The sequence below is a fragment of the Hathewaya proteolytica DSM 3090 genome (genome assembly GCF_900142225.1).
GTDB classification, from domain to species: domain Bacteria; phylum Bacillota; class Clostridia; order Clostridiales; family Clostridiaceae; genus Hathewaya; species Hathewaya proteolytica.
In genome coordinates, this window is record NZ_FRAD01000024.1 from 1 (window position 1) to 41,940 (window position 41,940).

Annotated in this window: 38 protein-coding genes, 1 rRNA gene, 1 pseudogene and 2 riboswitches; of the genes and pseudogenes, 7 read left to right on the forward strand and 33 right to left on the reverse strand. The window is 33.9% G+C overall.

Features of this window, described 5'->3' with window-relative positions; genetic code table 11:
• Positions 1-309: IS3 family transposase (locus tag BUA73_RS11505; RefSeq protein ID WP_143147011.1), on the forward strand; the 309-nt coding region annotated here is incomplete at its 5' end.
• Positions 310-375: 66 nt separating this feature from the next.
• Here the strand turns inward: BUA73_RS11505 and BUA73_RS11510 are convergent.
• The 7 genes and pseudogenes from BUA73_RS11510 to BUA73_RS11535 form a co-directional block, all read right to left on the reverse strand.
• Entirely contained in the window at positions 376-936 is a 561-nt protein-coding gene (locus BUA73_RS11510) for a zf-HC2 domain-containing protein (protein ID WP_072904271.1), read from the reverse strand.
• Between the two features lie 165 nt (positions 937-1,101).
• Complete coding sequence (locus BUA73_RS11515) at positions 1,102-2,223, reverse strand: RNA-guided endonuclease InsQ/TnpB family protein (RefSeq protein ID WP_072904272.1); 1,122 nt, start codon at positions 2,221-2,223, stop codon at positions 1,102-1,104.
• Positions 2,201-2,443 (reverse strand): annotated as a pseudogene (locus tag BUA73_RS13750) (hypothetical protein); the annotation flags it as partial. The pseudogene BUA73_RS13750 and the gene BUA73_RS11515, both read right to left, overlap by 23 nt.
• Positions 2,444-2,559: 116 nt before the next feature.
• The gene (locus BUA73_RS11520) at positions 2,560-3,045 is read right to left on the reverse strand and encodes a Gx transporter family protein (RefSeq protein WP_072904273.1); all 486 of its coding nucleotides are present in this window, start codon (positions 3,043-3,045) and stop codon (positions 2,560-2,562) included.
• A 36-nt stretch (positions 3,046-3,081) separates the two neighbouring features.
• On the reverse strand, positions 3,082-3,474 hold the full coding sequence (locus BUA73_RS11525) for a NusG domain II-containing protein (protein WP_178139263.1): 393 nt from the start codon (positions 3,472-3,474) through the stop codon (positions 3,082-3,084).
• A complete protein-coding gene (locus tag BUA73_RS11530; protein WP_072904304.1) occupies positions 3,452-4,501 on the reverse strand; it encodes an FAD:protein FMN transferase in 1,050 nt (349 codons plus the stop codon). The genes BUA73_RS11525 and BUA73_RS11530 overlap by 23 nt, the downstream gene beginning before the upstream one ends.
• A complete protein-coding gene (locus BUA73_RS11535; RefSeq protein ID WP_072904274.1) occupies positions 4,491-5,075 on the reverse strand; it encodes a ribonuclease FAU-1 family protein in 585 nt (194 codons plus the stop codon). Before BUA73_RS11535 ends, BUA73_RS11530 begins: the two co-directional genes overlap by 11 nt.
• A 172-nt stretch (positions 5,076-5,247) precedes the next feature.
• Here BUA73_RS11535 and BUA73_RS11540 point away from each other — a divergent pair, with 172 nt between their 5' ends.
• Complete coding sequence (locus BUA73_RS11540) at positions 5,248-5,436, forward strand: ferredoxin (protein WP_072904275.1); 189 nt, start codon at positions 5,248-5,250, stop codon at positions 5,434-5,436.
• Between the two features lie 18 nt (positions 5,437-5,454).
• The gene (locus BUA73_RS11545; RefSeq protein ID WP_072904276.1) at positions 5,455-5,652 is read left to right on the forward strand and encodes a hypothetical protein; all 198 of its coding nucleotides are present in this window, start codon (positions 5,455-5,457) and stop codon (positions 5,650-5,652) included.
• Positions 5,653-5,699: 47 nt separating this feature from the next.
• Here the strand turns inward: BUA73_RS11545 and BUA73_RS11550 are convergent, their stop codons facing one another.
• Positions 5,700-6,998 (reverse strand): M18 family aminopeptidase, encoded by a 1,299-nt coding sequence (locus BUA73_RS11550; protein ID WP_207649875.1) that lies wholly within the window; start codon positions 6,996-6,998, stop codon positions 5,700-5,702.
• Positions 6,999-7,200: 202 nt separating this feature from the next.
• Between BUA73_RS11550 and BUA73_RS11555 the strand changes: the two genes are divergently transcribed.
• Positions 7,201-8,283, forward strand: coding sequence for a P-loop domain-containing protein (locus BUA73_RS11555; protein ID WP_084672255.1), 1,083 nt, complete (start codon positions 7,201-7,203; stop codon positions 8,281-8,283).
• Positions 8,284-8,341: 58 nt separating this feature from the next.
• Here BUA73_RS11555 and BUA73_RS11560 read toward each other — a convergent pair whose 3' ends face one another.
• The 5 genes from BUA73_RS11560 to BUA73_RS11580 all read right to left on the reverse strand — a co-directional run bounded on the left by BUA73_RS11560 (position 8,342) and on the right by BUA73_RS11580 (position 15,450).
• A complete protein-coding gene (locus BUA73_RS11560; RefSeq protein ID WP_072904279.1) occupies positions 8,342-10,465 on the reverse strand; it encodes a HelD family protein in 2,124 nt (707 codons plus the stop codon).
• Between the two features lie 16 nt (positions 10,466-10,481).
• The gene (locus BUA73_RS11565) at positions 10,482-11,576 is read right to left on the reverse strand and encodes a mandelate racemase/muconate lactonizing enzyme family protein (protein WP_072904280.1); all 1,095 of its coding nucleotides are present in this window, start codon (positions 11,574-11,576) and stop codon (positions 10,482-10,484) included.
• 98 nt (positions 11,577-11,674) lie between these two features.
• Positions 11,675-13,060 carry a dipeptidase PepV gene (gene pepV, locus BUA73_RS11570; protein ID WP_072904281.1) on the reverse strand — a complete coding sequence of 462 codons (1,386 nt, stop codon included), beginning with the start codon at positions 13,058-13,060 and terminating at the stop codon, positions 11,675-11,677.
• A 90-nt stretch (positions 13,061-13,150) separates the two neighbouring features.
• Positions 13,151-13,486, reverse strand: a complete 336-nt coding sequence (locus BUA73_RS11575) for a PqqD family protein (RefSeq protein ID WP_072904282.1) — start codon at positions 13,484-13,486, stop codon at positions 13,151-13,153.
• A 35-nt stretch (positions 13,487-13,521) separates the two neighbouring features.
• A complete protein-coding gene (locus BUA73_RS11580; protein ID WP_072904283.1) occupies positions 13,522-15,450 on the reverse strand; it encodes an OPT family oligopeptide transporter in 1,929 nt (642 codons plus the stop codon).
• A 201-nt stretch (positions 15,451-15,651) separates the two neighbouring features.
• Between BUA73_RS11580 and BUA73_RS11585 the strand changes: the two genes are divergently transcribed.
• Entirely contained in the window at positions 15,652-16,740 is a 1,089-nt protein-coding gene (locus BUA73_RS11585; protein ID WP_072904284.1) for an HD-GYP domain-containing protein, read from the forward strand.
• A gap of 73 nt (positions 16,741-16,813) precedes the next feature.
• Here the strand turns inward: BUA73_RS11585 and BUA73_RS11590 are convergent, their stop codons facing one another.
• The 19 genes from BUA73_RS11590 to BUA73_RS11680 form a co-directional block, all read right to left on the reverse strand.
• Positions 16,814-18,676: a type IA DNA topoisomerase gene (locus tag BUA73_RS11590; protein ID WP_072904285.1), complete on the reverse strand. Its 1,863-nt coding sequence runs from the start codon at positions 18,674-18,676 to the stop codon at positions 16,814-16,816.
• Between the two features lie 15 nt (positions 18,677-18,691).
• Positions 18,692-19,303: a 3'-5' exonuclease gene (locus BUA73_RS11595; RefSeq protein WP_072904286.1), complete on the reverse strand. Its 612-nt coding sequence runs from the start codon at positions 19,301-19,303 to the stop codon at positions 18,692-18,694.
• Between the two features lie 62 nt (positions 19,304-19,365).
• Entirely contained in the window at positions 19,366-20,538 is a 1,173-nt protein-coding gene (locus BUA73_RS11600; RefSeq protein WP_072904287.1) for a polysaccharide deacetylase family protein, read from the reverse strand.
• A gap of 65 nt (positions 20,539-20,603) precedes the next feature.
• Positions 20,604-21,635: a hypothetical protein gene (locus BUA73_RS11605; protein WP_072904288.1), complete on the reverse strand. Its 1,032-nt coding sequence runs from the start codon at positions 21,633-21,635 to the stop codon at positions 20,604-20,606.
• A 68-nt stretch (positions 21,636-21,703) separates the two neighbouring features.
• The gene (locus BUA73_RS11610) at positions 21,704-22,183 is read right to left on the reverse strand and encodes a hypothetical protein (protein WP_143147012.1); all 480 of its coding nucleotides are present in this window, start codon (positions 22,181-22,183) and stop codon (positions 21,704-21,706) included.
• Between the two features lie 224 nt (positions 22,184-22,407).
• Positions 22,408-23,064: a Bax inhibitor-1/YccA family protein gene (locus BUA73_RS11615; protein ID WP_084672257.1), complete on the reverse strand. Its 657-nt coding sequence runs from the start codon at positions 23,062-23,064 to the stop codon at positions 22,408-22,410.
• 53 nt (positions 23,065-23,117) lie between these two features.
• Positions 23,118-24,434: a glutamate-1-semialdehyde 2,1-aminomutase gene (gene hemL, locus BUA73_RS11620; protein WP_072904290.1), complete on the reverse strand. Its 1,317-nt coding sequence runs from the start codon at positions 24,432-24,434 to the stop codon at positions 23,118-23,120.
• 24 nt (positions 24,435-24,458) lie between these two features.
• On the reverse strand, positions 24,459-25,430 hold the full coding sequence (gene hemB, locus BUA73_RS11625; protein ID WP_178139264.1) for a porphobilinogen synthase: 972 nt from the start codon (positions 25,428-25,430) through the stop codon (positions 24,459-24,461).
• Positions 25,431-25,469: 39 nt separating this feature from the next.
• A complete protein-coding gene (gene cobA, locus BUA73_RS11630) occupies positions 25,470-26,972 on the reverse strand; it encodes a uroporphyrinogen-III C-methyltransferase (RefSeq protein WP_072904291.1) in 1,503 nt (500 codons plus the stop codon).
• The gene (hemC, locus tag BUA73_RS11635; protein WP_072904292.1) at positions 26,962-27,873 is read right to left on the reverse strand and encodes a hydroxymethylbilane synthase; all 912 of its coding nucleotides are present in this window, start codon (positions 27,871-27,873) and stop codon (positions 26,962-26,964) included. Before hemC ends, cobA begins: the two co-directional genes overlap by 11 nt.
• A 7-nt stretch (positions 27,874-27,880) precedes the next feature.
• Positions 27,881-28,483 carry a precorrin-2 dehydrogenase/sirohydrochlorin ferrochelatase family protein gene (locus BUA73_RS11640; RefSeq protein ID WP_072904293.1) on the reverse strand — a complete coding sequence of 201 codons (603 nt, stop codon included), beginning with the start codon at positions 28,481-28,483 and terminating at the stop codon, positions 27,881-27,883.
• Between the two features lie 26 nt (positions 28,484-28,509).
• Positions 28,510-29,751, reverse strand: coding sequence for a glutamyl-tRNA reductase (gene hemA, locus BUA73_RS11645; RefSeq protein WP_072904294.1), 1,242 nt, complete (start codon positions 29,749-29,751; stop codon positions 28,510-28,512).
• A gap of 193 nt (positions 29,752-29,944) precedes the next feature.
• A riboswitch (cobalamin riboswitch) is annotated at positions 29,945-30,119 on the reverse strand.
• 175 nt (positions 30,120-30,294) lie between these two features.
• On the reverse strand, positions 30,295-30,777 hold the full coding sequence (locus BUA73_RS11650) for a hypothetical protein (RefSeq protein ID WP_072904295.1): 483 nt from the start codon (positions 30,775-30,777) through the stop codon (positions 30,295-30,297).
• Entirely contained in the window at positions 30,774-30,908 is a 135-nt protein-coding gene (locus BUA73_RS14530; RefSeq protein WP_278319416.1) for a hypothetical protein, read from the reverse strand. Before BUA73_RS14530 ends, BUA73_RS11650 begins: the two co-directional genes overlap by 4 nt.
• Before the next feature lie 328 nt (positions 30,909-31,236).
• Positions 31,237-31,884 (reverse strand): hypothetical protein, encoded by a 648-nt coding sequence (locus tag BUA73_RS11660; RefSeq protein ID WP_072904297.1) that lies wholly within the window; start codon positions 31,882-31,884, stop codon positions 31,237-31,239.
• Positions 31,885-31,892: 8 nt separating this feature from the next.
• Positions 31,893-32,933 carry a hypothetical protein gene (locus BUA73_RS11665; protein ID WP_072904298.1) on the reverse strand — a complete coding sequence of 347 codons (1,041 nt, stop codon included), beginning with the start codon at positions 32,931-32,933 and terminating at the stop codon, positions 31,893-31,895.
• A 108-nt stretch (positions 32,934-33,041) separates the two neighbouring features.
• Positions 33,042-34,421 carry a vWA domain-containing protein gene (locus tag BUA73_RS11670; protein WP_072904299.1) on the reverse strand — a complete coding sequence of 460 codons (1,380 nt, stop codon included), beginning with the start codon at positions 34,419-34,421 and terminating at the stop codon, positions 33,042-33,044.
• 125 nt (positions 34,422-34,546) lie between these two features.
• Positions 34,547-35,527, reverse strand: a complete 981-nt coding sequence (locus tag BUA73_RS11675) for a cellulose binding domain-containing protein (protein ID WP_072904300.1) — start codon at positions 35,525-35,527, stop codon at positions 34,547-34,549.
• 303 nt (positions 35,528-35,830) lie between these two features.
• Complete coding sequence (locus BUA73_RS11680) at positions 35,831-39,352, reverse strand: cobaltochelatase subunit CobN (protein WP_072904301.1); 3,522 nt, start codon at positions 39,350-39,352, stop codon at positions 35,831-35,833.
• A gap of 147 nt (positions 39,353-39,499) precedes the next feature.
• Positions 39,500-39,682, forward strand: a riboswitch (cobalamin riboswitch).
• A gap of 141 nt (positions 39,683-39,823) precedes the next feature.
• On the opposite strand from BUA73_RS11680, the gene BUA73_RS11685 reads away from it, so the two are divergent.
• Positions 39,824-40,663, forward strand: coding sequence for an ABC transporter ATP-binding protein (locus tag BUA73_RS11685; RefSeq protein WP_072904302.1), 840 nt, complete (start codon positions 39,824-39,826; stop codon positions 40,661-40,663).
• Positions 40,663-41,397: an ABC transporter permease gene (locus BUA73_RS11690; RefSeq protein WP_072904303.1), complete on the forward strand. Its 735-nt coding sequence runs from the start codon at positions 40,663-40,665 to the stop codon at positions 41,395-41,397. The genes BUA73_RS11685 and BUA73_RS11690 overlap by 1 nt, the downstream gene beginning before the upstream one ends.
• 140 nt (positions 41,398-41,537) lie before the next feature.
• Here BUA73_RS11690 and rrf read toward each other — a convergent pair.
• Positions 41,538-41,654 (reverse strand): 5S ribosomal RNA (gene rrf, locus BUA73_RS11695).
• Positions 41,655-41,940: the final 286 nt, after the last annotated feature.

The window sequence follows — 41,940 nt, forward strand, 5'->3', positions numbered from 1 at the left end:
TTACATAAAGGTGCATTTATACATTCAGATCAAGGGGCTCACTATACTAGTCCAAAATTTCAAAAATTACTAAAGAAATATAGTCTTGGTCAATCCATGTCAAGAAGAGGAAATTGTTGGGATAACGCTCCTCAAGAATCATTTTTCGGCCATATGAAAGATGAGATAGATTCTAAAAGTTGTTCTACATTTAAGGAATTACAGTTTATAATAGATGATTATATGGAGTACTATAATAACTTTAGATATCAATGGGGATTAAAAAAGCTGACTCCTATACAATATAGAAATCAGCTTTTAGCTGTCTAGACTTTTTCAAAATGTCCTTGACATAGGATCCATTTTAAACCTCCCCCTAGTGTTTTATTTTCACCATTATTCCCACTGAATTATAGTGGCATATGAATTCATCTTAATTATGACTCTTTCCCTAAGCCCCTGTTTTTCTACGACATACTCTGATCCCATTCTCTCTTCTTCTACCATGTGGTACCCTTGGCTTTCGATATAATTTTTGAACTCGCTGTAAAATTTAGCGAAAATCACTCTAGGATTTTTTTGCACCGTTGCAATACCGTTGCTTCCTAGCTTTATCTTTACAATACCGCCAAGCGTGGCAAAGGGGTTTATAACACCCACCGTCTTCATGGATATAATAGATGACATCATTATAAGCATTATAAATACTACAATGGCAGTTATGATTATGCGCCTTTTTTTTATTTTGCCAGCATACTTCTTTATTTCTTTACTGTGAGCTATTTCTTCTTCTTGAATTTTATTATGCTCATATGCTGTTGAATTCATCTCGTATATTCTTCTGCACTGCTCACATTCTTTTAAATGTTCCTCTATAACTTCCTTGCTTTTTTCGCTTATAGCATCTTCATGATATAACACTTCTAAATCCTTGATTACATCGCAATCATATTTCATATCTATACTCCGTTGCCAAAACTTTATAAAAATCTATAAAGCTTGTTTAATTCCCTGTTCAACGTGTTCGATTTTGCTATAAAGCTACTTTCGTTTGATGTGACACTCCGAGGGCTTAAATTCCCATACAACGCATGGTACACATTAGTAGTATCTTTTGGGTGATTAGACTACTAATTTATATCTCGAAAGATTAATACTTGCATTAAAATCTCTATCTATAACACAACCACATTCTTCACAGATATATGTCCTTTCAGATAATGAAAGCTTTGATTTTACATGACCACACTCACTACAAGTCTTTGATGATGGATACCATTTATCAGCTTCTACAAATTCAATTCCGTTGAACTCACATTTATATTGCATTTGTCTTTTAAACTCATATAAACATTGTTTCGCTATTGCTTTTGATAAATGCTTATTCTTCATCATTCCGGTAATATTAAGTGTTTCCATAACAACTCTTGATGGCTTGGTTTTCACTATCTTATTCGTTGCTTGGTGATTATGATTACTTCTTATATTAGCTAATTTTCTATGAAGTAATTTAATCTGCTTTTCGATTTTTATAATATTACTTGTTTTAACAAACTTACTCCCTTCTTTATTTTTTAGGTATTTGCGAGATACCCTACGTTGTAATCTACGTAGCCTTTTTTCAAGTTGCTTTACAACTCTTGTTTTATTGATATTTTTAAAAGTCATTCCATTGGAGCATATAGCTAAATCTTTTATGCCCACATCAATTCCTATACTTTCAGTAGTTAATTCTACTATTGGGTTTTCTTTTTCAATACCAACTGATATAAACCAATACTTTCCGTCAAAACTTATTCGTGGATTAGTATATTTACAATTCATAGGTATTGAATTTTTCTTTGTATTTACCCAACCAACTTTTTCAATTAATACTGAACTTTCTTTAACTTTAAGCTTTGATGTATCATTATAAAAAGACGGTTTAGACTTTCTTCGACTCTTGAATCGTGGTCTATCAGCTAACCCTTTGAAAAACTTCTTATAAGCTTCACAACCATCTTTAACAGCTTGTTTAGCCACATTGTTAGATACTTCATTAAGCCAATTAAGTTTTGTTTTCTTTAAGATAGTTAATTCTTTTCTTAAATCATTATCAGATATAAATTTATCACCATTCTTATAATTTTCCTCTTGTCTTGCTAAAGTCCAATTATAAATAAATCTTGCAGTTCCAACTGATTGCCATAGTTTTTGTTCTTGCACTTTAGTTGGAAATAATCTAACTTTCTTCCCCAGTATCATTCTCCAACAACTCCTTAATCATTTTTTAGCTTTATTTGCTCTTTTGACTTGAAGTCTACGACTAAAACCGGATAAGATCGCTTACCCCGTAAGCACGCCCTATTTGAATTAAATCTTCAACCAATTCCTGTCCTTCTGTCTTTTCAGTATTATCTATAATTTCAATAGTAGTTCCATACTTATTACATAGGTTTTCTATAATTTCAAAACCAAATCTTAATTTCATTATATTTTCTTTTTCTTAACATCATAAAATACCTATTCTTTGCATTTTGCATCAAAAGGTTACAAAAAAGACTGCCTTTTCACGGACAGTTTTTGATTTTGTTATTTAAATCATTTTATCCTCTTTACCAGTTCATTCACCACTATGCCAACAAAAGCCCCTGTTGCCATACCTGAAGCCATTAGCAGTGGAAAATAAATGAATATTTTAAAATCACTTATGACTGTAGCTGCAGCTAAGAGCTGCCCAACATTATGGAATACGCCACCTGCCACACTAATTGATATAATGCTTATATCCTCTTTATAATGAGTTTTAAGGGCTATCATGGCTAGATTGCTGACAAGCCCTCCCGCTAAACTGAAAACAAATCCAAAAAGATTCCCTGCAAACACTGATCCTAAAAAAGTCCTTAGAATCATTATGATAAGTGCCTCTGTAGGCCCCATAGTGTACATTAAGAACAATGATACTGAATTTGCAAGACCAAGCTTCATTCCTGGAAAAAACACTGGAATCTGTGCTTCTATGGCAAAAATGATCAATGCTATTCCAAGACATAGACCCAAATATGTTATTTTTCTAATACTCTTCATCCTTATTTGTAACCTCTCGTCTATCCTTACTTTTAGCTAAAAAGTAACACCGTCCACACTTTTATCACTTCCAGTAATTTTTATGTATACCTTGTGAGGAAGGCACACTGCCATTTCCCCTTTTTTGTTAAGCCAACCTGTTCTCACGCAAACACCGTCATGGCAATTAGCATCTTCAAATCTTATTCTATTATGCTCTAAGGCTATGACATTGTAATGGTGGTCGTCAACTTTTATGGTTATGGTTTGACGCTTGGATATGTTGGACAAATTATAAGTATACTTCTTTTCATTATTTACATAAATTTCCGCAATCAAATCACCATCATTATTATTTCTGTGAAAATAATAAAATACAGAAATTATACTGCATATAAAAACAACACTACAAAGTACAACTACAAATTTATCGCCCTTTTTCATTTTCATAGCTATACTCCTTATTTTCAACCTTAAAATTACTGCCATCAAGGCCTTTTGTGGTATATATTTTTTTATCCTTTGTTATAAAAATTGCTTCTACACCATCCATGGAATTAATTAATTTCATAGATTTTTCAACGCCCATTACATATGTAGCAGTGGATAACGCATCCCCATCAATGGATTTATCGGATATAATAGTACTACTTATAATCCCATTGTCTGAGGGATATCCTGTATTGGGGTCTATGATATGGTGATATCTTTTACCACCTACTTCAAAGTACCTTTCATAATTTCCCGATGTAACTACAGATTTATCTTTTACCCTTACAATAGCTGCATAAGTACCCTGTTCTTTTAGCGGATCTTGTATTCCAATATTTAATGGTTCACCCTTTTCTTTGCCACCATATACAAAGAGATTTCCACCTAAATTAATCAAAGCATGTTTTATATCATACTTTTTCAGTATTTTTGTAAGTTCATCTGCAGCAAAGCCCTTGGCAATGCCACCAAAATCTAGTTCCATTCCCTTATCCAAGAATCTTACTGTTTTATTTTTTTCATCTAAAACTATATTCTTGTAATTAACGTGAGCAAGACCACTTATAATCTCACTGTCCTTTGGTATTCTCTCTTTATCCGTACCAATGGCCCAAAGTTTACTAACTGGTCTTATACTTATATCAAAAGCCCCTTGGCTAATTTCACCGTAATATATAGCTTTCTTTATTACCTCTTCCTCTTCTTCTGTAAGCTTTACGTCTTCATTATAAGCATGGTTATTTATCTTGTTTATGCTACTGCTATCTATATTTAAAGACATGAGATTTTCCATGGCTTTAAGCCTTTCTATGGACTCATCTATGGCCTTATCCCCATTTTTTCCGTAATACTCTAAATTAATAATGGTACCCATGATGAAATCATCTTTAGAATACTCCTTATTGTTTTCACCACATCCTATAAATAAAACCATAGTAATAGCTAGCAAAATAAAACCTGATAAAAATTTGTTTTTACTTTTCATGTTGATTCCCTTCATCCTCTTGTTCATCCATGGCAAAAAGTTCTTCTTTTAATTGAATTAAATTAGTTTTGCTCATGTTCATTTCTGAAATATTTCCTTTTTTCACGCGGTCCTTAAGCTGCTCTAGTACCTCATAAGCCCTTTTATATTCCCTAGTTGTAATGTGATGATTCTCTAGTGCTTCTTGGAGTTCATCCTCATCGAGAACCTCCATTTGCCCTGAAGGAAGTACTACAAGGTCAAGATACATATCTCTAAAATACGGTATACCCTTTCTATTCACCTTCACCGGCTTGCATATATCAATATACCATTGCTTTAATACATTATTTTTATCGTACATTGCAGTAACAGAGTATTCTCGTCCTAGTTCAAAATACTGAACCCAACAATACCCATTGTCCCATATATTTATTTTATTATCTCTAAAAACTATGAACTTAGGATATTTTATCTCTTCAAAATAGCACAAATTCACATAGCCATAAAACTTATCACAATTAATTTTCTTCAGCATATTTTTCTGTTTTAAAACGCGCAGTGACCTATTATATCCAGCTTGTTTGATTTTCAATATTTATCAACCCTCCCGTATACAAAGTGTTGTCAATTAAACATTTATTTTTATTATAACACATTATTATTATTCTCCCAATAACATGGGCCTTTTTATACTATGTAATCATGTATATTTATAATAATTAATGTAATACTATATATATACTAAATTATGGAGGTAATCGATTATGATAGCCATTGTAGACAAAGATACATGTATTGGCTGCGGTATTTGTGCAAGCATCTGCCCTACTGTTTTTACCATGGATGTAGACGGAAAGGCTGAAGCCATAAAAACAGACATTGACGAATCTCACCAAGAGTTAGCTACAGAAGCTGCCAACAGCTGCCCTGTAGATGCTATATCAATAGATTAAAATTATAGGGAGGAAAAAATGAAGAAAAATAAAAGCTATGGGCCTTCCATTAGAGGTTATCTTGATGAATCACTTAACAGCAAAATGACCTTCTATAAGGATGGCGAAGACTACACTCCATTAGGAGATAATATCGGAGACGAAATAGTAACAAACAATATTTCATATTCTGAATTTGACTATACTTATGATAACTCTGATCATGAGCAATTTTAAAATTAAAAGGTTGTGGTATAAGCACCACAACCTTTTAATTTTAAACATTATATATTATAAAATTCAACAAAGCTCTTGTATACATTTAAATGGTCTTCCACACCAGCCATTTCTCTTATGGAGTGCATAGATAGCGTTGGATTTCCTATATCTACTGAACGAATATTTAAGTGAGCTGCAGAAATAGGTCCAATAGTTGATCCACCTGGTTCATCTGATCTATTTACAAATTTTTGATAAGGTACCTGGGCTTTTTTGCATATCATCTCGTAAACTGCGCTGGAGTCCGCATCTGTAGTGTATTTCTGTTTTGCACTAACTTTAATTACAGGTCCTTTATTTATCATCGGTCTGTTAGTAGGATCATGTTTTGCAACGTTGGCAGGATGTACAGCGTGAGCATTGTCTGCCGAAATCAAATAAGATTTGCCAAGGGCTCTAAAATAATCTTCCCTTTCTTTTCCAAGGCAAATACAAATTCTTTCAAGAATTTGTGGCACAAGTTCTGAATCTGCCCCTTGCTTAGTCATTGAACCGATTTCTTCATTATCATAGCAAATCATCACATTGGTTGTATGGCTGTCATTTGAGTTTATAAGGGCAATTATACCAGCATGAACCATCTGCAAATCGTCAAGTCTACTGCAAGATATAAATTCCTGATTTAGACCCATAATACATCCTTTTTCAGTTTCATACATATATAAATCAAAGTCAATTATATCTTCTTTGTTTACTTTCAGCTCATCTGCAATTAAGTTTAAAAGATATCCTTGTTTCTCCATATTTTCATTTATTAAAGTTAAAACTGGCAGAAGATCATTTTGTGGATTCAATTCTACCCCTTTGTTTATATTTCTATTCATATGAATGGCCATATTGGGAATTATCATAATTGGCCTTGTTATATTTAAGAACTTCTTCTCAGGATTAAATACATCATCACTTTTTAAAACAACTCTTCCAGCTATGGATAAAGGTCTATCCATCCATGTATTATATATCAATCCACCATAAGGCTCCGTATTTAACTTAACATATGAATTCTCCACAACTATTTCGCTAGCTGGTTTAATTCTAAAAGTAGGTGAATCTGTATGTGCTCCTATCAATCTAAAACCATTCTCCTCTATTTCACTTTTCCCAACTCTAAATGCAACTATAGCTGAATCATTTTTCTTAAGATAGTATTTTCCACCTTTTTTCAATTCCCATTTTTCTTCTTCCTTTACCTCTGAAAATCCCGCTGCTGCTAAAAGCTTCTCTGCGCTACTTGTAGCATGAAAAGCTGTAGGACTTTCACTTATAAAATCGATTAAGTTTTGAGCAAACTCACATGATTTCATTTCCATATCCTCCTATTATAAAAACTCATATTTTTTGTCACACTAACCATGGGTATAATTTTGTATATCCATGGACATTTTAATTATATAACATTATTGATTTTTTTTAAATACAGACAAACACTAAATGTAAGCTTAGACTTTCACCTTTGTTTATTAAGTCGAATATAATATAATGAAAAAATTCAGCGAGGTAAAGAAATTGAACGGTAATATTAACAATTATTTTTTAGGCGGCAATACTTCTTGTAAATTTTTCTCTTTATTTCATGAAGCCATTGATTTAAAGCAAGCTAACAGAGTTTTTTATTTAAAAGGAGGTCCTGGAACTGGTAAATCAACTTTGATGAAAAGTGTTGGCTCCCATTTTGAAACCTTGGGATACGATATAGATTATTTTCACTGTTCCTCCGACTGCGACTCCTTAGACTGCATTTTGATAAATAACCTTAAAATCGCTCTTTTTGATGGCACTGCACCTCACACCATGGACCCAAAATATCCTGGTGCTGTGGATGAAATTGTAGATCTTAGTTTGAATTGGGATGAATCAAAGCTAAAATCCTCAAGAGAAAAAATAATAAAATGTCAAGAAAACCTCTCGGTATATTATGATAGATGTTTCTCTTATCTTAAATGCTGCAGAAATCTATTAGAAAACAATAGCTTCACCATGAAAAAAGCAATTAACCACAAAGAATATGTATCATTATTAGGAGAGTTATCTAAGGAAATTTTCTCCAATAGCATTAAATCAATGGATTGTCCTACGAATAGCCGACATCTTTTTATATCAGCCTTTGCACCGCAAGGAGCTGTAAGTTATGTAAATGAGCTCATAAAAAAATCCCACAAAACCTATTTGCTAAAGGGTTCTATAGGAAGAAATCATATGCTTCAAGATCTTGTGAAAACTGCTTTAAACATGGGACTTTCAGTAGATGCATTTCATAACCCACTGGCTCCAGAGAAGCTTGAACACATTTATATAAAAGAACTAAACATTAGCATTGTATCTGATAACCAGTATTGCCCTTTAGATACCCCTTATAAAATCATATATTTAGACAGATTTTTAAAGTCAGAGCTTGTTTGCGACTTCCTTCAGGATATGAAAGAAAACAAAGCCTATTCTGACGAAATGTTAAGCATTGCACTAAATATGCTAAAAATGACGAAAAAGACACACGATGACTTAGAAAATATTTATATTGACGCAGTGGACTTCAACAAAATAAATTCTATTAGAGACAATATCATAGAAAAAATTCACAGTTTCATTTAGAAAGAAGTTCTAGCCTTTAAATGATGATCATCACTTTAAAGCTAGAACTTTTATCATTCTATTTTATATTTATAACGCATAGTTCATGAAGAGCCCTTGTACATGTTATATATCTCATATAGTTATTATCTTCATACTTGTGTTTAAATACCGCTATAACCTTGTCAAATTCCAATCCCTTGGCAAAATAAGTAGGAATTACTACAACGCCACCTTTGTACATAGATTCCTCTTTATTGATTATATTGACCCTGACTTTATCCTTTATAGCCTTATAAACGTATTCTGTTTGCTCCATGTCCTCACATATAACACCCACAGTGTTGTATTCTTCATCCCTAGCTCTCAAAATTTTATCAGTTACCAATTGGCATAGGGAATTTAAATCACAAATATTTTTTTCCTCCACAGGTTTTCCACTGCGAACCAATGGAATTATGTGATTGTTATCCAAGAACTTGTTTGCATACTGCATAATTTCAGTAGTAGACCTGTAACTTTTATCCAGTTTATAAAACTTCATGGACTTAAAATCGTATATATCTTTTATTTGGCTCATATTTACACCACAAGATTCTGGCATTATTTTCTGATTGCTATCCCCTAGTATGGTCATAGCAGAGGCATTTGTCATGGCCTTGATTACCTTAAGCTGCAACATAGAGAAATCCTGAGCCTCATCGATGACCACATGCTTTATTTCCTTTCCTATATCAAAACCATACAATTTGTATTTTAAATACAACATAGGTGCTAAATCATGATTTGTAATCTGCTTAAAATCATTAAATTTATTGTACAAATCTACTATGCCATCCACCTGATATTTTATAAGCTGTTTTTTTACTTCACGGAGTTGTTCAATAACATTTCTTATGCTCAATTTCTTCTTGTACTGAAGATTATTAATTTCTTCCTCCAAGGCGCTTTCACTTAGCTTCTTTTTAATTTCATTGTACTGTTGCTTTATTTTTCTAACTTCCTCATCTCTTCTATAGTGCAACTTTGATATTATAATCCTTCTTACCTTATTTAGACGCTTTGCTAAAGGCATTTTTATATAATAATTATAGAACATATCCTTGAGATCATCTTCACTAACTACTATGTCTCCAAGGTATTCTACATCCCTGCAAACGCAATAGTTTTCCTCTAGTTTTTTTACATAATCCTCTAGTTTTAAAGCGTATTCTTCTGTGGCCTTTAATCTCATGTCTTCTATTATTTCTTTATCTTTTCGAAGAATTGCCTCCATATATTCGTTAAAACTCATTACTTCCTCATCCTTAAGGCCTAAAGAATCTAAAGATAACTCCCTAAAGGTGCACTGCTCCACATTTTTTTCTCCTAAACTAGGAAGTACATCGCTGATATACTCCATAAATATTTCATTGGGACCAATAATGAGCATTTTATTTTCCAACTGTTTTCTATAGTTATACAGTAAATACGCTATCCTGTGAAGAGCAATGGTGGTTTTGCCACTGCCAGCCACGCCATCCACTATAACTGTGTCGTACGGATTTGTTCGTATTATATTATCCTGTTCCTTTTGAATTGTTCTAACAATATCTTTCAGTTTATCTTGGCAATTGCTGCTTAGAACTTGTTGTAGAATTTCATCTTTTACGTCAATATCAGAGTCAAACATGCCAAGGAGCTTTGCTTTTTTAATTATAAACTGAACCCTTTTTAGTATAGTAACATAAAAGCTATTGTTATCAACATTGTAGCATGCTTCACCTAATTTTCCTTGGTAAAACAGTGACGCCACTGGACTTCTCCAATCCACCACTACAGGTTCATTATCGCTTTTTCGAAGCAGTCCAAATCTGCCAATATAGATTTTTTCAATACCAAACTCTTCTTCTCTAAAATCAATTCTTCCAAAATAAGGACATTCCTTTAAATAAGTTAATTCCTTTAGTTTGCCATCCATAAGGTTAAAAGCTTCCTCAGTTATAAACCTCTCGTGGTCAAAATACTCAATAACCTTATCTTCATCATCCCTATATTCCTCTACAAACTGCTTTCTATAAGTAAGCAATTCATCTAGGAATACTTTCCTGCTTTCTATGGTTTTCTCGATTTCCTCATCAATTATGCATAATACCTGATCCAGCTTTTCTTTTTCTAATTGAAGCTCCATTTCCTTGGAAATATCAATGTTTTTTGACTCCATATAATTATCCTTTCCATTAAATTATTTTTTGCCATCCATTTACGCTATCAATACCAAGCCCTGGTTTATCCGTAAGAGTCAGAATATCATCTTCAAATATTACCCCACCTCTTATAGGATCATCTGTGAATCTAAGCATTGTGTCCAAATCAGATTTTATCATTTTAGCCTTGGCTGCTGCAAAGCTAGCCGCCGCTGTTATTCCGATTTTGCTTTCCACCATGCATCCCATCATGCATTTTATTCCCATGGTTTCAGCCATATTGTAAATTTTCATTACATTATTAAAACCGCCGCACTTCATCAGCTTTATACCTATTAAATCCGCACCTCTATTTTTAATAATTTTAAATGCATGCTGAGGTCCCATAACGGCTTCATCTGCCAATATTTCAGTATCTACATTGTCAGTAACGTATTTCAATCCTTCTAGATCCCAAGCCTTTACAGGCTGCTCTACAAAATCTATATCTAATCCCAGATCTTCTAACTTTCTTATTATCTTTACGGCCTGTTTTGGACCCCAACCCTGATTGCCGTCTATTCTCACTTTAGTATCTTTTTTAATGGCTTTTTTTATAGCCATTACCCTTTCCAAATCGCCCTCTTGATCATCATTGTAGCCCACTTTAATTTTAAGGCATTTGTATCCTTTAAGACTGGCATTTAATGCAGCACTGACCATTTGTTCCACACAAGCATATGGTATTGTTATATCAGTGCCTATGGACGTGCTATACCCACCCAACAATTTAAATAAAGGTATATTATACTTTTTGCCGAATAAATCGTAAATAGCCATATCAATGGCAGCCTTTGCAGAGTTGTTGTTTTCTATATTATTGTTTACCACTTCCATAATCTCATCCCTGCAGTCAATATTCATACCTATTATATGTGGTTTCACAAAATTTATAGCACCTATTATGGATGCTTCTATGTCACCGGTTATGTCAGGTGTAACAGCAGCACTGCCTATGCCAATATCACCAGTATTAGTTATTATCTTTATGACAATCTCCTTTGGATTTTTTGAGTACTTACCACAATAGTTGTAATCACTATTCAACGGTAAATTGATTCTCCCTATTTCTATATCTTTAATATTCATGATTAACCCCCATATATTGTTTGTCCAAAACCTTATTATTTAACTAAACAAAAGCATGCCACAGCATGCTCTTGTAAACACTACAATTTTATTAAATATTATTTTGCCATCTCAAACAAAGCTTCTGCATATATTTTTGCATTTATAACTAAGTTGTCTATAGAAATAAATTCATTTACTTGGTGCACAGTGTCAGGATCTCCTGGGAATACTGGTCCAAAAGCAAGTATGTTTGGCATAGCTTTTGCATATGTTCCTCCTCCGATACATATTGGAGTGGAATCCTTTCCTGTTTGCTCTGAATATACTTTTCTAAGCTTTTGTACCAATGGATGTGATTCTTCAAAATACAATGGTTTTGCTGTGCTAAGATTTTCTATTTCTATGCCAGTGCCAGCTAATTTATTTTTGAAAGGAATTTCTACATCCTCTGCATTAAACGTAACCGGGAATCTTATGTCTACAGAAACATCTATCACATTTTCTTTCATGCTTATTACACCTATATTAAATGATAGTTTTCCTGATGCTTTATCCTCTAGTCCAACGTCAAACTTTTCTCCCACGCAATTCATACCTATGGAGCTATTCATAAACTCAACATACTGATTTAAATCGCTGCTTCCAAATTTAACTGCACCTAAAACTTCAAACAGCTGCATTATGGCATTTTTACCGCCCCATGGTGTACTTGCGTGAACACTTACACCTGTTGATTCAACTATAACTTCATCATTTTCTACTTTAACACTTACAGTAAGTTGCTTTTCGGCAATGTATTTGTTTATTGCTTCTACAACTCCTTCAGTATTGCCTGTTAGCACTGCCACTGATTTATTTGGAACAATATTGTGTGCCTGACCTCCTTCTATACTCTTTAGAATGAGACCTTGGTCATTTCCATTTATCTTTTTTACAAGATTGCATCCGAACATTCCTTTTTCACCATTTATAAGAGGATATTCAGCATCTGGGGTAAATCCCATAGCAGGTGCCTTCTCTCTCTCTAAATAGTACTCTATGTCTGAATCTCCAGTTTCTTCGTTTGAACCAAAGACAATTCTTATTCTCTTAGATATAGGAGCCTTAGAGTCCATCACTGCTTTTGCACCGTATAGGGCTGCCATTATTGGGCCCTTATCATCAAGAGTACCTCTTCCATACATGTTGTCATTGTGGATTTCAGCCCCATATGGAGGATAAGTCCAGTTATCTCCTTCTGGCACTACGTCTACGTGTCCAAGAGCCATGACATACTCTTCACCCTCACCAAATTCAGCATATCCAACATAGTTATCTAAATTTACAGTTTTAAATCCTAACCTTATAGCGATATTTAAAGCGCACTGTAAGGATTTTGCTGGTCCTTCGCCAAAAGGCATACCAGGCAATGGAGCTTCCTCCACACTCTTAATTTTCACCAATTCTGCAGTGTCATTAATAAGATCATTTTTTAGTTCATCTATTCTCTTGTTAAAATCCATAATACCCTCCCAATACACATTAAAATTTTTATAAAAGATACATAGCTTAAGTATAATATCTTATGTTATAAAAATCAAATATTTATTAAATTAAAAACATATCCATCCTCTTCTCGTGAGATACCTTAAAAATAGTATTACTCTTTTATAGGATGTTTCTATGGAATCACCGGTATCTTCACAAAGCTTTTCACTTATGGACCAAACATCGTCCTTACCATTTATCATCAGCCACACCTTAGAAGACAATTTATCTAATTTAATATCTGTAATTTTAGGTTTTTTAAATAAAAAACAAACTATTTTTTCCACCATGCTATCTCTAAAAAAATATAAGGTCACTATGCCATTGTGATTTTCCCAATTTTTATATTTAATTTTAGGTACATACTTCAAAAAATTATCTTCTATTTTTTTATTTTTCATTTCAAATCTTCCTTATCCTTATTCATTTTAGAGTTCTAAGCATCTTTTCCACCTATGGAGAACATGTATACCCATGCACCTAAGATGAGAAATAAGATGGTTGCAAAAAGTGGACTTCCTGTAAGGGCAGTTAAGAATTTTTCACCAAAGGCTATGTTTATACCGCTTATAGTGAATATAGCTATTATAATTCCTGTCAGTGCATCCCCAGATACAATACCGGAACACAATAAAATACCTCTCTCCACTTTTTCTTTTTGCTTTTCCTCCTCATTTTTAAATCTCTTCTCCACAAGAACTCTGATAATGCCTCCAATAAGTATTCCGGTGTTCAAATGTATTGGAAGATAAATTCCCAGTGCAACAGGGAGAATTGGAAGACCAACAATTTCGCAAAATACTGCTATGACAGCCCCAACTATAACTAACGTCCATGGCAGCTGTCCAGTCATAACTCCCTTTACTACTAGAGCCATCAGTGTTGCCTGTGGTGCTGCTACTTCTTTTGAACCGATACCAAAGGCCGAATTGAGCATTAGAACTATAGCACCTGCTGCAACGGCTGCAAATAAAAGGCCTAAATACATACCCATCTGAACTTTTCTTGGAGAGCCTCCAATGACAAAAGTAGTCTTTAAACTTTGAGCTGTTCCGCCTGCCACGGCAATGGCAACACAAACTATACCACCAATTAAAAGAGCAGCCATCATGCCACTTTCTCCTGTTTTTCCTGTTATTTTCAAAAGGGATGTGACAATCAAAAGTGTTGCTATGGTCATACCTGATACTGGATTATTGGAAGCTCCTATTATTCCTACCATTCTAGCTGATACAACTGAAAAGAAAAATGAAAATACAACAATTAGTGAAGCTCCAAGTAATCCTACTTTAATATTGGGTAAAAGCCAAGACAATAAAAATACAAGTATGGCAGAGGCTATAACCCATACTATAGGTGGTTCTTCATCTATTCTCTTGTGAACTGATCCAGTTTTTTCATCCTTTCCAATACCGCCAATGGCAGCTTTAAAGGATTTAATTATTGTAGGCATAGATTTTCCAAGGCTGATAAATCCACCTGTAGCTACGGCACCAGCTCCGATATATTTTATGTAGTTGCTCCATATATTCCAAGCATTCATATCCCTTATTAGTTTTACAGAAGGATATATAGCAGTGTCTAGCCCTGCTCCAATATACTTTATAAGTGGAATAAAACCTATCCATGCTACTAAGGACCCTGCAAACATATACAATGATGCCTTTAATCCAACAATAAATCCAACACCAAGCAGTGATGCTATGGTATTCACTCCGAATATGGTATTCTCAACGGGTTTAATCGTCCACTCAGGTTCCTCTAGCCATAGTTTAAATCCACCTGATAGAAGTTTGTATATTCCCCCTCCTGCAAGCCCTAATAGTACATTTTTAAAGGCTTCTCCACCTTGCATTCCGGTAACAAGAACCTCTGCTGCTGCCATACTCTCCGGAAACACAAGGTTGCCGTGCTCCTCCACAATAAGGAATCTTCTAAGGGGCGTTACGAAGTATATCCCCACAAGACCACCAATAGCTGTCACAACAAAAATGGTCATTACACTGAGATTCATACCCCACAAAATAACAGCTGGGAGTACAAAGATTATTCCACCCGCTATGGATTCTCCCACAGCGGCTATAGAAGCTATCATATTAGCCTCCAAAATGTTATTGCGCTTGAATAGTATTTTTAAAAGACCTGTAGCCAAAATAGCGCCCGGTATACCAGCAGCTATAGTAAGCCCAACTTTCAAGCCTAAATATGTGTTTGCTGCAGCGAACACCACCGCAAATATTACACCAATAGTTAAAGATATCACACTGCTCTCAGGCACTGCTTCTTTATAGGATATAAAAGGCTCGTAATCATCCCCTTTTATACCACCGTAAGCATCATGTGATAATTTCTTTTTGTTTTCCATATGTTTATCTCCTCCATATCAAAGTTTTTTCCTTGGTATAGAGATATTATTTCCCTAATATGACATTCTATTCTCTATATTATTTTTAAAATAATATATAATATATATTTGAAATAAATATTTTAAATATAATGACAAATCCCATTATATATTTTATAATAAACTTATAGATGTTATGTTATAGAACGGAGGAATAATTTTATGGACAGCGAAAAAACATATACTTCTGTTTCTACTGCAAGTCTGAAACCCGGCATGGTAGTAGCAAAGGATGTATACAATGGAGATACAAAACTACTAAATATCAATAGCCCATTGACTATACCCGTTATAAAAAAAATACAATACTATTTTCCCCAAGGATTTATAGATGTATTAACCTATTCTTTAAATCCGGATCAACAAAATGTGGAACCCTCTACAGGGGCTAGAACCTTGCAAGCTACTGAGGAGACCTTTAGCAAAATTTCTTCTGATGTAGAGCTTATGATGAATTCAATCACAAATAATTCAAAGCCCTCTATTAAAATAGTAAGAGAGATATCGAATTCTATATTAGATAATATTGTAGAATACTCCCTTGCCTTAAAGTCCATCACACTTCAAAGAGATATGGACGAGTACCTTGTGCGCCATTGCACCAATGTGGCCATCCTATCTACCATGTTAGGTAAATGGTTAAATCTAAGCCATAAAGAAATAACCATGCTGAATTATGCTGGGCTTTTGCACGATATAGGCAAAACCAAATTGGATAGCCAGATTTTAGACAAGCCTGGTGAACTTACAAGAAAAGAATTTGCAGAGGTAAAAAAGCATCCAATATATTCCTACAACATTGTCAGCGAATTTCCTTTTTTAGACGATTCCATAGCTCAATCAGTACTAATGCATCACGAGAGAATTGATGGTTCAGGGTATCCATTAGGTCTAACAGGTGACAAAATACATAAATTTGCAAAGATCATTGCCATTGCAGACGTTTTTGATGCAATGACCTCTAACAAATCCTACAAATCCAGAAAAAATCCCTTTGAGGCACTTAAAATAATGGAAAGTGATTTTATATCAAAACTAGATGTAATATATTTAAAAACCTTTATAGAGAAGATGACCACATACTATACTGGTGAAATGGTGATTTTAAACAACAATGATGTAGCCAAAATTATAAAAATGGATCCAAACAATATAGATAGGCCTTTGGTTATGGTAAATGATACGTTTATAGATTTAAAAGTAAATCGTGAATACTCTATTTCCGATCTGTCCCACGGTTACGTTTTATAGATTTAAAAGACAACTTTGAACAGGATGATGTTTTTTTACTCAGTATAAGGTAAAAAAATCATCATCCTTTCCTTTATTTTTTATTTTCCCTAGTATCACATATGATAGCTGCTTTGCTAAATTTAATTTTTTTTACCCCATTAATTGTGAAATTAAATATATATTGAAGAAACTTATTTTTGTCCATTGTTCCTTTTTCCATATCCGCCAACGCTTTTTCCATGCGTCCAGTGTAGTCTGTGTCCAAGAGTTCTTTAACAGGGAAAATATCTATAAAATTGATACCTCTTTCAGTTATTAGTAAAGATTTCCCCTTGGGTTCAATGTACCCAGCTGTCTTTAATTTATTTATTATTTCAGCTCTTGTAGCAGCCGTTCCAATGGAATAACCACTTAAAACTAGTTTTTCTTGCTCCTCTTCTTCGTTTTCGCCATTGCCACTATTTTTTCCACAGGTTTCCATGGCCTTTAAAAGAGTTTTTTCTGTATGGTGAGCTGGGGGCTTAGTCTTCTTATTTTGTATGTCTATTGCCAAAATATCTACTTCATCATTGTTTTTCACCATGGGAAGCAATTCATCTTTTTTTGAAGTGCCCTCCAGTTTAAGCCAAGATTTTTTTTTCAATATTTTGCCCTTGGTGATAAAGTGCCTAGGATATTTTTCACCCATCACCGTGGTTATGATCTCTGTATTTTCAAATTCAGCTGCTTCCATAAACTGCGCAATGAATCTATTTCTAACAGCCTCATACACAGCTTTTTCATCATTGCTTATACTCCCCGGTAAAATATACGTTGGTATTATGGCGCTGTGACTCTCCACCTTTTCGTTGTTGAATACTTTCTTAGTAACTGAAAATTTGATCTCATCTGCAAAGGGAAGAGATTTTTTTACTGCATTCAAAACTTGTTCTGCCTTGTCAGTAAGACTTTCCTCTAAAGCAGTACTAGAAGTTCTAGGATAGGTTATAAACTTTTTCTCGTACAATAGTTGTGCAGTTTTAAGAACTTTTTCTGAGGTCCATCCATTGTACTTGCTAGTAATATAACCCTGGAGGTTACTCAAATTAAAAAGTGCTGGGGGGTATTCTTTCTTTAATTCCACCTTTTTTTCCGTAACTACGCCACTTTTGCCAGTAAGTTCATCTTTTAATCGTTCCACACTTTCCTTTTTTGGAAACTTATCTAGCTTATCATAAAAGAATTTGCCCTTATAATCACCGGCTTCATTTTGAAAGGTGGCATAAAGTTCAAAATAGTTTTCACTTTTAAATTCTCTTATTTGCTTTTCCCTATCGTATATCATCTTCAAAGTAGGCATTAGGACTCTTCCCACATTTAGAAGGTTTCCTCTTCCTCTACAGTATTTTAATGTAGCCATAGATGTAAAATTTATGCCTATGACCCAGTCTGTAATCTGTCGGCTTATGCCAGCAAACTGAAGATTTTTCATATCTTCGTTTTTTCGCAGTTCTTTTAGGCCTCTTTCGATTTCCACTGGAGTCCATTCATTTAAAAGTATTCTGAATATGGGTTTTTCTACATTTAAATAATTAAAAATAAGAAGAGAGATGGTCTCTCCCTCCCTATCATAGTCTGTGGCAGAAATAATTCTATCCACATCGTCTCTTTTTATTAAATTGCTTATTATCTCAAGTTGCCTCTTGGCTCCCTGATCCGTTTTACCTCTAACCTTAGAGTCCTCTTTGATTTTGTATTTAAACTCCTTTGGTATATATGGAAAGTTTTCATAATTCCATAAAGCCAGTTTTTCATCATAATCTCGAGTATCATATAGATTTAGTAAATGTCCAAAAGCCCATGTAACTATATATTGACTTCCTTCTAGATAACCATTTTCTTTTTTCGTACACTTCAATGCATCAGCTATATTCCTTCCTACAGAAGGTTTTTCAGCTAAAATTAAAGTTTTCAAATTTATCACCAACTATTATTCAAAAATATATAAGTCACTTTCCCAATATGGAGAGTACACCTTTGTTCTTTTCTTTGATTTCAAACAGCACATGTACATAGCCATAACATCATACCTTGCATCATGAAAAGACACCTCTTCACATCCAAACAGTATTTTTGTTTTTTCCAAAATTAAATTTTTATCTATTTTATAATAATCCACCACTTCTTCTAACTTTGGATTTTTTAATCCATTTCCGTACCTATTTGGAATATTTACAATACCCTTAAAGTATCCCATTGTACAAAATTCCTTAGAATATCCCGGAACTAAGCACGAACGCCTAAACTCTTCATCGATAAACTTTTTATCAAACCCTATGTTGTGAGCGATAATTGTGCTATCATTAAAATCCTCTTGAATTTCCTCTGACAACTCTTTAAAGGTAAAGCCTTCAGATAATAGATCCAATCTTTCCTTTGAAAATCCATGAACTTTTTCCGCCTCTGGCTCCACACTATCCACAGAAAAAAAGTAGTTTTTCATAGCCGTAAGCTGTTTATCTTCTTCAATAATATATGTCAGTTGTACAATCTGGCCGGGTTTTAGGCCAGTAGTTTCAGTATCTAAAAATATGCTTTTCATTTTATATCCTCTTTCCGTATTAACATAATTCTTTTTCCTTAGACGATTTACTCAACATAAGCTTATTTTATCACTTTTCTACCTTCTATATCTAGTATTTCCTTGGCATCGTACAAATCAAGATACTTTTCCCTTTGATTTCGCAGCGTTATACCATCGCAATGACGCCTATCAGTCTGGGCTACATCTTTATACAATTCTTCATAGGAGATAGGTCCCACTGCACAAAATATACTAAAGCCTTTATTTTTAAGATATTGAAATTTAGGATCCCTGTATGGTACAGAAGATCCAAAGGGATATATATACACTGAAGTTTCTCCTATAAGCGATTTAACTTCTCTTTCCCACTTATCAGTATCATCTTTTAATTTTGACAAAGAAATGGAACTTACATCTGGATGACCATAGCTATGAGAGGCAAATTTCCACCCATTTTCTTTTAAAGTTTTCACTAAAGGCATTACTTTTTCAATTTCCTGTTGTCGATTATTGCTATCACGCTGGGTTCTATATCCTAAAATCCCTTCATAACCTGTAAGCCCTATAGTGGCCTTCACACCATCAAGAGAAAAATCTGGATATTTTTCTACAAAGTTGTCCAATATAGGAACTATACTATTGTCATATGATATAATATCCTCTCCATTTTCCCCTTTTGTATAAGCAGCCACCTTGCCCTCATGGTCTAAAATAAGTTTGTGTATAGTACCGTCTTTTCTCATGTAATCATAATAATTCATATCATCAATGGACAGTATTATGGGTTTCTTACCCTTTGGTATTTTAATACTCTTTCTTTCCATTTTATTATTCTCATTATTTAAAGAATAAATAGATTCAATGTCTATAAGAATATAATTATTTTTGTACAGTTGTTCTAAAACAGATTTAAATTCCTTAACAGTTACAAACCAGTCATCCATGCCTTGAGTTTTAGAGTCCCCATCAAAGGCAAGTTCATTGTACGCAATTAAGGGATGAAAAAATAAGTGTTCAGCATTTCCAACAAAATCCACCATTTCTACTGGCTTTTGCTCCTTATCTGCACCCTCATCTTTGTGTTCTTCTTCAAGTTTACTAGCTAAACTTCCATCATTATTCTCATGAGAAGAATTATGGGTTTCTCCATTGACTTGTTTCTGCTCATTGTATACCTTTTCCTTTTGCGACGTGCACCCCACCATAAAAAAAGTGGCTATTACCATTATTATTGCTTTTAATTTTATGTTCATAGGTATATCCCCTCCCCCTATAACATACCATAATATTTGCTTATAATAGTTAAAATACATTTAAATTATCCTTTGTTTACAAGCCCCATAAATCTCTTCAATTGAGTTTTATCACAAGCATTACTTTTTATATATCTAAAGTACTTCTTTTTCACTGGAATAAAATATTTAATGTACTCCCCATTATAAATTATTTTTATTTTTTCTGCTTTTGTTTTCACTTTTATATTATTTCCCTCAATTGTTATATAACCGTTCATACAATCTCTTACAACAATTCGTCCAGTATGATCCTTTACGTGCAATTTATATCCCCATCTTGGGAACACTATATAGAATACAGCTAAAACTAAAGCTGTTATTGCCAAAGAAATATTGACGAAAAATGAAGCTGCAGCTATGCCAGCAAAAGCAATTATATAAAATATATGTATTTTCTTTTTAAAGTACTCTCTGATATATATTTTTTTAAATTGGTCTTCGGTTAAATTGTATTCCATCACTAGTTTTCCGTTAAAAGTATTTTCAGCAGAATTCTTGTTTTTCCCCTTAGCTTTTTTTACGCATTCATTTATCTTTTGAGTAAATTCCTCTAAATTTCCTTCTACAACGTGATTTACAGGTATTGATAGTGGATTTAACACTTTCCCATTGTTATCACAGGGCAATATTCGCAAATATCTTTTTTCTCTCTCCAAATCATATATTTCATCATAACTTAACATTGTCATGCTAGCATTAGAAGTTAGTAAGTTGCTTATATTTATACCCTTCTTGCCTACTCTCATTTCTATTCTCTGCTTTTTAACGGTAGTCAAATTAGCTAAAAGCATAATGTAAGGAAATAAAATATAAAAAGCACCAAAACCTATTAGCAATGACCCAAAAAAATCTAATTTAGTAAAGGTTCTCAATATATATCCTAGCCCACAGATAGCTGGTCCCACAAATATTTGAACCCAATTTTCATAAAACTGCATTATAGCATCCTTGAAAACGTAGGATTTTTTTATATCATACACAATTGCACATGACTGCTCTTCTTCAAGATTTTCATTGTTTTCTTCTAAAATATTACTATTTTTATTTTTGGTCACTATGTTTTCCTCCATGAACTCCAAATTCTATCACAATTATAACATATATTGATTGTCCAACAAAGCAGTTATTTTGTGGTCACTACAACTTCTCTATCATTTAAGATTATTTCACAAAGCAAAAGTACAACTGAAATAATCATATAAATGTCTTTTATATCTACCATATACACATCCATCAATAAAAGAAAATCAATACTTCCCTTAAAAATTATTTTATCAGTTAAAGAGCAAAGGAGCGCTGAATTTATGCAAACTTTAAAACTGCAACTCCAAAAGGACTTGCCCACACTGTCTATATAATAATATATAAATAAATTCATTATGATAGCTATTAATATATTAATTATTATTAGCCAATATACATTTATATAAATATCCATTAAATTTCCTATAAAAGAATTGTGATAGTTTCTCAACACATTTTGGCTATTTTGACTATATGTAATATTTAAATACAATTGGGTTATGTCGTGAATTGCTACTAATATAAAAGTACTAATTCCTATTTTTTTATTACTATACCCTTGCCTTAAAATTGTCCCCATATAGCAAAAAACTGCTCCTAGGACCGGCAAAATTAAAAATGACATCATATTTTGCAAGATAACAACACCTCGTTTCTTATTAAAACTCAGTGCTATTTTACCATTTATTTACTAATATTTTTGTCATATTGTGATAATTGTAAAAAATATCGTATTTCATTTTTTTTATTTTAACGACAAAAAAGCCCATAGACACCAAAAGTGCTATAGGCTTTATAGAAATCTTATTTTTTTCTAGCCAATTTAAGCAGATACAAGAAAAGATTTATGAAATCAAGATACAATTGAAGGGCAGCCACCACTACAAATCTGTCCACTTCATCTGGATCCATATTGTATGCATTTTCGTGGATCATCTTTACTTTTTGCATGTCATAGGCTGTGTACCCTGAGAAAATCAAAATTCCAATAAAAGCAATAAATTTGCTTTCTGCCAGACCTGGAATAAAGAATGACATAATGGACATTACAAGTAGACCAATAAGCCCCATAAAAAGAAACTGAGCCATTCCGCTTAAGTCTTTCTTTGTTGTTATACCAATCATAGCACAACAGAAAAACATAATTGCTGCTATAAGAAAAACAGATGCAATTACGCCAAGATCATAGGCTAAAAACACAAAAGAAAAAGTTATACCGCTTATGGCAGAGTAAACAACAAACCATATGGTAGCCACAGCAATGGATAACTTTTGTGCCATAGGTCTAAGCGCTATGACCATTGCAAGTTCTATTAATGCTGAAACAAAAAACATGGTTTTAGTAACAAGGATTCCACTTTTTTCAACATAATAAGCTGCAAGAAAAGTTATAAAAACTCCTAAGGACATTATAATCATTGTCTTAGACATAAACTTATTTTCACTTAAACTATGTTCCATAGAAACACCCCCTAATTTAATATATATATATTATTATACCATTATTTATGAGATTATTCCACCAAAGAGATTTTAAATGCTTTTTTAATAGCCTTTTCAAAGGAAATTAAGGTATGATTTATATCATCTTCAGTATGTGAATATGACAGGAATAAACCTTCAAATTGTGCTGGTGGGAAAAGGATGCCATTGTCTAGCATTTCCTTAAAAAATACAGCATATTTTTCAGTATCACATTTCATCACATCCTGGAAATTTTTAAACTCTCCTTTGGCAAAAAACACGCTCATCATGGCTTTAAATCTTATAACCGTCACTGGTACATTGTATTTATCTATGATTTTATTCATGCCCTCTTCAAACTTAATTGCTAACTTCTCTAACTTTTCATAAACATCTTCATGTTCTTTAAGGAAAGATAAATTTCTATAGCCCATAAACATGGCAAGAGGATTTCCAGATAAGGTTCCAGCTTGATATACAGGACCTACAGGTGATACCATCTCCATTATAGCTTTTTTTCCACCGTAAGCCCCTACTGGCAACCCTGCTCCAATGATTTTGCCAAAACAAGTCATATCCGGTTTTACCCCATACAGTTCTTGGGCGCCACCAAAAGCTACTCTAAATCCTGTTATTACTTCATCAAAGATTAGCACTGTCTCATACTGGTCGCATATATCCCTAAGACCCTGTAAAAACTCTTGTGTACCTGGTACTACACCCATATTGCCACCCACAGGCTCCACAATAATAGCTGCTATATCTTCACCGTACTCCTTAAAAGTATCTTTTACAGATTCTAAATCGTTGTAAGTACACACAAGGGTATCTTTAACAGTATCTGCTGGAACTCCAGGACTTGTAGGCACACCATAAGTAATAGTTCCTGAGCCTGATTTTACAAGCAATGCATCAGAATGTCCATGATAGCATCCCTCGAATTTTACTATCTTATTTCGCTTTGTATAGCCTCTAGCTACTCTTAAGGCACTCATAGTAGCCTCTGTGCCGGAGTTCACCATTCTAACCATGTCTATAGATGGAAAAGCTTCTACTATGAATTTTGCCATTTTCACTTCTATTTCTGTGGGAACGCCATAACTAGTTCCTCGTCTTGCGATTTCTTCAAAACCATTAATTATCTCTTCTCTGCTGTGGCCAAGAATAAGAGGACCCCAAGAGCAAATATAGTCAATATATTCATTTTCATCCACATCGTATATCTTTGATCCCTTTGCATGGTCCACAAAAATTGGACTCATACCTACAGATTTAAAAGCTCTAACAGGACTATTAACCCCACCAGGTATGTATTGGTTAGCTTCTTTAAAAAGATTTTCCGATGTGCTTCTATCAATTTTACCCATAAAACCATTCTCCCTTCCGTGCTTCTATGCCTCTTCTCTTAATTTTTTTGCCACATATTTTGCAAAGTAAGTGATAATTATATCGGCCCCTGCTCTCTTAATGGACACAAGGGATTCCATAATAGCAGATTCATTTAATAGACCGTTTTCCACTGCCATTTTAATCATGGAGTATTCTCCACTTACGTTATATGCAGCCAGTGGCATATTGAAATTATTTCTAACTTCTCTTATGACATCAAGATAAGATAGGGCAGGCTTCACCATAACTATATCTGCACCTTCCTCTATATCCAGTTCTACTTCTCTTAGTCCTTCATTTACATTGGCAGGATCCATTTGATATGCTCTTCGGTCTCCAAAGGCAGGAGATGAATCTGCTGCATCCCTAAAAGGTCCATAAAAAGCTGAAGCATATTTTGCACTATAGGCCATAATTGGAAGATTTACAAAGCCATTTTCGTCGAGAACATTTCTTATAAAGCCTATTCTTCCATCCATCATATCCGATGGAGCCACCATATCTGCACCGGCCTCAGCATGACTTATGGCAATTTTGCCTAAGTATTCTAAGGTCTTATCATTGTCTACATATCCGCTTTTTGTAAGGATACCACAATGACCATGAGATGTGTATTCACACATACAAATATCTGTTATAACATACATCTCTGGGTATTTTGATTTTATTTCCCTTATAGCCTTTTGCACCACGCCACAAGAACAATAAGCCTCACTTCCTACTTCATCCTTCTTGTCTGGAATACCGAATAGCAGTACGTACTTTATCCCAAGGTCCAACAACTCTTTTATCTCTTCATTTACTCTGTCTACTGAAAATCTATAAACATCTTTCATAGAAGATATTTCAGTTTTAACGTTATTTCCCTCTACAATAAATAAAGGGTAAATCAAGTTCTCCACCTGAAGTTTTGTTTCTCTTATCATACTTCTTATGGTTCCGTTTGTTCTCAATCGTCTAGGTCTATTAAGCATATCTATGAACATCTCCTTTATATTTTGTATATACTCATATTAATTATTTTTATCCTGTATCAGAGTTTTAATCATGCCATCTATGGTATAATCTTCAGCTTCTTTATAAACTTTTAAACCAAAGCTTTCTATGGTTTTTGAAGTGATAGGTCCAATGGATATTATTTTCGTATTGTTTAATGCACTTAAATTGTCTTCTCCCACAATTTCTATAAAGTTTTTTACCGTAGAAGAACTAGTAAATGTAAGGTATGTATCCCTATTACTTTTAAGTATTTCCATAACCTCATCTTTATCTACATCTTCTCTTATGGTTTCATATATTTTTATTTCATCCACAGAACAAATTTTACTAAGCTCATCTACTAAAACTTCTCTTGCTTCCTTAGCTCTTGGTATTAGCACATAATCTTTTGATGTAAGTTTTTCCTTTAAAAGTTCCAATAAGCTTTCTGCTACAAATTTGTCAGGTACATAATCCGCCAGTATACCATTTTTCTTAAGTACAAGAGCTGTAGCTTTTCCTATGGCAGCAATTTTCATGTTTCCAAGAGTTCTTATATCCTTGCCACTGTCCATAAGTCTTTTCATAAATATATCTACAGCATTTTCGCTAGTAAACACCATACAAGTATATTTATTTAAATTCTCTATGGCATTTTCAATACCGCTGTTTTCGATTTCCTTAATTTTAATAGTCGGCATTTCCACTGGTCTGCCACCTAAATCATTAATCCTCTCAAAAAGCTTGCTGCTCTGAGCCCTAGCCCTCGTGATAATTACATCTGTACCAAACAAAGGTTTTTTCTCATAGAAGTTAAGCTTATCCCTAAGAGTTACAACTCCTCCAATGACAATAAGACTTGGAGAACCTATGTTCTCTCTTTGAACTATATCATAAATATCCTTCAGTGTTCCAGTGACCACTCTTTGATATGGTCTTGCACCCCAATTAATAACAGCTGCAGGAGTGTCCTGTGATTTCCCATAAGCAATTAAATTGCTAGTTATATTTGAAAGATTAGCCACACCCATTAAGAACACTAAGGTTCCCTGAAGTTTTGCTAAAGTACTCCAATCTAGGTCCTTATCCTCTTCCTTAAGATGGCCTGTTATAACGTGGAAGGAAGATGCAAAATCCCTATGAGTAATTGGAATTCCTGCATAGCAAAGCCCTCCAATGGCAGAAGTAATACCTGGTACAACTTCAAAATCCACACCTTTTTCTAAAAGGAATTCTCCTTCTTCCCCACCTCTGCCAAACACATAAGGATCTCCTCCCTTAAGTCTTGTGACAATTTTTCCTTCCAGTGCCTTTTCTGAAATTATATCATTGATTTCATCTTGGGTTTTTGTATGATACTTTGACTTCTTTCCCACATAAATAAATTCACAATTTTCCTTGGCATCCTTTAATATAACGTCATTGGCAAGTCTATCATACACGATGACATCAGCATCTTTAATGCACTGCACCCCTTTTAATGTCATAAGTTTATAATCTCCTGGCCCTGCACCAACTAAAAATACTTTACCCTTCATGGTTTATCTCCTTTAAAATCAATTTTGCAAGTTCAAATCCCAGTTTCTCTGGTGCCTTACTACTGCCCCTTAAGGTTTTTCTCACCAATTTCTCTCCATCCTCTGTACCCAAAACACCATCCAATATAAGTTCTTCACCAAGGATTTCTCCCTTAGCGCCTACTGGTATATGGCAACTGCCGTTAATCCCCTTTAGAAAAGCTCTCTCCGCTGCCACTACTATCTCAGTTTCTCTATGAGATAATGCTGCCAGTATATCCTCTATGTGTTTATCATTTTCCCGAACCTCTATGGCTAAAGCACCTTGAGCAGGAGCTGGCAATAAAATATCTGTGGAAATTGGAACAACAGTGTATGGTAGCGTATCTATTATATTAAGCCTATTTAATCCAGCCATAGCCAGTATTGTCCCATGCAAACCCTCAGTTTCAATTTTACTTATTCTTGTATCTACATTGCCCCTTATAGGAACTATATTTAAATCACTTCTATATTTTAGAAGCTGATATTTTCTTCTTTTGCTACCGGACCCTATGGTAGCACCCTTTGGCAGACTCTCAAGGGAATCATATCCCTTTGCCAAAACAATGACATCTCTCACATCTTCTCTCTTAGGTACATGGGAAAACTTTAGGCCCTGAGGTAATTCGGAAGGCATATCCTTCATGCTGTGAATAGCCATATCTATATCACCGTTTAAAAGCTGTTCTTCAATTTCCTTTACAAAAAGCCCCTTATCACCAATTTTGTCCAACGCTACATCCTGAACTCGATCGCCTTTGGTTTTAATAATCTTTACCTCAAATTCTACCTTAGGAAATCTATCTTTTAATTCACTAACCACCCAATTTGTTTGAGTCAAAGCAAGTTTACTCCCTCGGGTTCCCACAACTATCTTCATTTTCCATCTATCCTTTCAATTGATCTACGACCTTCTTTAATTCCTCAAAGTCCATATAAACCATTTTATTTAAAATACTTCTTCTCTCTTCAGCATTTTGTATTTTATTAAGTACCAATTCTCTACCCTGTCCAAGTAATTCCACAAAGTCCGCCATAGACTCTGGATACTTTTCCTCTAGTTCCTTTCTTACCTTAGCACATAAAGAAGGGCTTTTTCCTAAAGTTGAAATGCTAAATATAAGACTCCCCCTCTTCACAGTCGAAGGTACAATATAATCACATTTTTTAATATTATCCGCCACACTACAAAGAATATTTCTATCCTTGCACATAGTAGCTACCCGTTCATTGATATTGCAGTCATTGGTGGCAATTTCAGCCATGAATACACCCTGAAGGTACTCTTCCTTGAAATCCCCCTTTAGTATTTGAAGCCTACCCTCATATTTCGACTTAAGCTCCGAAAATTCCTCTTTTATTTCCCTACCAATAACCTTTACTGTAGCCCCATACTCTAAAAATTTAGTTGTCTTCCTAAGAGCCACACCTCCAGCGCCAACTACACATACAATTTTATCATTTAGATCTATCATTAAGGGATAAAACACTTTAAATCCTCCACACAATTTAACTTTTAAAAATTAAACAGCTTATTAATCATTTCCACATATTCCTGGGATTTATTATCATTTTTTAATTCTTTAAGATTGTTTATTGGTTCTCTTATAAGCCTTTTCAAAGATGATTTAACCATCTTTTCAATGATTTTCTGTTCTTTTTTATTCAATTGAATCTTTCGATTTATATACTCCAAAGTATCCTCTTCTATCTCCTGACATCTGTCATTGAGAGATTTAATAACAGGATCAAATTTTACCGTGGTACACCACTGATAAAACTCATCTATACTACTTTCTATAATACCCTTTGCCTTTACAGATAATTCCTCACGCTTTCTTAAATTATCCTTGGATCTCTGTTTCAAGTCGTCCACATCATAAAGATGCACCATTGGCAGTTGTGAAATTCCCCTTTCTACATCCCGAGGCACTGCCAAATCAATGATATGGATTGCTTTTGAAATCTCTGGGAAACGTTCTTTTTTTAGTACAAGATGTGATGCTGCTGTAGCTGTAAATACAATATCCACATCCTTTAAAATATCATATCTTTTTTCGTATTCCACAGCCACCATTTTTAGATTTTCGCATTGGCTACATATATCCTTTACCTTCTCAAAAGTCCTATTGCATATGTATACACAGCCCACTTTTTCTTCCTCGAAATATTTTAAAGCAAGAAGGCTTATCTTCCCAGCACCAATAAGAAGAATGCTCCGGCCTTCCAAACTTCCAAGTTCTTCCCTCAAACTCTTTATGGCAATATAACTGGTAGAAAGGGGAATCTCAGATATAGCCAAAGTGGATTTTATATTTTTCGCAGCAGTAATTGCTTCCCTAAATAATTTATTTAACAACTTCTTACTACTTCCAATTTCCATGGAAAACTGCAAAGCATCTTTTACTTGGCCTAATATTTGATCCTCTCCTATGACTATGGAATCCAACCCTGCAGCCACCTCATATATATGATGAATAGCCTCATCATCCTTTTTTATAAATAAATATTTTACTATGCCCTCATCTTTAAAGAACTCCCTATAAAAACATTTTAGCTTAATAATGGCATCCTCTACATCAGAACATACTATGTACATTTCACTTCTATTACACGTTGAAAGAATCAATGCTTCCTTCATACCTAGATCCTGAACATCGTTTAAAGCATCGATTTTCTCCGAATCACTGAAAGCTACTTTCTCTCTTATTTCTATAGGCGCATCATTATGGTTAACGCCAATAACCACTATATGCATTGCATTTCCCCCTGGTCTTTATTATATTTGATTTTTGTTTATCTGATGGCTAGCCCTTGTAAAACAGCCGCATATGTGTTATTAAAAATAAAACTCCCTTGTAAAAGGGAGTTTAGTATTCATCTTGTAATGACACTTTTATATGGCATGATATATATAATTAATATATCCACCGATCTCCCACCGAAATCTTGATGTATGTATTATTGGGCAGGTCTCCTGACTTACGACTTAACCTCCATGGCCCTTCCCGAAAATTCTCAGTGGATATACCATTTTGTATTCGCTCACAGTAGCGGGGGCTGTGGCGGATTTTCACCGCTTTCCCTATTAAACCCATGATGGGTACCTTAAACATATATAATTATACTTTTTTACAAGGTGGTTTACAAGTGGATTTTAAAACCACTTGTAAAATTTTTTCAGTATTATCTTGAACTAAAGCAAATCTCTCCACAGGCACATCTATACACATAGGCCATAAATCCAATTTCACTTTTGAATAATTTTTATATGTGGAAAACATATCCCAAATAAAATCTTTTAGAAATTACATAATTTCCTTTTTCGTTTCCTTTTAACTATAATATTAACCACTATAAAAATAATATAACCCACTGTAACGATTGTACGAATTACCATACCTTTAAAGTTCGTATAGTATAAATTGTATTGACAATTTTTATCAACCCATATTTTAATTTTATCTCCTTTCTTCATCCACCACTCATATCCATTAAATCCATACGTATTAGGTGTATCGGGATGTTCATCCATGTTTTTCTCACCTGTCCTATACCACCTTCCATTATCGTAGTAATCAACCATAACAAATTCTACATGTTTGGAACCAAAAAAGCTTGGCACTGTTCCAAAATCAACTATTATAGCATCACACTGTTTACAATTCCTTATTTTTTCCTTATTTCTTAATACTATAATAGTATTATTGTATAGTGAAATCAGTAAAATTAATAAAATTGAATATTTAATTATACACTTAATATACGTAAAAAATTTTTTCATCTAACTTTCTCCTTCAATATAATAGCCACCCTATCATCGTACTTTATTTTCAAAGTTATTTTGTATTTCAGTAGTTTCACTGACAAGAACTGTTCCATTTTTCTACCTTGATTTATTACATTGTGTACCAATTAGTTGAAAAGTTCCCCACATTATCGTCATAAATCATCATGTGGGGAACTTTGGTCAGATAAAAATTTTTAGTAATTAAATAATTTCCTTTTTCGTTTCCTCTTGACTATAATATCTACTATTATAAAAATACTATAAACCACTGTAATGATTGTCCCAATTGCCATCCTTCTAAAGCTAATATAATGAATATCCTCTGGATCATTTTCATTAACCCATACTTCTACTTCATCACCTATTTTCGCCCATTTTTCAGGCTCACTAAAATAATACCTCCTACCTCCCTCTACTGCTTTTGCTCTATATAGCACACTAGAGGGCTATTTATTACTCAACCTCACAGTTATCAAGATCTCGCCTCAATTGTTCTTTATCCCACCATGTTACATCTGAGTATGATAAGAATACCTTCTTTAAAGATTTAAAGTTATTGAGGACTTTACCTTCTGTTATTACTGGCACCCCTATATCCATATACTCTACAAAGTCGTAATGTGAAGAATCTTTTATTTTGTATACGTCAAATTCATCCCTCATTTTAATTGACATACAATTTAACTTATTCCCTCTCTCTGTTAAATTTTCCACTCTGTCACTCCATTTTATCCTTATCTCATTGCTAAAAGACAAATACACAGGACTATAGGAATTAGTAAAATAAAAATTCAACTCCATATGATATCCATTATTCAAAAAATAGTCTGGGTTATTTTTAAGATATTCGTTCATTTTACCACAAAGAATAGCATATGATTCCATTGTAGTTTTTGATTTATCTGTTAATAAATATTCCACAGTCTTTTCTTTTTCGTCCAAATTAACTTGCATCCTTCCAAAATAATCCCTATTACCCTGTAATGCATAGTTTATAATTTTATATTCCTTTTTAAATGTATACGGTGTCCTTAAGTAAAGATTATACAACACTATTATGATTATAGTACCTACAACTATCTTTTTCTTTCTCTTTTTCACATCATCACCTACCTTATATAGATCATACTACTTGTCACCCTATCTCCATGATTTAAGATATAATCTCTATATTCCCAATAATCAACATAATATTTTTCTCCCCAGCTAGACACACATAACATCACATTATGTTTGCTTGCTAAATTATCAACTATAACACCTGTAATCGTCATATAATGTGAATTTGTATTGTAATTGTGATTATACTCATATAAATCATCTGAACCATATTCTTTGTTTTGTTTATATAAATTAATTTTATATTTCCCAAAAATATTTGGTGTATTAGGTCCCACTGAAAAAATCACCGGAATATCCTTTTTTAGCATCTCCATTATTTTGTATAGCATTTCTCCATCATTTAAGAAATACTCCCATGATGCTTGATAATTCATATCCTTTAAATATACATTGATTACCTTACTTAATTCATTACCTAAAGTCCCCCAACGCTTAGTTTGTGTATATAGCATATCTATTTCTTTTACATAGTCCATGTAATACTCTTTTTCTATTTCACTATTATTATTTTCCTTTTTTCTTTCACAATATAATAATAAGTTACTTACTGCTATGGTCCCACATCCAGCATTATTTAAAACATACTCCTGACTTAACCATTTTTCTTCACTGAACCACCCTTGATTTCCTCCGTAATGTAAACATTGTTTCTCATCTACTATAGGCAAAAAATCTTTGTTTTCTATATTATAATAAAAAACATCACACAAACAAGGTCTTGGATCTTTAGCATCTAAATACCCATCGGTATCTGTATCTTCCTTACTTGGATCACTCTTATAGTCAAAATAATTATTTTTAATTATCCCATCAATTCCCAAATTAATAATTATCTCTTTGAATATTGGACTATTATTTAAATCAAACCTAGCAACCATTTCTTCCCCATCTGTAAGACCATCTCCATCAGAATCTTTATTTAATGGATCAGTATAAATTACATTGCCATTAGCTATCTTCATCCCTGCTGTTTCATATACATCATAAAGCCCATCATAATCAGTATCAGTGGTATCTATCTTATTCACAGTTTCATCCTTTATCTGATGGCTAGTCGTTGTAACACACCCTGTTCTTTTAGAAGTGTGATAACAACGGACACGCCCCTAGATAACGACTTCTAACCTTCAGATGGGTTAACCCCCCCACCTGAAGCTAAGAATTCTGTTTATACCATATATAGCGTCCCTTATGTCAGCAGATTCCTGTGCACTATAGAACTTACCCTCAGTAACTTCTGCTATATGCTCTAAAGCTGTTCTTCCACTACTCCATCCAATAAGGACTGTATATATCCTTATTCCAGCATCTTTGGCCCTTTTCAACGTAGCCTCTGTATAATACACATCACCATCACAAAGAAGTATCATCATCTTTTCATTTTTTACGCCATTATCATTCATTTGAGGTTCAGTTTTGTCAAACAAATCTAATGCAGCTACTAAACCACTTTCCACATTAGTGCCACCAGACGCTCTAATATTACCTATACTGTTTTTTACTGCCTCATCACTTGGGCATATAAATGGTAAATGCACCTGTGCCGTGGAATCAAATCCTACAATGGCTACCCTATCATCATAATGCATTGCTTCATTAAAACCTAGCATAGAATCTTTTGCTGTTATTATAGAATTACCCGACATACTTCCTGATCTGTCTACTACAAAACATACATCAAAATTTTGACTTTCTTGTGTTTCCTGCGAATCATCAGTCCTATAGTTTATTGTGCTTCTCCAACACTCATACCACTTCTTCTGATCCACTACAAGATAAGTTGAGAAGTGGGTGGTAGTATAGCTTAATGTGTTATTTTCTTTATCTAATACCGTTTCGTTATTTAAAATAACATAATTATTATTTTCCTCATCATACCACATTATACGCAGGTCATCTTCATTTACATCGCCCAGTTTACTTTCGTCATATGCAAATGTGATAGTTGCTCTGTCAAACTCCGACTTCGTCTCTATATTAACAGGTACGCCTACTAAACCCACTACTCCAGTAGATAACATATCGATTCCAAAGGTATTTTGTATTTCAGTAGTTTCACTAACAAGACCTGTCCCATTAATTTGTATAGATACGTTACTAATTGCACATTCTTGCTCTTCTATAGCACATTCTAAATTTTGTTCTGTCTTCTCTTGTCCATCTAGTATACCGTCATTGTTACTATCGTTTAACAGTGGATTGAAACCTAACTTAACCTCTGCCCCATCATTTAAGCCATCTTTATCAGTATCTGGATCTTTTGGATTAGTCCTGTACAAAAAAACCTCTTCATAGTCTGGCAACCCATCGTAATCACCATCATTTAAACTATTTTCATATAAAAACATGTGGTAAGTCGGTTCTACCACCTCATCCTGTGTCTTAAATATATAACTTACTTTTATAGATGCTCCTACCTCAATGTTAGCATTTACACCATTATTAGTAATAAGGTAGCTTCCATCCTCGCATTTCGAATAGCCATTATCATAATTCTCCCATGCACCGTTATACACAGAATCTATTCTGCCTGATGGCTAGCTGTTGTAACACTCCCTCCTCATTAGAATGGAGTTAACAACAGACACGCCCCTAGATAACGAATTCTAACCTTCAGTTGGAGTTAAAACTCCACTTGAAGCTAAGAATTCTGTTTATATGGACAATCAAATTTTAAGCTCCAATTGTTTATTGCTTCTTCTCCAGTGTTAGTTACAGTGATAAAAGTCTGGTATTCATCTTTTCTGTAGTTATTTACATCGTACTCCATGGTATAACCATTACCTTGAGTACATATTTTCTCTTTTTGTATTAATCTTGAATCCGTAGGTTCTGTAACCACTTCATCTGTTCTAAATGTGCAACTTAACTGCACACAACTTCCCGGCTCTATATCTGCATTATCTACATGATTTGTTATAATATAACTGCCATCTTTACACCTCTCGTATCCACTTTCGTAAGTTTGCCATTCTCCATTGTATATTGCATAGATCTCATAAGGACTATTGAACTTTAAGCTCCAATTGTGTATCACCTTATCACCTGTGTTGGTTACGGTAATATTATCCTGATATCCACTAGCTTCGTAATTGATAATGTCGTGGTCTATGGTATATCCTTCCCCTTCAATATTTAGCATCCCGCTATGCAACAATTGAAATTCCGTAGGATCTACTACCCCATTATCAGATTTAAATGTGAAGCTTAACTGTACACATCCTCCAGCCTCTATATTTGCATCCCATCCTTGGTTTGGAATAAGATAAGTCCCATCTGAACATCTCTGATAACCATTCTCATATGTCTCCCATGTTCCATTACATATAGCATCTATATTGTATGGTAGATTGAACTTAAGTTTCCAATTTTCTATGGTCTTATCTCCAGTGTTCGTTATCCAAATTTGTTCTTGGTATTCACCTATGTTGTAATTGTCAACGTAGTACTTTATTTCGTACCCTTCCCCAGTAAAATGTGATGCATTTTCCACTCCTTCACTTGCTTTTTGACCATTAATCTTGACTTCACCAGCGCTGGCTACTATAGTATTGCATAATGTCATCAACCCCATAACCAAAGTCAATACTAATGACATTAACTTTTTTGTACTGTGTTTCATTATACCACCCCTGCAGTAGGCTAGTGGTTTCTGCCTTCACTTCCCTCGGCACAAACCTACTATCCCTTGCTGTGGGTAGTACTAGAATTTTATCTTCGCCTTTTGGCTTGATAAAATAAGTACTACTCCCATTTAATATTTTATTTAACAGAATATTATTTAATAATTCATTTATTTAATAGTTCTGTTACAATTATTTATTTCTACATTTTATTCTAAATTCCTTTATTTTTCTATAAATTTTCCCGTATGGCTCCCTATTTAAATTGAAAAAAGCTGCTAATCGTAAGCAGCCTTCTATCATCATTTATTTTCTTTAAAAAACTCCTCTACTTCTTTAAATTTATTTTTCCAACACTCTATATCCTCTTGATTTAGTACTTCTATATTTCCACCTTGAACCTCTTCACTACAATTTTCCATAGAAGTTTCCATGGTAGCTTCTATACTAACATAATTTTTTCTAAGAGCTTTTAGTATATCCGGAGCAGGTTCCCACATCTTTCTCTCGTGCATCTCCAAGAACCGTCTACCTATTTCCTCAAGAGCATATTTATTGTTTTCCTCAAACCATTTTCTCATATCATCATCGTTAATATACATATCTACTACTTTATCAATATCCTTATGTTCAAACTCTTTAAGCAAAACTTGCCAATCAAATAAGGTTTGTATAGATTTTATAATATCGCTAGCACCCTCATAGCCATCTTGCTTCATTCTTGTTTTCCACTCATCATTACACAAGGTTTCCTCTAAATTCTTTTTTAGTTCATCCTTTAATGCCCCAACCATAGGTTTTTTGTCTTTTATAGAGTTTCCATGATATTGACACATATCTTTACCTGTAAAAACTTTTTTTAATATGTTAAATCCTCCATGGACAGAGGCTGTAAAACAACTATTAAGAGTGTCAAATCTTCTTGAATCAGTAACATCATATGAAGCATCCGTATTCTTTATATTTTCCACCAATTCTTTAATAGCTAATTTCCCATTTACATCCTCTCCATAAGCATAGGATGTAAATTGAGCAAACACCTTAGCTAGATCTTCTTCTTCCTTCCATGCACTAGCTTTTAAAGCAAGATCAACTCCGGCTCCATAGGCACCTGGTTTATCTCCAAATACTCTTATGGAAGCTCTTCTTTCAAGGTTATCAACTTGCTTTGCATTGATAAGCGCGTCCTTTATCATCATGGTATTTTTCTTTATAAAATTATCAGTTAAATTTTCGTCCAATGAACTTACTATAAGTGCAGCCTTGTCTATCATTGCCACAGCCTCTGGAAAAGAATCTCTTAATACACCTGATATTCTTACTGTAACATCTATTCTTGGTCTTTTAAGTTCTTCTAGTGAAATTACCTCTATATCAACAACTTTTCCCCAACTATTCCAACATGGTCTAACACCCATAAGATACAATATTTGAGACATTTGTTGACCTTTAGCCCCTGATATATCTGTAGATATCATATTCATGGCAATTTTTTCAGGCATATCACCATGATTTTCTTCCATATATTTATTTATAAGCTCCTCTGCCAAAGTTTTACCTATATCATAAGCTTCTTTGGTTGGAACCTTATGGCTGTCCATAACATGCATATTCCTTCCTGTAGGCATAACTTCTTCAAGATTTTCTTCGGGAATTCCGGATAATCCTGCTTCTATGTATTGACCACAAAGAGCTGCCATTAGTGAATTTATTTCATTTGCCATGTTAGCACATTTTTCTTTTACAATCTTATAGCTTTTCTCAATTTCCTCCATGCATGGGTGACCATTTACAACCTTCATGATTATATCAGTGATCTTTTCGCCAAATTCACTTTCCTTCTCATAGCTATCCCTAATTTTAGCCATGGTTTCGCTATTATTCAACATATACTGGTATATAAGAGCTACAATTTCTTTTTCATCCAAATCAGCTCCTAGTTCATGAAGATTGGGCTTTTTATTCTGCCATATATTCTCTATGACACCAGGCATATGATCTATAATAACAGAATTTCCTCTACGTTTTGCTACAGTTCCTTCGCCACCCACAGCGGAATTGTATACATAAATATGAGGCAATGACCCAAGGCATATAGTAGGGAAACAATTATTGCTAAGTGTAACGGATTTGCCTGGTAAAAATTCAAGACTTCCACCTGTTCCAATATCAACAACTGCATTAGCTTTTAAAATGTACTCTATATATTTATACGTAGCTACATAATTATGCGGTGGTGGGCACGTTGGATCATGCAATATCTTACATACTTCTCCAGTACACTTTGCTCCATAACATCCCCTTTTAGGTTGCACCATAACCTTTACATTCCCAAAATCCAATCCTGTTATTATTATCTTATCATCATAGACCATAGATTCCCCAGGTAATTCACCCCAAGTTTCAATGATTTTATTCCTAGAATTTTCAGGTATATCATTAAAATACTTGCCATATTCTTCACCGTTCATCTCATATAATACACCCTTTGCAGCCACGATATCTTCAACAGATGTCCATCTGAAATCGTGGAAAGCTTTTCTGCTCATAATCATTTCCTGAAGTTGTTCTCCACTATCTGGAATATCTTTTATATAATATCCTTGTTTTTTCATTTCATTCATAATCCTAATAATACTGTTGAAAACATGAAGCCCAGGAGCTTTCCCTATGGTAGCCTCCACACCGGCACAGGGAGCATTGTGTATCATGATAACCACTATTTTATGTTTATTGTCACATACTCTAAGTTCCATCCATTTAGAAATTCTAGAAGCTAGTCTGTCCACAGCCTCCATCATTACCAACTGTTGTCCCTTTTCATCTCTAAAACCTATTATTACAGGCTCTATCATACCAACAGCTTCTGGTGTAGTATAAGCCCAACTATTCTCGCCAACTAACCCTAAAACACTATGTTCCCATTGTTCTTTTGTTTGTGAATAGCTTATTATTGGCCTAAACACAGGAACATTAATCCTCTTAAAATTGTTTATCTCATGCTGAAATAAATTTTCTTCAACTAATTCCCCTGATACAGTTAGCATTTGAAAATTTACAAGTCCGCTAATTATTAAAGATTCTTTGTAAGAATAGTAATCCTTTACCACCCCTCGAAAACTCTTAATATCAGCTTGTTCCTCTGTAGTTGCATAACTAAATGCTAGTATGACCTTGTACCCCATTTGCTCAAGCTTTTTCTGTAATTCATATTCCACATGAAGACTGTTCGATTCCCATCTACTTCTGTGCACAAGGATCCCTATCCATACATAGTTTTCGGGATTACCATCACCAATATACCATTTACAATACTCATTAAAACTATGAAACACATCATTAGTATCACCATGGGTTATGCCATTAAAAGCCAACATTTCAGGTGCAAATATAAAACTTTTATATTTATCCTTATGCAATTCTGAAAAGTTTTCGCCTAATATATGATAACAAATGTAACTCATTGCAGAGGTTAAGTTTTTCATACCTCCCAAAGTAATGTAATTGTTTATCTCTAAGGCCATAGATGGTTGGATATTGTAATATCCCTGATTAATTGCATGGGAACCTACGGGCACTATAGATACCTTTAAATTATCATTTAATTTCTGAAATATACCATCCCAATGCTCTTCTTGAGCTATATTGCCTATTAAAATTAAGTCTGCTGCTTTATCTGCAATATTATTAACTTCTACATTGTCATCCTTATCTTTATTTAATCTGTATGTTTCAATGCATATATTTTGATTGTCTATTGTCCTAAAAACATCTCTTAGACGATAAAGCATAGAGTCCAATCCTATACATAATATTTTTATCATATATTTCTCCTTATTTCGTATGCTTATCACCTACTCTCAATTAATCATGATATACAACCTATTAAATAAAATCAAGATAATTTATTGAATTAGTTAAATTTAATTGAAATACACAATATCTATTGTTATAATATAGCCATGCTATAAAATTTAATATATTATTCAGGTACCTTTTATTTAAGGTTGAAAAGGGAAAATGGTGAAAATCCATTACAACCCCCGTTACTGTAATCGGCTACAAATCCATATTACCACTGGAATTTAAATTCTGGGAAGGATGGAAGAGGATGATCCGCAAGTCAGGAGACCTGCCTGTTTAATAGTATGTTATTGCTTCGGCGGGAAGAAAACACATACAACATGTAACGGTTATATCACCTACTCTCAAACTAATCGTTAATTTTGTTGTTCTGCATACGTTTATTTCTCCGCCGAAAGCGGAGTTTTTTATTTTCTTAGGAGGACAAAAATTTGCTAGTTATTAAAAATCTTGTAAAAAAGTACGACAAGCTCACTGCTGTAGATAACCTGAATCTAGAGCTTAAGAAGGGAGAATTTTTCGGTCTTTTAGGACCAAATGGCGCTGGAAAAAGTACTACAATTAAAATGATAAGTACCTTAACGCCGCCATCTTCAGGAGATATATACATAAATGAACAAAGTATGCATAGAAATCTTACAGAAATTAAAAAGAAAATAGGCGTTGTACCTCAGGGCAACAACCTTGAGGTAGAAATGACAGCCAGGGAGAATTTAGAGCTCCACGGAAGACTTTACGGCATCCCAAAAAACCTTAGAAACCAACGCATAAACGAATTATTGCAATTTACAGAACTACAAGACCGTTGCAATGATCTTGTAAAAGGATTTTCAGGTGGTATGAAAAGAAAATTAATGATTGCAAGAGCTCTTATGCACAATCCAGATTTATTGCTATTAGATGAACCTACTGTTGGCCTAGATGCTGTAGCTCGAAGAAAGCTCTGGGATCTATTAAAGAGACTGAAGGAAAAGGGTCTTACGGTTTTACTTACCACCCATTATATAGAGGAAGCTGAAGCATTATGTGATACCGTAGGCCTAATTGACAACGGAAAACTAGTAGAATATAATTCACCCAAATCTTTGGTGGAAAAGCTGGGGAAATACACTGTTGAATATTTCGAAAATGGCGAAACCACCTATAGATTTTTTAAAACTAGAGAAGAAGCCACCGCTTTTTCTGTGAACATAACAGAGAGTTTAAATATACGACCAACTAATCTAGAAGATGTATTTATCAGTCTTACTAACAGAAAGGTGGAATCCTAATGTCAGCGTTTTTAAGTATTTTATGGCAAGAAGGTGTGCTTTTTAAGCGCAAAATAATAACGATTACTCTATCAGCCATGGTGGCCCCTATTTTATACCTCATCGCCTTTGGTTGGGGATTGGGTGGAAATATGACTGTCAACGGTGGATCATATATCAATTTTATTATACCAGGAATAATAGCTTTAACTACCATGACCACTAGTTATAATAACACGGCCAATTCGGTTAATATATCGCGAATATTTTATAAGACCTTTGAGTCTTTTATGATTGCTCCAATATCCACTGCATCTTATGCCCTTGGCAAAATTGTTTCCGGAGCATTAACTGGTATGTATTCGGCTACACTCATAATAGTATTATGTACTGTAACTGGCACGGGACTATCAATCTCTTTGTACTTCATATTGATTATTATTCTTAACTGCCTTGTATTTTCTGCCATAGGATTTACAGTGGGAATGTACATTCAATCCCATAGTGATATGGCAAAGTTCTCAAGTTTTGTTATAACTCCTATGTCATTTTTGTGTGGAACATTTTTTTCTTTAGATAAAATGCCCTCTATAATAAAAAATATTATATGGCTTTTACCTTTAAGTCATACAAGCACTGCACTTAGAAGCTTTGAAGAGACAACATTTCAAAGGATTATACATCCAATAGTTTTAGTTACGTATTTTCTTATAGTTTTTTACTTTGGAATTAAGAAATGCAAAGAAGCTGAATAATAGTGAGCTAAAGAAAGAAGCCTATGATCTTTTAATATTCAATACATAGGCTTCTTTCTTTTTTATTTATATTATTTTTAATTAAGAATTCTGTTTATACAAAAAAAATCCCTAGAAATTAATCTAAGGATTTTTGTCTAACCTGGCAACGTCTTACTCTCCCGCAGGGCCTCCCCTGAAGTACCATCAGCGCTGTAAAGCTTAACCGTCCTGTTCGGAATGGAAAGGGGTGTTACCTTTATGCTATCATCACCAGATATTTTCTTTTGTCAATCTAATAATTATTTCATTTAGAGTGCTACCAGCAAAGACGGTAACCGGCCAAATTCTTAACGTAAATCATAGATTTACTAAATTTGGCGTTCGAAATCATTTAGATTTCTCACCCTTTACGCCATAGTTACCAGATGCATGTAGTTCTTTGAGGCTTTGCCTCTTAGAAATACAGTACTCATGAGCCTAAGCTCAGGAGTTTCATTAGAGAATTTATTCTCTCAAAATTGTATAATGAATAAGTAATTTGGTCAAGTCCTCGACCTATTA

Bases quoted from the DNA above. Each gene is read 5' to 3' on its own strand.
- BUA73_RS11510 (WP_072904271.1), bottom strand. From the start codon at position 936: ATGAAATATGATTGCGATGTAATCAAGGATTTAGAAGTGTTATATCAT.
- BUA73_RS11515 (WP_072904272.1), bottom strand. From the start codon at position 2,223: ATGATACTGGGGAAGAAAGTTAGATTATTTCCAACTAAAGTGCAAGAA.
- BUA73_RS11520 (WP_072904273.1), bottom strand. From the start codon at position 3,045: ATGAAGAGTATTAGAAAAATAACATATTTGGGTCTATGTCTTGGAATA.
- BUA73_RS11525 (WP_178139263.1), bottom strand. From the start codon at position 3,474: ATGAAAATGAAAAAGGGCGATAAATTTGTAGTTGTACTTTGTAGTGTT.
- BUA73_RS11530 (WP_072904304.1), bottom strand. From the start codon at position 4,501: ATGAAAAGTAAAAACAAATTTTTATCAGGTTTTATTTTGCTAGCTATT.
- BUA73_RS11540 (WP_072904275.1), top strand. From the start codon at position 5,248: ATGATAGCCATTGTAGACAAAGATACATGTATTGGCTGCGGTATTTGT.
- BUA73_RS11545 (WP_072904276.1), top strand. From the start codon at position 5,455: ATGAAGAAAAATAAAAGCTATGGGCCTTCCATTAGAGGTTATCTTGAT.
- BUA73_RS11550 (WP_207649875.1), bottom strand. From the start codon at position 6,998: ATGAAATCATGTGAGTTTGCTCAAAACTTAATCGATTTTATAAGTGAA.
- BUA73_RS11560 (WP_072904279.1), bottom strand. From the start codon at position 10,465: ATGGAGTCAAAAAACATTGATATTTCCAAGGAAATGGAGCTTCAATTA.
- BUA73_RS11565 (WP_072904280.1), bottom strand. From the start codon at position 11,576: ATGAATATTAAAGATATAGAAATAGGGAGAATCAATTTACCGTTGAAT.
- pepV (WP_072904281.1), bottom strand. From the start codon at position 13,060: ATGGATTTTAACAAGAGAATAGATGAACTAAAAAATGATCTTATTAAT.
- BUA73_RS11575 (WP_072904282.1), bottom strand. From the start codon at position 13,486: ATGAAAAATAAAAAAATAGAAGATAATTTTTTGAAGTATGTACCTAAA.
- BUA73_RS11580 (WP_072904283.1), bottom strand. From the start codon at position 15,450: ATGGAAAACAAAAAGAAATTATCACATGATGCTTACGGTGGTATAAAA.
- BUA73_RS11585 (WP_072904284.1), top strand. From the start codon at position 15,652: ATGGACAGCGAAAAAACATATACTTCTGTTTCTACTGCAAGTCTGAAA.
- BUA73_RS11595 (WP_072904286.1), bottom strand. From the start codon at position 19,303: ATGAAAAGCATATTTTTAGATACTGAAACTACTGGCCTAAAACCCGGC.
- BUA73_RS11600 (WP_072904287.1), bottom strand. From the start codon at position 20,538: ATGAACATAAAATTAAAAGCAATAATAATGGTAATAGCCACTTTTTTT.
- BUA73_RS11610 (WP_143147012.1), bottom strand. From the start codon at position 22,183: ATGGGGACAATTTTAAGGCAAGGGTATAGTAATAAAAAAATAGGAATT.
- BUA73_RS11615 (WP_084672257.1), bottom strand. From the start codon at position 23,064: ATGGAACATAGTTTAAGTGAAAATAAGTTTATGTCTAAGACAATGATT.
- hemL (WP_072904290.1), bottom strand. From the start codon at position 24,434: ATGGGTAAAATTGATAGAAGCACATCGGAAAATCTTTTTAAAGAAGCT.
- hemB (WP_178139264.1), bottom strand. From the start codon at position 25,430: ATGCTTAATAGACCTAGACGATTGAGAACAAACGGAACCATAAGAAGT.
- cobA (WP_072904291.1), bottom strand. From the start codon at position 26,972: ATGAAGGGTAAAGTATTTTTAGTTGGTGCAGGGCCAGGAGATTATAAA.
- hemC (WP_072904292.1), bottom strand. From the start codon at position 27,873: ATGAAGATAGTTGTGGGAACCCGAGGGAGTAAACTTGCTTTGACTCAA.
- hemA (WP_072904294.1), bottom strand. From the start codon at position 29,751: ATGCATATAGTGGTTATTGGCGTTAACCATAATGATGCGCCTATAGAA.
- BUA73_RS11650 (WP_072904295.1), bottom strand. From the start codon at position 30,777: ATGAAAAAATTTTTTACGTATATTAAGTGTATAATTAAATATTCAATT.
- BUA73_RS11675 (WP_072904300.1), bottom strand. From the start codon at position 35,527: ATGAAACACAGTACAAAAAAGTTAATGTCATTAGTATTGACTTTGGTT.
- BUA73_RS11680 (WP_072904301.1), bottom strand. From the start codon at position 39,352: ATGATAAAAATATTATGTATAGGATTGGACTCTATGCTTTATCGTCTA.
- BUA73_RS11690 (WP_072904303.1), top strand. From the start codon at position 40,663: ATGTCAGCGTTTTTAAGTATTTTATGGCAAGAAGGTGTGCTTTTTAAG.